This is a genomic window from Nitratireductor sp. WH36-1 (assembly GCF_058725515.1).
Map to the genome: position 1 here is coordinate 286,007 of NZ_JBZXDP010000002.1, position 55,976 is coordinate 341,982.

At 60.0% G+C, this 55,976-nt stretch carries 57 protein-coding genes (2 of these 57 running past the window's edge); 27 read left to right on the forward strand and 30 right to left on the reverse strand.

The annotated features are described in order from the left end of the window. The 4 genes in view from AC4PTT_RS20480 to AC4PTT_RS20495 are tightly spaced (at most 30 nt apart) and all read right to left on the reverse strand, a layout consistent with a single transcriptional unit that may run on beyond the window. Positions 1-2,277, reverse strand: partial view of a glycosyltransferase family 4 protein gene (locus AC4PTT_RS20480; protein ID WP_492162889.1) — the 5' portion only. Its footprint begins 6 nt before the window's first position; the window shows 2,277 of its 2,283 coding nt (coding positions 1-2,277); it begins with the start codon at positions 2,275-2,277; the stop codon falls past the left edge of the window. A gap of 8 nt (positions 2,278-2,285) precedes the next feature. Further along, positions 2,286-3,041, reverse strand: coding sequence for an ABC transporter ATP-binding protein (locus AC4PTT_RS20485; protein WP_412033296.1), 756 nt, complete (start codon positions 3,039-3,041; stop codon positions 2,286-2,288). A gap of 10 nt (positions 3,042-3,051) precedes the next feature. Beyond that, complete coding sequence (locus AC4PTT_RS20490; protein WP_297562153.1) at positions 3,052-3,843, reverse strand: ABC transporter permease; 792 nt, start codon at positions 3,841-3,843, stop codon at positions 3,052-3,054. 30 nt (positions 3,844-3,873) lie between these two features. Further along, entirely contained in the window at positions 3,874-5,352 is a 1,479-nt protein-coding gene (locus AC4PTT_RS20495) for a glycosyltransferase (RefSeq protein WP_492162890.1), read from the reverse strand. A gap of 638 nt (positions 5,353-5,990) precedes the next feature. On the opposite strand from AC4PTT_RS20495, the gene AC4PTT_RS20500 reads away from it, so the two are divergent. Then, positions 5,991-6,164: a hypothetical protein gene (locus tag AC4PTT_RS20500; protein WP_492162919.1), complete on the forward strand. Its 174-nt coding sequence runs from the start codon at positions 5,991-5,993 to the stop codon at positions 6,162-6,164. 272 nt (positions 6,165-6,436) lie between these two features. Here AC4PTT_RS20500 and AC4PTT_RS20505 read toward each other — a convergent pair whose 3' ends face one another. From AC4PTT_RS20505 to AC4PTT_RS20530, 6 genes are all read right to left on the reverse strand, one after another. After that, a complete protein-coding gene (locus AC4PTT_RS20505) occupies positions 6,437-7,468 on the reverse strand; it encodes a sugar phosphate isomerase/epimerase family protein (protein WP_492162891.1) in 1,032 nt (343 codons plus the stop codon). 61 nt (positions 7,469-7,529) lie between these two features. Continuing rightward, complete coding sequence (locus tag AC4PTT_RS20510) at positions 7,530-8,378, reverse strand: ABC transporter permease (RefSeq protein WP_492162892.1); 849 nt, start codon at positions 8,376-8,378, stop codon at positions 7,530-7,532. Continuing rightward, entirely contained in the window at positions 8,375-9,256 is an 882-nt protein-coding gene (locus tag AC4PTT_RS20515; protein WP_206552931.1) for an ABC transporter permease, read from the reverse strand. The genes AC4PTT_RS20510 and AC4PTT_RS20515 overlap by 4 nt, the downstream gene beginning before the upstream one ends. After that, positions 9,249-10,310: an ABC transporter ATP-binding protein gene (locus AC4PTT_RS20520; protein ID WP_492162893.1), complete on the reverse strand. Its 1,062-nt coding sequence runs from the start codon at positions 10,308-10,310 to the stop codon at positions 9,249-9,251. The genes AC4PTT_RS20515 and AC4PTT_RS20520 overlap by 8 nt, the downstream gene beginning before the upstream one ends. A gap of 76 nt (positions 10,311-10,386) precedes the next feature. Beyond that, positions 10,387-11,511, reverse strand: coding sequence for an extracellular solute-binding protein (locus AC4PTT_RS20525; RefSeq protein WP_317561615.1), 1,125 nt, complete (start codon positions 11,509-11,511; stop codon positions 10,387-10,389). 290 nt (positions 11,512-11,801) lie between these two features. Further along, positions 11,802-12,593: a UTRA domain-containing protein gene (locus AC4PTT_RS20530; protein WP_492162894.1), complete on the reverse strand. Its 792-nt coding sequence runs from the start codon at positions 12,591-12,593 to the stop codon at positions 11,802-11,804. Between the two features lie 320 nt (positions 12,594-12,913). On the opposite strand from AC4PTT_RS20530, the gene AC4PTT_RS20535 reads away from it, so the two are divergent. Genes AC4PTT_RS20535 through AC4PTT_RS20565 form a run of 7 tightly spaced genes read left to right on the forward strand, consistent with a single transcriptional unit; the run spans position 12,914 to position 20,109 of the window. After that, positions 12,914-14,470 (forward strand): ABC transporter substrate-binding protein, encoded by a 1,557-nt coding sequence (locus tag AC4PTT_RS20535; protein ID WP_492162895.1) that lies wholly within the window; start codon positions 12,914-12,916, stop codon positions 14,468-14,470. Positions 14,471-14,474: 4 nt separating this feature from the next. After that, positions 14,475-15,413 (forward strand): ABC transporter permease, encoded by a 939-nt coding sequence (locus tag AC4PTT_RS20540; protein WP_113156699.1) that lies wholly within the window; start codon positions 14,475-14,477, stop codon positions 15,411-15,413. Beyond that, positions 15,410-16,300, forward strand: a complete 891-nt coding sequence (locus AC4PTT_RS20545; protein WP_113156698.1) for an ABC transporter permease — start codon at positions 15,410-15,412, stop codon at positions 16,298-16,300. Before AC4PTT_RS20540 ends, AC4PTT_RS20545 begins: the two co-directional genes overlap by 4 nt. Next, on the forward strand, positions 16,300-17,286 hold the full coding sequence (locus tag AC4PTT_RS20550) for an ABC transporter ATP-binding protein (RefSeq protein ID WP_492162896.1): 987 nt from the start codon (positions 16,300-16,302) through the stop codon (positions 17,284-17,286). The genes AC4PTT_RS20545 and AC4PTT_RS20550 overlap by 1 nt, the downstream gene beginning before the upstream one ends. After that, a complete protein-coding gene (locus AC4PTT_RS20555) occupies positions 17,283-18,290 on the forward strand; it encodes an ABC transporter ATP-binding protein (protein ID WP_317561610.1) in 1,008 nt (335 codons plus the stop codon). Before AC4PTT_RS20550 ends, AC4PTT_RS20555 begins: the two co-directional genes overlap by 4 nt. Next, on the forward strand, positions 18,287-19,066 hold the full coding sequence (locus AC4PTT_RS20560; protein ID WP_206545029.1) for a creatininase family protein: 780 nt from the start codon (positions 18,287-18,289) through the stop codon (positions 19,064-19,066). The genes AC4PTT_RS20555 and AC4PTT_RS20560 overlap by 4 nt, the downstream gene beginning before the upstream one ends. After that, the gene (locus AC4PTT_RS20565; protein WP_492162897.1) at positions 19,063-20,109 is read left to right on the forward strand and encodes a threonine aldolase family protein; all 1,047 of its coding nucleotides are present in this window, start codon (positions 19,063-19,065) and stop codon (positions 20,107-20,109) included. Before AC4PTT_RS20560 ends, AC4PTT_RS20565 begins: the two co-directional genes overlap by 4 nt. Before the next feature lie 59 nt (positions 20,110-20,168). Here AC4PTT_RS20565 and AC4PTT_RS20570 read toward each other — a convergent pair whose 3' ends face one another. After that, entirely contained in the window at positions 20,169-21,311 is a 1,143-nt protein-coding gene (locus AC4PTT_RS20570) for an ABC transporter substrate-binding protein (protein ID WP_206545031.1), read from the reverse strand. 190 nt (positions 21,312-21,501) lie between these two features. On the opposite strand from AC4PTT_RS20570, the gene AC4PTT_RS20575 reads away from it, so the two are divergent. Together AC4PTT_RS20575 and AC4PTT_RS20580 are read left to right on the forward strand one after the other, a co-directional pair. Further along, complete coding sequence (locus AC4PTT_RS20575) at positions 21,502-22,389, forward strand: MurR/RpiR family transcriptional regulator (RefSeq protein WP_206545032.1); 888 nt, start codon at positions 21,502-21,504, stop codon at positions 22,387-22,389. 8 nt (positions 22,390-22,397) lie between these two features. Then, the gene (locus AC4PTT_RS20580; protein ID WP_492162898.1) at positions 22,398-23,714 is read left to right on the forward strand and encodes a type I glutamate--ammonia ligase; all 1,317 of its coding nucleotides are present in this window, start codon (positions 22,398-22,400) and stop codon (positions 23,712-23,714) included. Positions 23,715-23,780: 66 nt separating this feature from the next. Here AC4PTT_RS20580 and AC4PTT_RS20585 read toward each other — a convergent pair whose 3' ends face one another. Genes AC4PTT_RS20585 through AC4PTT_RS20605 form a run of 5 tightly spaced genes read right to left on the reverse strand, consistent with a single transcriptional unit; the run spans position 23,781 to position 27,872 of the window. Then, positions 23,781-24,425: a cysteine hydrolase family protein gene (locus AC4PTT_RS20585; RefSeq protein ID WP_492162899.1), complete on the reverse strand. Its 645-nt coding sequence runs from the start codon at positions 24,423-24,425 to the stop codon at positions 23,781-23,783. Then, on the reverse strand, positions 24,422-25,477 hold the full coding sequence (locus AC4PTT_RS20590) for a branched-chain amino acid ABC transporter permease (RefSeq protein ID WP_492162900.1): 1,056 nt from the start codon (positions 25,475-25,477) through the stop codon (positions 24,422-24,424). Before AC4PTT_RS20590 ends, AC4PTT_RS20585 begins: the two co-directional genes overlap by 4 nt. Position 25,478: 1 nt before the next feature. Then, positions 25,479-26,369 (reverse strand): branched-chain amino acid ABC transporter permease, encoded by an 891-nt coding sequence (locus AC4PTT_RS20595; protein WP_113156688.1) that lies wholly within the window; start codon positions 26,367-26,369, stop codon positions 25,479-25,481. After that, positions 26,366-27,088, reverse strand: coding sequence for an ABC transporter ATP-binding protein (locus AC4PTT_RS20600; protein WP_113156687.1), 723 nt, complete (start codon positions 27,086-27,088; stop codon positions 26,366-26,368). Before AC4PTT_RS20600 ends, AC4PTT_RS20595 begins: the two co-directional genes overlap by 4 nt. Next, a complete protein-coding gene (locus AC4PTT_RS20605) occupies positions 27,081-27,872 on the reverse strand; it encodes an ABC transporter ATP-binding protein (protein WP_245447855.1) in 792 nt (263 codons plus the stop codon). The genes AC4PTT_RS20600 and AC4PTT_RS20605 overlap by 8 nt, the downstream gene beginning before the upstream one ends. Before the next feature lie 131 nt (positions 27,873-28,003). Here AC4PTT_RS20605 and AC4PTT_RS20610 point away from each other — a divergent pair, with 131 nt between their 5' ends. Continuing rightward, complete coding sequence (locus AC4PTT_RS20610; RefSeq protein WP_492162901.1) at positions 28,004-28,789, forward strand: N-formylglutamate amidohydrolase; 786 nt, start codon at positions 28,004-28,006, stop codon at positions 28,787-28,789. Between the two features lie 22 nt (positions 28,790-28,811). Here the strand turns inward: AC4PTT_RS20610 and AC4PTT_RS20615 are convergent, their stop codons facing one another. From AC4PTT_RS20615 to pcaD, 5 genes are all read right to left on the reverse strand, one after another. Then, entirely contained in the window at positions 28,812-29,810 is a 999-nt protein-coding gene (locus AC4PTT_RS20615; protein ID WP_492162902.1) for a 3-carboxy-cis,cis-muconate cycloisomerase, read from the reverse strand. Between the two features lie 107 nt (positions 29,811-29,917). Then, positions 29,918-30,517, reverse strand: coding sequence for a protocatechuate 3,4-dioxygenase subunit alpha (gene pcaG / locus AC4PTT_RS20620; RefSeq protein WP_492162903.1), 600 nt, complete (start codon positions 30,515-30,517; stop codon positions 29,918-29,920). A gap of 2 nt (positions 30,518-30,519) precedes the next feature. Continuing rightward, on the reverse strand, positions 30,520-31,248 hold the full coding sequence (pcaH, locus tag AC4PTT_RS20625) for a protocatechuate 3,4-dioxygenase subunit beta (RefSeq protein ID WP_492162904.1): 729 nt from the start codon (positions 31,246-31,248) through the stop codon (positions 30,520-30,522). Continuing rightward, positions 31,245-31,628: a 4-carboxymuconolactone decarboxylase gene (gene pcaC / locus AC4PTT_RS20630; RefSeq protein ID WP_492162905.1), complete on the reverse strand. Its 384-nt coding sequence runs from the start codon at positions 31,626-31,628 to the stop codon at positions 31,245-31,247. The genes pcaH and pcaC overlap by 4 nt, the downstream gene beginning before the upstream one ends. Continuing rightward, positions 31,625-32,407, reverse strand: a complete 783-nt coding sequence (gene pcaD, locus AC4PTT_RS20635; RefSeq protein ID WP_492162906.1) for a 3-oxoadipate enol-lactonase — start codon at positions 32,405-32,407, stop codon at positions 31,625-31,627. The genes pcaC and pcaD overlap by 4 nt, the downstream gene beginning before the upstream one ends. Before the next feature lie 76 nt (positions 32,408-32,483). On the opposite strand from pcaD, the gene AC4PTT_RS20640 reads away from it, so the two are divergent. Continuing rightward, entirely contained in the window at positions 32,484-33,395 is a 912-nt protein-coding gene (locus AC4PTT_RS20640; RefSeq protein ID WP_492162907.1) for a LysR substrate-binding domain-containing protein, read from the forward strand. 118 nt (positions 33,396-33,513) lie between these two features. Here AC4PTT_RS20640 and AC4PTT_RS20645 read toward each other — a convergent pair whose 3' ends face one another. The 6 genes from AC4PTT_RS20645 to AC4PTT_RS20670 form a co-directional block, all read right to left on the reverse strand. Then, positions 33,514-35,343: an FAD-dependent oxidoreductase gene (locus AC4PTT_RS20645; protein WP_492162908.1), complete on the reverse strand. Its 1,830-nt coding sequence runs from the start codon at positions 35,341-35,343 to the stop codon at positions 33,514-33,516. Then, complete coding sequence (locus AC4PTT_RS20650; RefSeq protein WP_317561594.1) at positions 35,280-35,894, reverse strand: NIPSNAP family protein; 615 nt, start codon at positions 35,892-35,894, stop codon at positions 35,280-35,282. The genes AC4PTT_RS20645 and AC4PTT_RS20650 overlap by 64 nt, the downstream gene beginning before the upstream one ends. A gap of 11 nt (positions 35,895-35,905) precedes the next feature. Continuing rightward, positions 35,906-36,631 (reverse strand): SDR family NAD(P)-dependent oxidoreductase, encoded by a 726-nt coding sequence (locus AC4PTT_RS20655; RefSeq protein ID WP_492162909.1) that lies wholly within the window; start codon positions 36,629-36,631, stop codon positions 35,906-35,908. A gap of 64 nt (positions 36,632-36,695) precedes the next feature. Then, a complete protein-coding gene (locus AC4PTT_RS20660) occupies positions 36,696-38,009 on the reverse strand; it encodes a TRAP transporter large permease (protein ID WP_492162910.1) in 1,314 nt (437 codons plus the stop codon). Beyond that, positions 38,009-38,521, reverse strand: coding sequence for a TRAP transporter small permease subunit (locus AC4PTT_RS20665; RefSeq protein ID WP_317561591.1), 513 nt, complete (start codon positions 38,519-38,521; stop codon positions 38,009-38,011). The genes AC4PTT_RS20660 and AC4PTT_RS20665 overlap by 1 nt, the downstream gene beginning before the upstream one ends. 58 nt (positions 38,522-38,579) lie before the next feature. Next, positions 38,580-39,614 carry a TRAP transporter substrate-binding protein gene (locus tag AC4PTT_RS20670; RefSeq protein WP_317561590.1) on the reverse strand — a complete coding sequence of 345 codons (1,035 nt, stop codon included), beginning with the start codon at positions 39,612-39,614 and terminating at the stop codon, positions 38,580-38,582. Positions 39,615-39,844: 230 nt separating this feature from the next. Between AC4PTT_RS20670 and AC4PTT_RS20675 the strand changes: the two genes are divergently transcribed. From AC4PTT_RS20675 to phnE (AC4PTT_RS20735), 13 genes are all read left to right on the forward strand, one after another. Then, a complete protein-coding gene (locus AC4PTT_RS20675; RefSeq protein WP_492162911.1) occupies positions 39,845-40,567 on the forward strand; it encodes an IclR family transcriptional regulator in 723 nt (240 codons plus the stop codon). Positions 40,568-40,710: 143 nt separating this feature from the next. Beyond that, complete coding sequence (gene phnF / locus AC4PTT_RS20680; protein ID WP_113156685.1) at positions 40,711-41,466, forward strand: phosphonate metabolism transcriptional regulator PhnF; 756 nt, start codon at positions 40,711-40,713, stop codon at positions 41,464-41,466. Then, positions 41,459-41,902: a phosphonate C-P lyase system protein PhnG gene (locus tag AC4PTT_RS20685; protein WP_492162912.1), complete on the forward strand. Its 444-nt coding sequence runs from the start codon at positions 41,459-41,461 to the stop codon at positions 41,900-41,902. The genes phnF and AC4PTT_RS20685 overlap by 8 nt, the downstream gene beginning before the upstream one ends. Continuing rightward, positions 41,902-42,438, forward strand: coding sequence for a phosphonate C-P lyase system protein PhnH (gene phnH / locus AC4PTT_RS20690; RefSeq protein ID WP_206545039.1), 537 nt, complete (start codon positions 41,902-41,904; stop codon positions 42,436-42,438). The genes AC4PTT_RS20685 and phnH overlap by 1 nt, the downstream gene beginning before the upstream one ends. Before the next feature lies 1 nt (position 42,439). Beyond that, positions 42,440-43,525, forward strand: coding sequence for a carbon-phosphorus lyase complex subunit PhnI (locus AC4PTT_RS20695; RefSeq protein WP_492162913.1), 1,086 nt, complete (start codon positions 42,440-42,442; stop codon positions 43,523-43,525). Then, positions 43,522-44,436 (forward strand): alpha-D-ribose 1-methylphosphonate 5-phosphate C-P-lyase PhnJ, encoded by a 915-nt coding sequence (locus AC4PTT_RS20700; protein WP_492162914.1) that lies wholly within the window; start codon positions 43,522-43,524, stop codon positions 44,434-44,436. Before AC4PTT_RS20695 ends, AC4PTT_RS20700 begins: the two co-directional genes overlap by 4 nt. Then, positions 44,433-45,254, forward strand: a complete 822-nt coding sequence (locus AC4PTT_RS20705; protein WP_492162915.1) for an ATP-binding cassette domain-containing protein — start codon at positions 44,433-44,435, stop codon at positions 45,252-45,254. Before AC4PTT_RS20700 ends, AC4PTT_RS20705 begins: the two co-directional genes overlap by 4 nt. Before the next feature lie 9 nt (positions 45,255-45,263). Then, positions 45,264-45,998 (forward strand): phosphonate C-P lyase system protein PhnL, encoded by a 735-nt coding sequence (locus AC4PTT_RS20710; RefSeq protein WP_206545043.1) that lies wholly within the window; start codon positions 45,264-45,266, stop codon positions 45,996-45,998. Beyond that, a complete protein-coding gene (locus tag AC4PTT_RS20715; RefSeq protein WP_206545044.1) occupies positions 45,985-47,184 on the forward strand; it encodes an alpha-D-ribose 1-methylphosphonate 5-triphosphate diphosphatase in 1,200 nt (399 codons plus the stop codon). Before AC4PTT_RS20710 ends, AC4PTT_RS20715 begins: the two co-directional genes overlap by 14 nt. A 54-nt stretch (positions 47,185-47,238) precedes the next feature. Continuing rightward, positions 47,239-48,066, forward strand: a complete 828-nt coding sequence (gene phnC, locus AC4PTT_RS20720) for a phosphonate ABC transporter ATP-binding protein (RefSeq protein ID WP_299936409.1) — start codon at positions 47,239-47,241, stop codon at positions 48,064-48,066. A gap of 32 nt (positions 48,067-48,098) precedes the next feature. Beyond that, entirely contained in the window at positions 48,099-49,019 is a 921-nt protein-coding gene (phnD, locus tag AC4PTT_RS20725; protein WP_113156679.1) for a phosphonate ABC transporter substrate-binding protein, read from the forward strand. Positions 49,020-49,075: 56 nt separating this feature from the next. Beyond that, positions 49,076-49,987 (forward strand): phosphonate ABC transporter, permease protein PhnE, encoded by a 912-nt coding sequence (phnE, locus tag AC4PTT_RS20730; RefSeq protein WP_492162916.1) that lies wholly within the window; start codon positions 49,076-49,078, stop codon positions 49,985-49,987. A gap of 3 nt (positions 49,988-49,990) precedes the next feature. Continuing rightward, complete coding sequence (gene phnE, locus AC4PTT_RS20735; RefSeq protein ID WP_113156677.1) at positions 49,991-50,821, forward strand: phosphonate ABC transporter, permease protein PhnE; 831 nt, start codon at positions 49,991-49,993, stop codon at positions 50,819-50,821. 128 nt (positions 50,822-50,949) lie between these two features. Here phnE (AC4PTT_RS20735) and AC4PTT_RS20740 read toward each other — a convergent pair whose 3' ends face one another. The 3 genes from AC4PTT_RS20740 to AC4PTT_RS20750 form a co-directional block, all read right to left on the reverse strand. Continuing rightward, positions 50,950-52,248 (reverse strand): TRAP transporter large permease, encoded by a 1,299-nt coding sequence (locus AC4PTT_RS20740; RefSeq protein WP_113156676.1) that lies wholly within the window; start codon positions 52,246-52,248, stop codon positions 50,950-50,952. Beyond that, positions 52,245-52,718 carry a TRAP transporter small permease gene (locus tag AC4PTT_RS20745; RefSeq protein ID WP_162742415.1) on the reverse strand — a complete coding sequence of 158 codons (474 nt, stop codon included), beginning with the start codon at positions 52,716-52,718 and terminating at the stop codon, positions 52,245-52,247. Before AC4PTT_RS20745 ends, AC4PTT_RS20740 begins: the two co-directional genes overlap by 4 nt. 296 nt (positions 52,719-53,014) lie before the next feature. Then, the gene (locus AC4PTT_RS20750) at positions 53,015-54,073 is read right to left on the reverse strand and encodes a TRAP transporter substrate-binding protein (protein ID WP_113156674.1); all 1,059 of its coding nucleotides are present in this window, start codon (positions 54,071-54,073) and stop codon (positions 53,015-53,017) included. Between the two features lie 304 nt (positions 54,074-54,377). Here AC4PTT_RS20750 and AC4PTT_RS20755 point away from each other — a divergent pair, with 304 nt between their 5' ends. Beyond that, complete coding sequence (locus AC4PTT_RS20755) at positions 54,378-54,923, forward strand: cupin domain-containing protein (RefSeq protein WP_113156673.1); 546 nt, start codon at positions 54,378-54,380, stop codon at positions 54,921-54,923. Between the two features lie 175 nt (positions 54,924-55,098). Next, positions 55,099-55,976, forward strand: partial view of a histidinol dehydrogenase gene (gene hisD, locus AC4PTT_RS20760; RefSeq protein WP_297562201.1) — the 5' portion only. The gene runs 439 nt beyond the window's last position; the window shows 878 of its 1,317 coding nt (coding positions 1-878); its start codon is at positions 55,099-55,101; its stop codon lies beyond the right edge, outside the window.

A 55,976-nucleotide genomic window follows, 5' to 3' on the forward strand; every position in this document is an offset into this window, starting at 1 on the left:
CTCATATAATGCCCTGAGAAGCTGTTCACGCTTCTCCCTGAACATCCGTTGATAGGTCTCACGGCTTCTGCCCAGAAGCTCGGAAATTTCATCGCGGTGCGCCAAAACCAGATCAATTCGATCACTGATTGCAGAGGGATCATCTACGCGCGGCTCGACCAGAAACTCAGCCAGGCGCGAAGACACGCCGGAATACACATCACCAGCCGGCCCCACGATACAAGGCACACCCGAGGCCCAGCTCTCCAGAGCGATCATGGGAGAACACTCGGTATTGGTCACGTAGAGGTTCAAATCCTGCTGAGCAATGAGCTGCAAAAAATTGGCGCGGGGCATGTGCGAATGGTAGTTTACCGCCTGAAGGCGCAGGTCCAGGTTACCCAGTTCGCCTTTGTGCAGATTGGTATTCAAAACCACATCCGGCCTGCCAGCGACTGCTAACAACTGCACATTGGGGTTCTTGTACCAAGAGCTGATGGCAGAAAACAGTCCGATATGCACACCACTTTCTCTGTGCAATCCGGTCCGTGCTGTAATTGGCAGATCCGGGATCGGGTTGAAGACGTCCCAGGCCTGGATGCCCATTCTCTCCAGAGAGCGATGCAATCCCGGCTTGACGGTCACCATGCCCTGAACAACGCCGTCCCTGTAGGCTTCGTGCCATATTTCAAAGTGCGCGGCCTGACCTGGTTCAACCCACTGAGCTGGCGAACCATGCCACATGAAGAACTGCCGCATGGCGGGGTTAATCTGATGCAGGCGACGCGCCAGGCTTCGGTGCAGTAAAGACCCCCCGCTGTAAACCACTGGCACCTGCTGCTTTTCTGCGAGCAGTTTAGCCAGGCTCTCCAGATAGGCGTGTCCCTCTACTTCAGGATATTCGGAATCGAAATACGGGTACCGAACAACCTGCTGGCCGAACATTGCTTCTGTCGATGCAGCCACGCCTTTCCACATAGGGGCGTAGATGGTCAGCGGCTGGTCATCCGGCCAATCGTCCAGCAATCGCTGATAGGCCCGACCGATGCGCAGGTAGTCGGGTGTACCCTGCTGGTTACCGCCGTGCAGAACCCGGTTATAAGTTCCTGCGAACTTTGGAGATATGCCGTTCAACACCTGAACCAGTCCGAGGGGCTTCGCCACACGGACGCCTGTTCGCAACACGGTGACCAGAGCGCGCCGCCTCCTGCTGCCAGCTACGGCCCTTGCCAGAACCTGCTTGCGAACCACGCCCTGGACCTGATGTCGTTCATATGCCTGGTTCAGAAAAGCCACCCATTGGCTCAACAGGGTACTGGCGGGACCGAAATGAACATTAAAGGCGTTCCAGTTAGCCTGTTGCAACTGACGTAGCTTGTCCGGGTTCTTGCAGAGCTGGATCAGGGCCTCGGCAAAGGCATCGGAACGGCGGGGGCATATAAACGGCTTCTGAACTTCTGGCAGGACATCAGTGGCGATCCCCACCGGCGTAGTAACCACAGCACAAGCCTTTGCCATCGCCTCAATGAGGGACAAGGGAGTTCCCTCTTTCTCGGAGGCAATAAGAAGGACATCCGTTTTAGCCAACGCATCAAGGATGGTCTGGTGGGGAACTTTCTTTTTTGCGGAATCGAAACAGACAAATTCAACATCGGGACACTGTTCCCGGACCCGCTCAAGCGCCGGATTGATAATGGTCTCCAGGCCCTTGTAGTCAAAATGACCGGCATACTCACCCCATTTTGAGTTACCCGACCACAGGACACGCAGGCCTTTCCCAGGGGTTTTTAACGGGAGCGTTGGCTGTGTAGAAATCGCTGGCCAGTCGAAGATCACGCCATCGGGCGTTTGAACCAGAGGATCCCGTGAATACACGTCAAAGAGATCCCGACATGTGGTGAAATACCCGTCAATGAAATTGAATAGATCAGCACGCGAGGCCAGCTCAAAGCTGCCAGAATACAGATAGTCGGGGATATGGGTGGTGAAAGCACGGCGACAGAAAGCCAGGAAGCCGTCGCTGTGACCCGCAGTGGTCTTCAGGATCAGATCCAGATGCTCACGAAAGAAGAAGTGAACCAGGTCCGCACTGCCATCATTAATGTGGCGGACCAGCGCATTCGGATCATCAAAATCTTCCCAATAGACGATGTCACATGCATCCAGCAGCGGTGCGAGACGCATTTGCATGGATCGCGCAATCGTGTCGAATGCCCAGCCGCGGATATCAACCACGAATGTCACACGTCGCGGCTTGAGCGCAACTTCCGGCCGCGTTGCTGAGTGCGGATCAGCCATGAAGCTCATCATTTCTGCTCTAGGTAATTTGCGTAGGCATTCAGCCCTTCGGCGACGTCACCCACGAACTCCAGACGCCCGCGCTCGAGCCATATGACCTTATTGCACATATCCGAGATGACAGCTCCCGAATGCGATGCGATGAACACGATGTTCGCCTTGTCCTGAAAGGACCTCAAACGCGCGTTGGCTTTCTCCAGAAAGGCCGCGTCCCCGACACCGATAACCTCATCGAGCAGAAGCAGTTCCGCCTCTACCGCGGTAGAAATTGCAAATGCCAGGCGGATACGCATACCTGAGGAATATGTGCGGATCGGCAAATGCAGATAATCACCAAGGCCGGTGAAATCGGCTATTTCGGCTGTCTTCTCCTGAACTTCGCTAAGCGACATGCCCAGCAGCATTCCGCGCAGCCGTATGTTCTGGTAGCCGGACATGGTGTCATCCATTCCCAACCCCATTTCCAGAAGCGCCACGGCTTTGCCTTCGACCTGCAGTTGGCCGGCCGAAGGCTCGTATATGCCAGCCAATACACGTAGCAGGGTGGATTTGCCCGAGCCGTTGGAGCCGATCAGACCAACGCGATCACCGTCTGAAAACTCGAAACTGACCCCCTGCAGGGCTCGTACGACAGTGATGCCGTTCTCGGTGGCGCCAATGCGTCCAGAGGTCAGCTTGCCGAGCATCTGCATCTTCATAGATCTAGCGCCCAGTTCATAAACGGGCATTTCAACGACCAGATCCTGTGCTTTAACGTGTGACATCTGTCAGCCTCTAAACCCAGTATGGAATGCGTGCACGGTATTTGCCGTGCATGAAGAGACACAGAAGCGACCCCACCAGCGCCATGCTTAAACAGACCGCCCAACTAAGCGCGGGCGCGGAGCCGCCCAGCAATGGCGCACGCACCACTTCGATCAGGTGCGCAAAGGGGTTCAGGTCGATCAGCCAGGGGTATTTTCCCAACATGTCACGCTTGAACAGTATCGGGGTCACATAGAAGATCACCTGGATAATGCTGGCCACAATCTGCGGCAGGTCTCGAAAGCGGGCGCACAACAAAGCCAACAGAGCCGTGGTCCACAAAAGGTTCCACGTGACCAGAAGGAAGCCAAGAAAAAAGAATGGCAAATTCTGGAGAAAATTGACCTTAAAAATGATCAGGACCAGCACCACAATTACAAAATTGTGCGCCAGAATAATCATGTTTCGCCACAAATTTTGGAAAATAAAAACCCCGCGTGGCAAGGGCACCTGTTTCAGATAGGCACCAGCTCCAATGTATGCGTTGCACCCATCATTGATGGTCGTTGAGATATACGCCCAGAACACAAACCCGATGGCGAGCAGAGGCAGATAGTCCCGGATATCAGCTTTGAACAGGGTCCCGTAGACCAATCCAAGCGCTGCTACGAGAACCGCCATACTTATGGTGAGCCAAAACGGCCCAATTCGCGAACGCGCGTAGCGTTGACGGATTTCTACCCACCCCAGCAAAAGCCATAGGTTTCTGGACTGCACACTTTGTACCAGATCCCGATAACCGATATTAAAAGCACCAAGCATTCTTTAATCCAAAACAGCGAACGCCTGTCCCTAACGGACCGTACGTCGCAGACATACTGCATAAATGCCTGTCCTCAGACCAACGGACAGAAGGCGGACTGGAATCCGGACAGCCAGGTTCCTGATAAACTCGGGAAAACCGATGAAGCCCGAGGTCAGGAATTTGCGCTGAACGTCATATTCCGCCCGTGCATAACGCCATCCACCCCGGCGCATCACCATACTGCGCCCGGCCCGCACCCAGACCGTGGATTCGGCCATGTTGTCCAGACAGGCTCCCTGCTGCAGCAGGCGCACCCACAAGGCATAGTCCTCGAAGCAAGCGTCACCTTGATAATTTCCGGCTGCCAAGACCCTGTCTTTTCGGAACATGACTGCCATATGGTTGAGCGGATTTCTCCGCCTAGCATAGACAGCCAAAGCATGGCTCCCACAAGGCACCGACTTCAGCAATCTATTCGTTTCCCCGGGGCTTTCTCTGAACTCTTCCACCGGTGAACTGAAAGCGTCAACGTGAGGGTTCTCCGCAATAAACGCCAGTTGGCGTTCAAAGCGGTCCGGCATACAGATATCGTCGGCATCGAAACGCGCCACCCAATTGTAGCGGCAATGCTCCAGCCCTACCGCCAGCGCCTCCCCCAAGCCCCTGTTCTCCGACAGATGCACCAGCCTCAAGGGCAGACGGTGAGAAAAGGAGGCAATTGCTGCGATTAGTGGTTCGGGAGCCGGTCCATCCAGCACCAGAACCAGATCATCAGGCAAAACACTATTGTCGCAGATGCTTTGCAGTGCTTGCCGGCAATGCTCGGGAGCATCCCCCTGGCAAGTCGACATCAGCAAGCTGAACCGAAGATTTTCGCCTTCCCTTGCGTCTGCATTGTTGTCTATTCTTTTGGCTGGCTTTTCCTTTCTACCAGGAGCTATGCGTCGCTGATCCTCGCCATCTGGAATTACGATTGGCGCATCAAGTGCGCGCGAGCCCCTGTCCTGAACTTTGAAATGCTCCATGAGGAAACGAAACGGAAGCGCTGGTTGAGCAGACTGCACGCCTCTGCCCTCCACTTCTGCGTGTTGAAAGACAGCGTCGGTATTCCGAACTTTCTGTCGCTGAGCGGAGAAGAAGCAGAGAGGTTTTTGTGGGCGAAGAGGGCGCTTGTCATCGGCGAAACCACCATCCCGATAGTTCCGCCCTTCCATCTTGTCGTCCCTAGCAAGACGGAGCTGATGAGTACACTTAGAGAGAGAGGCAGCGCTCGCCCCCCAGAAAAGTGCCCAACAATTGACGAGCCTGTCTGGCAGCACTTCATTGAAAACGCGCGTGAAGATCAATCGGCGCTTCTGAACGAACAGAATGCTGAGAAAACTCTTATCTTGTATGGCGTTAACAGGGTTAGTCCGTGGCTTTTCGCCAACGCTGATGCCCGCATACTCGTACCGGTGGGGCATTTCACGAGTCTGGCGACGCTTTCTCTCTGGCGTTGACCAGATCAACACGCCTTTTCCCTTCATGGGCAATAACTTTCCATTAAATTATCCGCCACGCTGGGGCTGTTGCCCTCAAACTCTGGGGCGGATGTGAAGCTAAAATGGCACTGATGTGCGGCTTAAATGACAGTGATGTGAGGCTTAAATGACAACTTGATTACAGCGCGTAGATGACAATTTGATGACACATCCCGGCGTCATTCTGAACAGCCTCCAGCTTGGCGGAGCCCCTCGGATCAGTCCGATCATTCGTCGTCCTAATGCGTAAGAAATGATCAGAATTGGTAGGAGGTTTCCGAAATACAACCAGTGTGCATTGAGAGCGAATTCGGCATGTAGAAAGTGTCGTTTAGGGGAACTTGCGGCATGACTGGTATCTGGGGCCCGGACGCTCGGACGAAAACTGGGGACTCAAGCAGGGGCGCTCACTACACCTGTGCGCTGACGGCATACCAATTGTTGACCACGGCGCTTGTTCCCACCGTTGCTATTGCCGGTGATGCTCTACCTTCAGGTGGAGATTTCACTGCCGACAATGGGACAATATCGGCAAGCGGTTCGCGTATGGATATAAGCCAGACGACTGAATCCGGTATCATTAACTGGAGTGATTTCTCCGCCGGATCGACGGTAACGTCACCGCGAACGGCAGTGTTTTCCTTATTAATCCACCAGGCGTCGTCGTGGGCAACGGCGGCATGGTCGCAACGGGCGGCTCGTTCGTCGCCTCCACGCATGACGTCACGGATGCGGATTTCCTCAACGACGGCAGCCTGACCTTATCCGGCACAAGCGAGGCGGAAGTGGTGAATGCCGGCACGATCCGTTCGCAGTAGTTTGATATCGCCCTGATCGCCCGACGGGTCGAAAACAGCGGCAGACTGGAAGCGCCGAAGGGCACCGCCGGGCTTGCTGCCGGCTACGAGGTCCTGTTGAAGGACGTCGCGGATGCGGACGGGCTTTTGTCGGTGGCGCTCGGCGGCCCTGACACAGAAGCTGTCAACTCCGGCACCATTGCAGCCGCCAATGCCGAGATTCGCGCCAATGGCGGCAGAGTGATTATAGCGTCAACGCGCAGGTGCTGAACTCTCTGAACCTCCTGATCGCCTTACCATTCCACGCAGCGGCCATTTGCAGGTCCGGCGTTCTGCTGCAGATGTCCCGTCCCGAGCGGTGCACGATCCGTATCCGCAAGAGCCAAGGCCGCTTGATCGGAAGTATCCGCTATCTCTTGTATTCGCGAACCCGCGAGGGTTGCCAGAGACCTGGCCCTTGCCAGGCATTCCCTCGCCGCATGGAAGTAGCGGGGGTTGAGTTCAATCACGAACATTGCGTCCTTTGGGTATACGCACTGTGTCATCAGTTCTGCCCAAGGGATGTCTCCCCAACCGATAGGCAGATGCAGGTCCCCCAGCCCAAGCGCGAGTTGTTCGCTAAAGGTATAGGTCCACATGCCCTCCTGTCGCCCGAAACAGTCGTGGAGATGCAGATGACGCGTCTGAGGCGCGAGGGTCGCGCACTCGCTGACGAGATCGGATCTGCGATTTTCTGCGTCGAGCTTGAGATAGCTGTGTCCGAAATCAAGCGTGGCGCAGATATTCGGGTGTGCAATCGCCTCCAGTTCGGCGGCGAGCTGGCTGGGGCGCGGCGTGTGCTTCCACTCATCATGTTCATACAGCGTTTCAACACAGATATGCAGATCACGCTCCCGAGCCAGATCACCGGCACGGAAGAGCCACTCTCTTTGCCGGTCATAGGCGTTCTGCCAGAGCGTTGGAGTGCTCTCCATGGTCATCCCGGCATGAAGAACATAGTGCTTCGCCCCCAGCTCGGCGGCGATGTCGAGTGAGGCTTCAAGCAACTGAAAATGCAACGGCAGACGATCGGGCGTGTCCATGAAGTTCAACGCAAGCGGTCCATGCACTGAATAGGGGAGATCACGGCCGCCGCAGATATCAAGCAAGGTCTTCATTTGCGGTCGGCGGATCCTGCCGCCGACAATCAGGTCGAAATCAAACGCAGATAGTTCGACGAAGTCCACGCCCAGTTCCTGAAGCTCGTCCAGCTCCTTACCCAGATCAGAAAGGTCGCCGTCTCGCGTGCGGCTCGACATGCCGACGTTGAATTGATGTTTTTCCAATTTAGAGCCCCTGCTTTCAGGATGTGAGGTATCGCGTAGCGGACGTGGCGTCTCCCGCCCCTTATGCGCGCGCGAAGGTCTTTATGCGCTTGAGCTCCCACAGGACCGCGCCGAGAAGAGCCGCCAGCATCATGACCAGTCCGAGGGCGTTGATCACGGGTGTCAGCCCCGTGCGGACTTTCGTCGCGATGAAAACCGTAAGCGGTGTTTCCGTTCCCCGGACGAACAGCGTGGTGTTGTAATTCTCGAAGGACTGCAGGAAGGCGAGGCAACAGGCAGCCAGTATGGCAGGGCGCAAATACGGAAGCAGGATACGGCGCAACACCATCAGGCGCGACGCACCCAGACCGAGGGCCGCATCTTCCATAGTTCGGTCGAACCGCTGTAACTGGGCAGCGATCATCAGCATGACGAAGGAGCTGATGAAGCTTGCCTGCGCCAGAATGGTCAGGAAGTATCCCCCGTTCACACCAATCTGTCGCCAGAACAGGAGTGTGGAGATCCCGATCACGATTCCCGGAATGAGCATCGGCGACACCATCAGGCCGTAGATGAAACCGCGCGCACGCCCGTGCAGACTGTTGAGAACCAGTGCGGAGGCGATGCCAATCGGCAGCGAAACCAGTATGACGCCGCCAGCAATGATGCCGGAACTGATCAGGGCATCGCCGATTTCTCCGTCATGAAAGAGCGCCTGAAGCCATTTCAGGGTGGCTCCCTGCCAGGGGCTCACTGTCGGAAAGTTACTGTCGTTGAAGGCGGCACCCCCGAGGATCAGGAGCGGGCCAAGCAGGAACCCGGCAAAGGCGAGGAGGTAGAGGCGCGATGCTACTTGGCCAAGCCGTGCGAGAATACGCCTGAGCACTCCCGTCTGCGCATGTATGGGCGAGACTGTCACGTCATTTGTCATTTGATTGCGCTCGTCAGGTTCACGCGGAACAAAGCCAGAAGCCCGAGAACCACTGTCAGACACATTGCCATCAGCGCCACGCCATAGGCAGCTCCGCGGTTCCAGTTGCCGATTTCAAAGAACCACTCGTAGACGAGCTGGGTGAACCAGCGGCTGCCCGGAGCGCCCAGCAGTGCGGGAGCCACATAGCTGCCAGCGGCCATCATGAAAACGAAGACACAGCCGGTTGCGATGCCGACCTTGGCGTGAGGCAGAACGATCCGCCAGTGGATGCGCCAGGTGGACGAGCCCAGATTGCGCGCGGCGTTGATCTGATCCCGGTCCAGTGTGCAAATGGCGTTGTAGATCGGAAAGAGCATGAACAGGATGTAGGCGTAGGCCATACCGGCCACGACGCCGCCATCGCCATACCAGCGCTGCGGCTCATCAAGCAATCCTAGCCACATCAGGGCAGCATTCAGCGGACCGGAAAAGGCGAGGATGATGTACCAGGCCAGCCCGCGGAGAACCTCGTTCATCAGATATGGGACCAGCATCAGCACCAGCATCAACCGCATCTGCCATTGCCGGGCCACATGCGCGAGCCAGTAGGCGATGGGGTAGCAAAGCAGAAGCGTTGTGAAGGTCACCAGCGCACTGGACCAGATCGTCTTGAAGAAGATCCAGCCATGGTTCGGATGGTTCAGGAGGTAGGCGAAGTTGTCCAGAACGTACACATCTTCCGGTCCGCCTCGCAGGGCCGGTGGCAGACGCGGGGTCAGGGAAGCGTTGACCATGTAGATACCGGGGACAAGCACCAGCCCAGCCAGCCAGAGCAGGACGAGGGCCAGAAAGATGCCACCCAGTGTTTTGCCGAAGCGCTGGAAGATCTCACTCATTGGGCAGAATGATCGCATCTTGCGCAGAAAAACCGGCACGGAAGGAAGTCCCGGAAGCGGGCGCGGTTGACAGGCTTTGCTGGGAAATTGTCAGAGAGACAGGGCACCGTGAAAGGCTGCCACTCAACACGGCATGGGCGGTGGCAAATGCACCCTCGAAGTCATACCGCTCGATGGTCAGCGTCAGACCGTTATCGTGGCCGCCGCCGCCGATGTGGATTGCCTCTGGACGCACGTAAAGCCGGGCCTGATCGCCCTTGCGCAGACCGGGCGTACTGCATCCTGCAAACGACCCTTCGGGGCACTCGAGAACAGCAGTCCCTCTTTCTATTTGCGAAACGCGACCCGAGAGCACATTCGCCTCTCCTACAAACTGGGCGACGAACTGTGTTTTCGGTCGGCTGTAAAGTTCGTGCGGGGTACCGACCTGCTGCAGCGTTCCGGCGTTCATGACGGCGACGCGGTCCGACATGGCCAGCGCCTCGGACTGATCGTGGGTGATGTAGAAGAAGGTAACGCCCGTGCTCTTCTGCAGAGAGCGTAGTTCTGCCCGCATATGCTGGCGCAGCTTCAGATCAAGGGCCGACAGAGGTTCGTCGAGCAGAAGTACCTTGGGCTGAATGGCAAGGGCCCGCGCGATGGCGACCCGTTGACGCTGACCACCGGACAGCTCACCTGGCAGGCGTTCGCCATGATCCGGCAAGGCAATCAGGTCGAGAAGCTCCTGCGCCCTGCGTCGGCGTTCCTTCTTTCCGATACCCCGTGCTTCCAGGCCGAAAGCGATGTTTTCCCAGACCGTCATGAACGGGAAAAGCGCCAGCGACTGGAATATCATCGCTGTCTCGCGCATGTTTTGCGGGACGCCAGCCATGTCGTTGCCATTGATGAATATTCGTCCGGCCGTCGGCTTGAGAATGCCGGAGATCAGCCGCAGCAATGTCGTCTTGCCGCAACCGGACGGGCCCAGGATCGAGAAGAACTCACCCTGCTGAACATCGAGCGACAGCGGTTTGACGGCATGGGTGGCGCCGAACCGCATTTCGACATTCTGCATGCTGACGGCGCTTGCTGCTGGAGTGGACACCCCGGGCAGGGTGCCCGAAGTGTCCAACTTTTCAACGATTGGCATGTCAGGCACTGAGGAACTTGTCCTGGTACTCGCCCCGGATTTCAACGAACCAGTTCTCCTGAACCGGCCACCACCAGAGATTGTCGATTGCATCTTCGGGGTAGGCATTCTGGAAGAAGGTCTTCATTTCCTGCGGCAGGAAGGCATCGGCGCCCTTGGCCGTGGTGTTGACCCGGGCATGGCTGGCGTACATTGCACCGGCTTCAGGGGTCAGCATCCAGTTGATAAAGGCGTAGGCCTGTTCGACATTCTCGGAGCCGAGCGGGAGCGAGATGCCCTCCATCCACGACAGAGCGCCTTCGCGCGGCGCGAGATAGGAGATTGGCAGCCCCTCGTCCTTGAGGCCTGCGGCGGTCGAGTCCCACGTCTGCCCCAGAATGCAGCCATTTGTGCGGAATGCACCCTGGGCTTCATTCTGGTTGCTCCAGAACTGGGCGATCGTAGCCTTGCGTGCGATGGCCTCGGCGAGGATCACGTCGTAGTTCGCCCGCATCGCGTCGGCGTCCTTGAAGCTGTCGAGGAAGGGACGCGGCAGCTTTCCTTCCCGCTCCAGCCACAGTGCGAGACCGACCAGGGCGGAATGCCCCCGCACGGTAACTTTGCCGGCCAACTCCGGCTGCCAAAGGTCGGCATAGGATGCAGAGCCATATTCCAGCGGCAGCTTTTCGGTGTCGAACGTCAGCGCTTCGGTGCCCCAGTCGGTGGGGACCTGATACCGCTTGCCATCAACAACCGCGCCAAGGGTTTCGGAACTCTTGATGGCGCTGTCGATGCAGCGGTCCCACTCAACTCGACTTTCATCGATAGGCTGGATCAGGCCATCCTCGACGTAGTTCGGCACCCGATCGAGCGCGGGCCAGATCGCGTCAAAACCGGAGCCCTGGTTGACGCGCATCATGCTGAGGATTTCCTCATTGGTGCCGTAGGGGGTGTAGGTCGTCTTGATGCCCGTCGCCTTTTCGAATGCGTCCAGCATTTCCGGAGAAATATATCCAGCCCAGGCGGCGAGACGCAGCTCTCCCGAGCTTGCGCGGGCCCAGGAGCCACGGGCGATGAAGGGGGCAGCAAGCGCAGCCGAAGAAGCGCCACGCAGGATCGCTCTGCGGCTAAAGGGGCGAGAAAGCATTTGGGGGAGCTCCGTTGTTATCGGTAAATCAGCAGCATTAGATATGCCGGCTCCCCATCTCCGATTTCGACGACGGATGCGTGATCCTTTGATGACGGTTCGATGAATTTTGCTGTCAATGATCGTGTTGCTGGCAGTCAGACTGGGTCGGCCCCGCTAATTTGCTTTAGGCTCTATAGGGAAGCGGGACAGGAGCGGCCCACCCCTGTCTTTTGATCGCACCGAACCGGAACTTCCCGGGTGTCTGGCTCAGGCGGCGGAAGGTGTCGATCACGTTGAAGATAAACAGCTTACGACGCCGGTGATCCAGCCAGAGTGAGCGGTGCGGTGTCGTACTGCGCCTTGAGTCTGGTCATGTCGCCGGCGTACCAGGCCATGCCATAGGACACCGCCGCGCCATTGGCGTGGATCACGCGTTCGATGTTCATGACTGCAGCGCCGGGGGCGAGCGCGAGCCGGTCTGACAGCGTCTCGTCGACTAGCGCAGAACCGATTTCCACACCGCCCGAACGCCACGGCAGATGGTCGATCAGCCAGTCGCCGGGCGGTGTGGTCTCAAAATCCACGGACCGGGCTTCTGGCAACAGGTCCAGATTGATCAGACGCTCTTCATAGCAATAGATCCGGCCCCCGATATGGTGCCGGCAGCGGACGGCGAGCACATTGTCGCGGTCGTCCTGCTGCGTGCGCAGATGCGTGCAATCATCCGCATCTGCCTCGCGCTCCACCTGGTCGATGAACTCATAGCGATAGGGCTGTCCCATCTGCTCGGCAACGCTGGCCGGGTCGAGGATCTGCAGGATAATCGAATGCGCCATGGGACGCCGGACGAAACTGCCGGCGCGCTTGCGCGTCTCGATCAGCCCCTTCTGCGCCAGAAGCATGAGCACCTTGGAAACGGTGATGCGCGAACAGGCGTAGTGCTCGCTCAACTCCTTCTCGGTCGGGATGCGATAGCCGGTGTGCCACTGTCCTGAAAGGATGCGGGTTTCCAGATCCGTCTGGATCTTCTCATGCAGCGTGACGCGTCGTCCCGCGCCATTCTTCGCTCGCTTTGTCGGCGTGTTTTCGAGCTTGCCCATGCCCCAGCCTTAGTTCCCCCTTCCGGCCTTGTCGAGGGTGCGAGAGCGCCCTTTCGCAATAATGCATATGCATATTGCGAAAACCGCGTTTCGAGTCTAACGTCAAACCGGAGACAGGATCAGAGGACGTTGTCGGAAACGGTGAGGGGCGATACCGGCTCGACATTGTTGCTCTAAAGGCAGGCCGCCGAAACGGCAGCCGCCAGGCAGCGACGACGCTCAACTGGATGAACAGGAATTTGCGGCAGACCGGACCGGCTCTGCCGACGATATCTCTTTGCCTGAACATATCGGGCAGCTTGAATGAGGGGAGTGAGTACATGCCTATCGATCTGAAGAAAGCACTCGGCGCGACGACGCTGGCCACCGCCATTCTGGCCGGATCCGGCAGCGCCATGGCGGCCGATCTGCGCGTCAACATCGCAGCCGATCCGTCCATGATCGACCCGATCACCTATTCGGAGCTGATCGCCGGGCAGGTGATCTCGAACATGTATGAGAGCTTCACCGCCATCGATGCGGACGGACAGGTGATCCCCGCGCTGGCGGAAAGCTGGGAACCGCTGGAAGGCAATCTCGGCTTCCGCTTCAAGCTGCGTGAAGGCGTGAAATTCCACTCCGGCCGTGAGTTCACGGCAGAAGATGTGAAGTTCTCCTTTGAAGAGCTTCTGCGCCCCGGCAACAAGGCGGGCCTCAACGCGCCCTATCTGGATGTCGTGGTCGGCGCAGACGCCATGAAGGATGGAAGCGCCGACACGCTTTCCGGCGTCACCGTGGTGGACGATTACACGGTTGAAGTAGCCTTTACGCGACCCGACGTGCTGTTTCCGATCTATCCGATCTACCTGTTCGACAGCGGCATTGTCGAAGAGGCAGGCCCTGAATGGTACAACAAGGTTTCCGCCGGAACGGGCGCATTCAAGTTCGAAAACTGGAGCCGCGGCCAGAAGGTCGAACTGGCGGCCCATGCCGATTACTGGGGTGGCGCGCCTGCCATCGATGGCGTCGAGTTCGTGGTGATCCCCTCGCCGGAAACAGCCATGGCCATGTTCGAGACCGGCGATCTGGACGTGATGGTCGTGGACGGACCGAGCATGCGCCGCGTGCTGGGCAATCCCGAACTGAAGGAGCGCGCCATCACGGCGGCGCGCGCGCAGGTTCGCTACCTCGCCATGAATTCCGATCTCTATGAGCCCTTCAAGGACAAGCGGGTGCGCGAGGCCGTCTGCCGCTCGCTCGATCAGGACGCGATGATCGCCGGCCTTTACAGCGGGGCAGCCAAGCCGCTCTACGGCCAGGTGACGGAAGGTGTCGCCGGCTACAATCCGGACCTGCCCAAGATCGAATACGACCCGGAAAAGGCCAAGGCGCTTCTCGCCGAGGCCGGCTATCCGAATGGCGAGGGCCTGCCGCCGGTCAAGCTGAGCACGACCGAGCCCAACAAGAACCAGCACCTCTATTTCGCAAGCCAGCTCCAAGAAGTTTTGAACATGCCGGTGGATGTCGAGCTGGTGGAGCGCGGCACGCATCTGAAGTCGATCAATTCCGGGCAGACGCCCTTCTTCGCATGGGGCTGGAGCGCGGGTTATCCCGACGGCCTCTATTTCCTGTCGCAGCTCTGGTACTCCGACAGCCCCTATAACCGTGGCTGGAAGAATGCCGAGTTCGACGCGCTGATCGACAAGGCATCGATGACGGCGGACAACAAGGAACGCTACGCGATCTACCATGAAGCCGAAGGCATGCTGATGGACGACTGGGGCACCTGCCCGCTTCCGGTCTCCACCCTGATGGCGACGGTGCGCGACGGCGTTTCCGGTGTCGCCATCCAGCCCTTCGGCCTGGTGCCGTTCGCGGATGTAACCATCGCGGAATAGGTTGATGCTGCATTACGCAACGCGGCGTCTGCTGGGGCTGACGCTGGTCTGGGCCGTGGCTCTGATCGTTACATTCTTTGCGGTCAGGGCCGTTCCCGGCGACCCCATCATGGTCATGCTGTCCGACCATGCCGGAGATGCCGCGCTGGAAGCGCGCCTGCGCGCAGATTACGGACTGGATCGGCCATTGCCGGTCCAGTTCCTCGCCTATATCGGCGACGTGCTGAACGGCACGTTCGGCCTCTCCTACCGCTATGTGGGATCGACGGTGATCGATGTTATCCGCGATGGCATGACGATCACGCCGCTTCTGGCGCTTTCCGCGCTTTTCATCGCCGTGCCGCTGGGCCTGTTCTTCGGCGTGTTTGCCGCCGTGCGTGCGGGAAGCTGGGCCGACACCGGCATCATCCTGCTGCTCGTCACCTTCATCTCCATTCCCTCATTCGCGCTGGCCGCGCTTCTGGTCTGGATGCTTTCGCTCAAACTGGCGCTGCTGCCGGTCGCCGGCTGGGGCTCGCCCGCACAGCTCGTCCTGCCCGTCACGGTTCTGGTCGTAGGCCCGATGGCAGTGATTGCCCGCCTCACCCGCACCTACATGCTCGAAGTGCTCGACCGCGATTTCGTGCGCACTGCGCGCGCCAAGGGCGTTCGTGAAAACCGCGTCATCTGGCGGCACGCTCTCGGCAACACGATGGTACCCATCGTCACGTCCATCGGCCTCATTTTCGGTGGTCTTCTGTCGGGTGCGTTCGTCGTGGAAACGGTCTTCAACATTCCCGGCCTCGGCCGCATCGCCATCGATAGCGTGCTTGCGCGCGACTACCCGGTCACCATGTCCATCGTCCTTCTGTTCACGGTCTTCTACTCGCTGATCAATCTCTGCGTGGACCTCATCTATGCCTGGCTCGATCCTCGCATCCGTTTCGACGAGGCCGCCGCATGACGCCTGAGACCTCGAAAACCGACGCGCTGAACGCGCCTGCCCCGAGGCGGGGCCTGTCCGATTTTCAGATCCGCTTTCTTCGCTCGCGCAATGCGATGATCGGCAGCATCATCGTGGCGTTTGTCGCCATCGTTGCGCTTCTCGCTCCCTGGATCACGCCCCATGACCCGACAAAAGTGTCGATCATGGCGACATGGCTGCCGCCCGGCGGCGACCATCTTCTCGGGACCGACGCGCTTGGCCGCGACGTGCTCAGCCGGCTTATCATGGGCGCACGCGTCTCGCTGACGGTGGCGCTCTCGGTCCTCGCAATCACCATGACATTCGGCACGCTTCTGGGCATGGTCGCCGCGTGGTATCGCGGGCATGTCGACAATGTCCTGATGCGCTTCGTCGACATCATCTTCGCATTTCCGGAACTCATCATCGCCATCATCGTGGCGGCGGCCATGGGGCCCGGCACATTCACGGTAATCGTCGCTCTTGCGCTCGTCTGGTGGCCGGGCATTGCGCGCATGGCGCGCGCCCTTGTCCTGTCGCTGCGCGAGGAACCCTTCGTCGAGGCCGGCATTGCCTGCGGCACGCCCACATGGCGGATCATGTGGCGGCATCTCCTGCCCAACATCGTGTCCCCGATGATCGTTCGCGCCTCTCTCGGCGTCGGCATGATCATCATGGCGGAGGCGACGATGTCGTTTCTCGGCATCGGCGTGCAGGAGCCCTACCCCACATGGGGCGGCATGATCCGCGACGGCCTGCCCAATCTGCGCACCGATCCGCATCTGGCGCTCTCCGCCTCGGTTGCGCTTGGCATCACCATGATCGGCTTCAACCTGCTGGGCGATGGCCTGCGCGATGTGCTTGACCCGAAAAGCAGGGGGCGTTGATGAAGCTTCTGGATATCAGCGGGCTCAGCGTTTCCTTCAACACGCTGCGCGGCCCTGTCGAAGTGCTGCAAGACGTCTCTTTCGATGTGATGCCCGGCGAAGTCGTGGGCGTTGTGGGCGAAAGCGGCTCGGGCAAATCCGTAACCTCGCTGGCGATCATGGGGCTGCTCGGCCATTCCGGCAAAATCACCTCCGGTAGTATCGCGCTTTCCGGCACCGAACTGACCACGCTTTCGGAAGAAGAGCTGCGCGCCCTGCGCGGGCCTGAAATGGCGATGATCTTTCAGGAGCCGGGCACCAGCCTGAACCCCGTGCAACGGGTCGGCGACCAGATTGTCGAGGCCATGACCGAACATGCCTTCTGCCCTCCGGCAGAAGCGCGCCGTCGCGCCGTGGAGCTGATGGACCGTGTCGGCATTCCCGCACCAGACCTGCGGGCGCGTGACTATCCGCACCAGCTCTCCGGCGGCATGAAGCAGCGCATCATGATCGCCATTGCGCTTGCCTGCCGCCCGAAACTTCTGATCGCAGACGAACCGACAACGGCGCTGGATGTGACCATTCAGGCGCAGATCCTCAATCTCATTCTGGATCTGAAGGACGAGTTCGGCATGGGCGTGATGCTCATCACCCATGACATGGGCGTTGTGGCGCAGATCGCCGACCGCGTGGTGGTGATGTATGGCGGACAGGTGGTGGAGCGCTCGGAGGGCGACGCGCTGTTCACCCGCTCCGCGCACCCCTATTCCCGGCTCCTCCTGCGGTCGATCCCTTCGGCGTCGCAACGGCAGGACGACCTTCCCATCATCAAAGGCACCATGCCTGCGGCGGGACGCTTTCCGGATGGCTGCCGCTTCCACGAGCGCTGCCCGATGGCGATGGCGGCCTGCGCCCTGTCCGTTCCTCCGCTCAACGAAGCGGGACCGGCCCATTTTGCCCGCTGTTTCCGCACCGAGGCGATTGACGAGTTGGAGGCACTGGCATGACTGCGCCATTGTTGAAACTGGAGAACATCTCCAAGCGCTTCCGGGTCGGCAACAAGGAACTGGCAGCGGTGAGCGACGTCTCGCTCGATGTGGCGGCGGGTGAAACGCTTGGCATTGTGGGCGAAAGCGGCTGCGGCAAGTCCACGCTTGGCCGCATGATCCTGCGGCTGACAGACCCGAGCGACGGCGCAATCGTTTTCGACGGCCGCGACATCACCCGGCTCAGCAAGCGGGCCATGCGGCCGCTCCGCCGCGATATCCAGATTGTTTTCCAGGATCCCTATGCGTCGCTCAACCCGCGTATGAAGGTGGGTGAAATCGTCGCCGAGCCGCTGGTGAATATCGGCATGAAGCGCGCCGAGATCGCCGCCCGTGTGGCAGAGGTTCTGAAGGTGGTGGGACTGCCGGCGGAAAGCGCCGACCGCTATCCGCATGCCTTCTCCGGCGGTCAGCGCCAGCGCATCGGCATTGCGCGGGCGCTTGCCGTGAAGCCGCGCCTGATCGTCTGCGATGAAGCGGTTTCGGCGCTCGACGTGTCGGTACAGGCGCAGGTTCTGACCCTGCTGCGCGACATTCAGCGCGAGACCGGGGTGACCTTCGTCTTCATCTCGCACAATCTCGGTGTCGTGCGCTTCCTTTGCCACCGCATCGCAGTTCTCTATCTGGGCCGGGTGGTCGAAATCGGCACCGAGGCGCAGCTCTTCGAGACGCCACAGCACCCATATACGCAGGCGCTGCTCTCGGCCATTCCCGAAGCGGGTGCAGGGCGGCGCGGGCGCATTCCCGTGCCATCGGGCGAGATTCCAAACCCCATCAACCCGCCGCCGGGTTGCCCGTTTCACCTGCGCTGTCCGCGTGTTCAGGACAGATGCCGCAGCGAAATACCCACGCTTGTCAGCGATACAGGCGGACAGGCCGTGGCGTGCCACTTTCCCGGAGCGGATGCGGACAGCCCGCATCAGACTCTGGAAGACAAAAGAATGACTGAAGGAGAAGCGCAATGAAGGGCCGTTGGCTTGAAGATCTGACCTGGAGCGAAGCGGCGGAATGGCGCGACCGCGATGCGCTGGTTCTGGTGCCGATTGGCGCAGCAGCAAAGGAGCATGGCCATGCGCTGCCGCTCTGCACCGACTATCTGCTCGCCCGTGGCCTGACCGATGGTGTGCTCGAGCAACTGCCCATTCTGGCAGCGCCCGTCATGTCGTTTGGATATTACCCGGCATTCCGCCACTATCCCGGCAGCCAGCACATCCGTCCTGAAACCTTCTCCATGCTGATCGACGATGTTCTGAGCGGCTTTCTCGCACAGGGTTTCCGCAATCTGGCGATCCTGAACACCGGCGTTTCGACGACGCCCGTCGTGCAGGTGGCCGTTCGCGAATTCTACGAGCGCACCGGCACCCGTGTCGCGCTGGCCAACATTCTGGCACTCGGCCATGACGCCGAACATCTGATGACCCAGAAGCTCGGCGGACATGGCGACGAACACGAGACCTCGCTGATCCTGGCGCTCGATGAGAGCCGGGTCCGCAAGGACAAGCTCGTCTGCGACTATGGAAACCAGCTCGACGCGCCCAAGACCGTTTTCTACTGGCCGACCACCTTCAACGGCGACCCGGAAAGCGGCGTCGACTATTCGGCCACGGGCATTCGCGGCGACGCAACGCTTGCAACGAAGGAAAAGGGTGAGGCGAGCCTCAAGGCAAGCGTTGCCGATGTTGTCGATGGGCTTCGCGCGCTGTTCCCCGACGCCGTGGGCAAGCCCGGAGACGCTTCATGACGCGGTTGAACCTGGCGGATGACGGCGACTGGCTGACACCCAAGGAAACGGCAGAGCGTCTCGCCCAACTGACAGCCAGGGGCGATGTCGCGCCGGACTATTATGGCGTTGGCGGGCCGGTCACCGAACTGGAACACGCTGTCGCCGCGATGTTCGGCAAGGAAGCGGCGGTCATGTATCCGACGGGCACGCTGGCAAACATGCTGGCGGCGCGCGAGCTCGCCGCTGCAAAGCGCGGCCCGCGGCTGGTCGTGCAGAGCGACAGCCATGTGTTCAACGATGCAGGGGACAATTTCACCCACGGCATCGGCGTAACCACGGTGCCGCTGGCCTCGGAAGGCCCAAGCTTCACCGCAGAGCAGCTACGCGCCGAGATCGAGCGCACGGCCAGTGCCCGTGTGCCGGCCACCATTGTGGGCGTGATGGTGGAAACGCCCAGCCGGCGATACGCCAACCGCCTGTTCGACCCCGTTGCGCTGGCAGAAGTCATCGCACTGGCGAAATCTGAAGGCATTCCGCTGATCCTCGACGGGGCGAGAATTTTCATCGAAGCCGCCTGGACCGATCGGGAGCTCACGGAGATTGCTGCGCCCTTCGATTACATCTACCTGTCGCTTTACAAATATCTCGATGCGCCTTTTGGGGCCGTTCTTGCGGGATCAGCGGCAGCGCTTGAAGGACAGAACCACGAGCGGCGACGCTTTGGCGGCGGTCTCTTTCAGATGTGGCCGTCAGCGCTTCTCGCCCACAACGCGCTGGCCAGACAGACGAAGAACTGGGCAGCTGTACGCGTGGCGGGCGCTGCCGTGCTGGACGCCCTGCCCGGTCTGGGCGTTGAGGCCCACAGGCTTGTCGATGACACCAATGTCATCCGCATCAAAAGCGCGGTTGAAAGCGACGAAGTGGCAAAGCGGGCACAGGCGCGCAATGCAAAAATGCCGCCACGCTCGCGCGGCGGTTACGTTCTCAAGATGAATGAAAGCTGGCTGAACACCCCGCCAGACAGGATTGCCGCCACCATCTCAGAAATTCTCTGCGATTAGCCGGCTTTACCGACAATGTGAGTGGGCGGGGCCTGAGCCCCGCCGTTTCACGCCCGACCCTATTCCGTTTCTGGCTTCCAGATTTCCTCAACCGTGTATTTGCCATTGTGCACGCTGATCAGCGATACCGGCTTCGGCGGAACCATGGTTTCGCGCGTGTAGCTGATCTCGCCGGTCACGCCCTTGAAGCCGCGCGTTTCGGCAAGCGCATCGCGGATCTTCGCCGGCTCCGCCGAGTCAGCGCGACGGATCGCATCCGCGACCAGCATCAGCGCGTCATAGCCGAGCGGCGCAAAGGCATTCTCCGGGTCGATGCCATATTCGGCCTTGTAGTCCGCGATGAACGCCTTCACCTCATCGCGATCATCCGCGCGATAGGTGTGCGTGGAGAAGTAGACATCGTTTGCAAGCTCCGGCCCCGGAACGGTGGACACCAGTTCCGTGTCGAAGCCGTCACCGGAAACGATTGGCATGGTGATGCCCTGCTCACGGATCTGCTTCACAGAGAGACCGGCCTCGGACGGGATCGCCGAAACGAACACCGCGTCGGGCGCGGGGTCGATGGAGGCGAGACGCGCAATCTGTGCGGAGAAGTCCGTGTCGCCCATCATGAAGCTGTCGGTCCCGACAATCTCGCCGCCACGCTCTTCGAACCGTTCGACGAAGAACTTGCTGAGCGCCTTGGTGAAGTCCATGGAATTGTCGGTCCACACCGCAACCTTGCGGGTGCCGAGTTCATCATAGGCATAATCGGCGATGGCGTAAGACTGATCATCATCGCCAAACGGCGCCATGAACATGTAATCGCCAACCCATTGCGGCAGTTCGGGATGCGTTGCGCCCGACGTGACGAAGGGGATGCCCGCTTCCTGGAACAGCGGCGCGCCCGCCATGACGAAAGTGGTGTCGGACTCGCCAATGCCGGCCACGACCCCTTCCGAGATGAGGCGCTGCGCGGCCTTTGCCGTTTCCTGCTGATCCGTCTTTCCGTCCGGCGCGATCAATTCAATCTGCTTGCCCAGAAGACCGCCATCGGCGTTGATCTGCTTGACAGCGAGCTGTGCGCCCTTCAGCGATGGACCGTCGAGTGACGACATTCCACCAGTTACATTGTAGAGCGCACCGATCTTGATGGTTTCCTGCGCGTTGGCCGCGCCCATAACGGCGGCCAAAGCCACCGATGCGGCAATCAAGTGTTTCATGCCAATCTCCCTGCTTCTTGTTGAATGTCACCCTCTGACGCAAGGTGCCCCGGGAAGGCTCATGCGTTGGCATCAGCATGACTCTGCAATTGGAGAACGTCAATCGAATGATACATTTTTTCTTCCAAATGGATATTTTGTCTGATTTGATACATTCTGAAAATGCGCGACGGGAAGCGGAGCAGAAGCTATGAACGTTTTGGAGGATCTGCGCCGGGCGCTGCCCGAACTCAGCAGCCGCGAAGCGCGCGCCGCGCGACACCTGATCGCCAATTATCCGATGGCAGGCCTCACCACAGTCGCCGAATTTGCAGAGCAGAGCGGCGTCAGCACCGCCACGGTGCTGCGGCTGGTCAAGCGTCTCGGCTTCCCGGTCTACGCCGAATTTCAGGAAGCCCTGCGCAGCCACATTGAAGAGAGCCTGCAATCGCCGCTGTTGCGCTTTGGCGAGCGCAAGGTGCGCGATGCGGCCACCGACGAATCCTATCTGGCACGCACCAGCGACCGCATGGCGGAGTATTTTCGCAGCCTTCCGGATCTCATTCCCGAGAAGGAGTTCGACCGGGCTGCAGCACTTCTCGCAGACCCCAAGCGCGACATTCACCTGCTCGGCGGTCGCTATTCCTCCCATGTGGCGCGTTATATGGGCGACCTGCTTTCGGCGATACGCGGGCGCATTCATCCGATCAGCGGGCAGACCCAGACCTGGCCGCAGTTCCTGCTCGACATGGGCCGGGGCAGCGTTCTGGTCGTTCTGGATGTGCGCCGCTACCAGGACGATGTGGTGCAGTTCACCCATGCCGCCTCCAAGCGCGGCGCAACCGTTATCCTCCTGACCGATATCTGGCAGTCGCCGGCTGCCCGTTCGGCTGATCTCGTTCTGACCTTCCCGGTGGAATCGCCGTCGATTTTCGACGTTCTGACCATCGGCATGGGGGTCGCCGAAGCGCTGGTCGGCGCTGCCGCCAGCAAGGCGGACACAGCCGGGCGCACGCGCTTCGAAACGCTCGAAGACCTGCGCACCCGGCTCGCAGAAGGCACGTTCGGTCAGGAACGGAGCAAATCAAAACGAAAATGAGGGGTTCGATGAAACGCGAAGAAATCATCATGCTTTGCACTGCCGATCTCGCCGGTCAGGTTCGTGGCAAGGGCTTTCCCGCTTCGGAACTGGAAGCGAGGCTGCGCAAGGGCATCGGCTGGACACCGACCAACAGCATGATCACCGCGCACGGCCCGATCGCCCCCACCCCGTGGGGCCCCTATGGCGACACGGTGCTGACGCCGGACCCGGCCTCGCGCGTTCGCGTCGACTTCGGCCCGGATGCAGCCGCCAGCCATTTCATCATGGGCGACATCATGAACCTCGACGGCACGCCGTGGAGTGTCTGTCCCCGCGGTTTTCTCAAGCGCATGCTACATGAGCTTGAAACCCGACACGGCCTGCGCCTCAAGGCCGCCTTCGAGCACGAATTCCTGCTCGAAGGCATGGAGGAGCGCCCCAATTCGAGTTACGCGCTCGATTCATTCCGCCGTCAGGGGCAGTTCGCCGAAACCTATCTTGGCGCGCTCAGGGAAGCCGGGCTGGAGATCGATACGTTCATGCCCGAATACGGGCCGATGCAGTATGAAGTCACGGTCGGCCCGGCCGATGACGAGCGCTCCGCCGATCACGCCGTTGCCGTACGCGAAATCGCGCGCGCCGTTGCGCAGCATTTCGGCCACCGCGCAAGCTTCACGCCGATCCTGCGGCCGGATGCCGTGGGCAATGGCGTCCACATTCATTTCGGGCTGCTGGACGCCGAGACCGGCGCGCCGGTGAACCACGACCCTTCAGCCCCGAATGCAGTATCCGCGAAAGCAGCGAGCTTCCTGTCCGGCATCCTCGCCCTGATGCCCGCCATCACCGCAGTGACGGCGGCCTCGACCATTTCCTATCTGCGCCTGACGCCGGACCGCTGGAGCGCGGCCTACAACAATCTGGGTGAGCGCGACCGCGAGGCGGGCCTGCGCATATGCCCGGTGTTCCCCGGCGCCGGTGTCGACATATCGAAGCAGTTCCATTTCGAGTTCCGCGCCGCCGACGCCGCAGCCAGCCCCTACATGGTGCTGGGCGCGCTGGTGGCTGCCGGCCTTCACGGTCTGGACGAGACGATGGAAGCACCGCAGGTCTGCCGCCAGCCCCCGCAGCATCTGACGGAGAGCGAACGTCAGGCGCTTGGCATCGTCAGGCTCCCGCAATCACTCGATGCCGCCCTCGACCTGTTCGAAGGCGAGCCGGCGCTGCGTCCGCTTTTCGGTGAAGAGCTTGTGTCCGCCTATGTTGCACACAAGCGCTTCGAGGCGGAGCTGATGAAAGACCTTTCGCCAGAAGAGCAATGCGCGAAATACCGGCAGGCCTACTGATCCTTTTAACGCAAACGGGGAGACGCACCCGCCTCCCCGTCACTCCCCCTCAGTCACCGCGTCTCATCAGCCGGAGACGAATTCGCGCTCCATGGCGGCAATCAGACTGTCCGTCGTTTCCATGCGACAATAGCCCTTGAAGGCGTTGAGCGCCGAAACATGCCGCGCCTGCGTATCGGTCGCGCATCCATCAGAAACGCAGATCATGTGAAATCCGCGGTCAGCGCCGTCACGAATGGTGTGGTCAACACACTGATCGGTCAGGAACCCGGTGACGATGATCGTATCGAGCCCGATATTGCGCACCAGATACTCGAAATTCGTCGAATTGAAGAGGCTCGATGAAGTCTTCGGAATGACCATTTCGTCGCCGTGCGGGGCGACTTCGTCGATCACCTGCGCATCGACCGAGCCCTTTGGAATGAAGAAGTTCGACAGCTTGTAATCAAGGCTGCGATCTCGCCCGTCCTCGGTATAGTTCTCCATCACCGTGTAGATGACTTCCACGCCGTGGGCGCGCGTCGCATCGATGAGCCTTGCGATGTTGGGAATGACCTCGCCGCGCGCGGCCGCGTAGAATTCCGGGCGTGGCTGGCGGTTCGCCTCGTCCATCACCCAGTTCTGCACATCGATGACCAGAAGCCCGGTGCGCTCCCGGCGCAATGGCTGGGCCCGCGTCTCAAAAATATCCTGCTGGCGCGGTGCGCTCATTGCGTTTTCCTTCCGCTGAACAGGCGGCGCACGAAAGCGGGCTCGCCGCTGCCGAACAGCCCGCCCGGCTTGAGATAAAGAACCACGATCAGGCACAGCGCCACGATGACCTGGCTCATACCATAAAGGCCGATGCTTTCCTCCACCGGGCGCAGCGCCTCGGAGAGAACCGTGATGGCCGTTGCCGCAACGAGCGCACCGGTGATGCTGCCCGATCCGCCGATCACCACCATGACCACGATGTTGAAGGCCAGCAGGACGGAATAGGTCTTCGGCGTCACAACGCTGATGAGATGGGCAAGCATCGCACCGGCAATGGCGGCCATCACCGCGCCGATCACGAAGGCGAGGATTTTTAGCCGCGCGGCGTTGATGCCGCTGCAGGAGGCTGCGAGTTCATTCTCCCGCACCGCCATCATCGCCCGTCCGAGCGAGGAAAATTTCACCCGCCACGTAATGGCGACGACGATGACGAGGAAGCCCAGCGCCCACCAGATATCCACGTGGCGCGGCAGGCCGCTCAGGCCCGCGCCGCCGCGCGTGATGCCATCCCAATTGGTCGCAAGCCCCTGCACCACGATGATGAGACCAAGCGTTGCGACCGCGAGATAATGCCCCTTGAGGCGCAGCACCGCCCAGCCGATGGCAAGCGCGACCAGCCCGCCGGCAAGACCTGCAATCAGGAGCGCCGGGAACATGGAGAGCTCCGTCGAAGCCAGCCAGTCCGGCAAACCCGGAAGCATGGAGCCCTTGCGCCGTGCCGAGAATGTCAGGATCGCGGCCACATAGGCCCCGATGGTCATGAACGCGGGATGGCCGAGCGAAAACAGTCCGGTCAGGCCATTGGTCAATGTCAGCGACACGGCGAGCGCTGCATTGATGAACAGGAGCGCCAGCAGCGTGACGAGATAGCTGTTCAGCCCCTGCTGTGCGGCCCACACGGCCGCCGCAGCTACAAAGATTGTGAGAATGGCGGCGACAAATCCGCTACGCGGCGTTGTCGGAGCCGAAGCGGTTTCCGCCACGGACGTGGTTTGCGAAGGCGTCGGCATGTCAGGCGCGCTCCTCGGTCTGGCGAACGAACAGGCCGGAGGGCCGGATGAGCAGGATCACGATCAGCAGCAGAAAGACGAACGTGTCCCGGTAGCCGGAGAACTCCTGTGGCAGGAGCCCCACGAACAGCACTTCCGAAAGCCCGAGAATATAGCCTCCCAGCATGGCCCCGCCGATGGAGCCGACGCCGCCGATCACGCAGGCGACAAAGGCCTTCAGGCCGGGCACGAAACCAAGCAGTGGATCGATCTGCCCGAACTTGCCTCCCCAGAACAGGCCGGAGACGGCGGCAAGCGCGCTGCCGATGGCGAAGGCGGCGAGGATCGTGCGGTTCACCGCCACGCCCATCAGGCGCGCCGCCGTCAGGTTTTCCGCCGTTGCGCGCATCGCCCGGCCAAGCCGCGTGCGGTAAACCACGAGGAAGAGACCGCCGATCAGAAGAAGCGTCAGAACGATGATGGCGATGTCCGTCAGCGAGGCGTTCACGCCGCCAAAACCCACGCGCTGGCGCATGAAGGCGGGAAAGAGGAAATTGCGCGGCTGCCCGGAGAGGATCATCAGCGCGCTGTTTTGAATGGCAATCGAAACCGCCAGTGTCGCGATGAAGCCCGTTACCTGGCTTGCGCCACGTATCGGCCGAAAAACGATGGTCTCGATGGTCATGCCGGCAATCGCGCCGATGGCCAGAACGAAGACCAGGATCAGCGGCCAGGGCACACCGGCCGTCACAAGCGCAAGGGTGGAAAAAGCCCCGATCATCACGAGGTCGCCATGGGCAAAATTGATCAACCGGACAATGCCGTAGATCATCGAAAACCCGATGGCGACGAGCGCGTAGAGACTGCCCAGCGCCAGACCGTTGATGATTTGCTGAAACAGATACTGGCTCATGCCGCCACCCCCAGATAGGACTGGCGCACACGGTCATTGCTGGCGAGTTCCTCACCCGTTCCCGACAAGACGATGCTCCCGTTTTCCATGACATGGGCGGCGTCTGCGATCTCCAGCGCCATAGCCGCGTTCTGCTCGATCAGAAGAATGGTGACGCCGGTGGATTTCAGCCGCTGGATCACGTCGAAAATCGTTTCCACCACCAGCGGCGCGAGGCCAAGAGATGGCTCGTCGAGCAACAGCATTTTCGGCTTGGCGAGAAGCGCCCGGCCGATGGCAACCATCATCTGCTCACCACCCGAAAGCGAGCCCGCCGCCACATTGGCCCGCTCCGCCAGAATGGGGAAAAGCGTGTGCACCTCCTCCATCGTGCGGCGCACCTCGGCGCGGTCGCGCTGTGTGTAGGCGCCCATGTCCAGGTTTTCCGCAACGCTCAGCGACTGAAAGATCTGCCGCCCCTCCGGGCAATGGATCAGCCCCGCGCGCACGATCTTTTCCGATGAGAGCCGGGTCAGATCCAGCTCCGCGCCGTCGGTCCTGAGGGTAGCGCTGCCGGAGCGCGGGCGAAGAAGCCCCGAGAGTGTCAAAAGCGTAGTCGATTTGCCTGCGCCATTCGCACCGATCAGCGCCGCAAGCTGCCCCTGTCGCACATCGAAGGACACGCCTTTGAGCACATGTGTCGCGCCGCGATAGACATTGAGATCGCGCACCTCAAGCATGGGCCTTCTCCTTGCGTCCGGTGCCGAGATACGCCTCGATGACCGCCGGATCCTTCTGCACCTCCTGCGGGGACCCCTCTGCGATGAGCTTGCCGCGGTTGAGAACCTGAATGCGGTCGCAAAGCCCCATCACCAGATGCATGTCGTGCTCGACCACCAGAACGGCGATCCCGAACTCCGCATTGACCTGGCGGATGAATGAAACGAGATCGCTCGTCTCGGACGGGTTGAGACCGGCGGCCGGCTCGTCAAGAAGCAGCGCCGCAGGCTCGCCCGCGAGCGCCCGGCCAATTTCCACCCGTCGCTGATCGCCATAGGAAAGATCGCCCGCGCGCTGCTGCGCAAAGGCGCTGAGGCCAATCCGGTCGACGATGTCACGGCTCATCTGGCGTAGCGTCTCTTCCGCGCGCCAGAAGGACGGCAATTGAAGCATTGTGGCGAGTGTGCTCGCCGAGTGGCGCATATGCCCGCCGCACATGACATTCTCGAGCACGCTCAGATCCTCGAACAGGCGGATATTCTGAAACGTTCGCGCGAGCCCGGCGCGCGCCATCATGTGTGGCGGCTGTCCGGTCATGTCTGCACCGTTCACGGAAATCCTGCCGGATGACGGCCTGAGCACGCCCGTCAGAAGATTGAAAGCCGTCGTCTTGCCTGCGCCATTCGGCCCGATCAGCCCGACAAGATCCCCCCTGTCGAGTTGCAAATCGTATCCATCGACGGCCAAGAGCCCGCCAAACCGTTTCGCAAGGCCCGAAGCCTCGATAACCGGCGTGTCACTCACGACAAACTCGCTCCCCTGTTGTTGACCCAACGATATGGCGGCGGCAGGACCAGCGTCAACAAAAAGATACATCTTGCAATAAAACAAATGGATTTGTACGATTTCATACAAAATTTGCGGGAGGCATCTGCGTGTCCGATTTGAATGAAACCGCCCCTCTTCGGGTCCTTGCGGCGCACGAGCCGCACCCTCTGGAGACATTCAACGAATCCGCCGGGTCGGATTACTTCATCATCTGCGAACATGCGGGGCGGCGCATTCCGCAGAGTCTCGGCACGATGGGGCTTTCAGAGACGGATCTCAAGCGCCACATCGCCTGGGATATCGGTGCGCTTTCGGTGGCAAAAAAACTGTCTGAGCTTCTGAACGCGCCGCTTTACACGCAGCGCTATTCTCGGCTTGTCTGCGACTGCAACCGCCAGCCCGATGTCGCCACCTTCGCGCCGGAAATCAGCGAGGGCACCGAAGTCCCGGCCAACAGGAACCTCTCCGCGAGCGACCGCAACATGCGCGCCAACGAGATCTTCTGGCCCTTCCACAACGCCGTTTCGGCGGCGCTGGACGAACGCACGAAAGCAGGCCGCAAGACCCGGCTGGTCACGATCCACTCCTTCACACCGGTGTTTCTGGGGAAGAGCCGCCCTTGGGAAATCGGCATTCTGTTCAATCGGGACGAGACACTCTCACCGGCCATGCTCGACTGGTTTCGCAAGAACACGGATCTGTGCGTGGGCAGCAACCAGCCCTATGCAGTCAGCGACGCCACCGACTATGCGGTGCCGGTTCATGGCGAGAAGCGCGGCATTCCCTGCGTCGAGATCGAAATCCGCAATGACCTCATCGCCTCGGAAACGGATGCGGGCGAATGGGCTGACCTTGTGGCAAGAGGTCTCGTCGCGGCCGAACCGCAGCTTTGAGAATGAGGCACGAGCAACCAGCTCAGCCGGTCCAACCAATTCGCGTTACATTCTGGAATAATTTAATGGCGACAGAGAGTGAGCGTCCGGTGGCCATGAGCATTTGAGGCAAGACCATCCACTCAAGTGTCCAACTCGCTCCTGACCGTTCCTGCTCATGAAGCATCGCATGATGCATGGCGGAAACCTGAACCGCATTGAAACGAGCAAGCGTAACAAGCAGTTCGGCCGAAACCGGATTTTGCTTATGCGGCATTGCAGAGGAGCTCCCACCGTCAGACAGCCCGATTTCGTCTATCCCCTGCTGGGCCATCAGCGCAACATCCTGACCGATTTTGCCAAGCGTGCCTGTTACGAGTGAAAGCAGAGAAGCATATTCGGCTATGCCGTCGCGCATTGCATGCCAGGCTTTCTGTGTCGGCAGAAGCCCCAGTGCGCTTGCGACATCAGCCACGACCGCATCTCCCTTATCTCCAAGAGCCTTGCGATCGCCGGCTGCTCCACCGATCTGAACCCGCTCCACGCGTGAACGCACCTGTTGCAGACGGGCGAGATGTTCCAGAAGAGGCAGATGCCAAGCCGCCAAACGATCACTCACGGTAATCTCTGTGGCTGCCTGCATCCGTGTCCGGCCCATAAGTGGCGCGCCCCCAAAATTCTCATCAAGCTCACCAAGCAACGTGCTCGCTTCGGTCAACCGAGAGACGATAAGGTTGGTTGCCTCCTTCAAGGCCAGCACCATTGCGGTATCCACCACATCCTGAGACGTGGCCCCCCGATGAACCTCGTCGACGGACGTGATCGCCTTCAGTTGCTTGACGAGCCTTGGGATCGGCACGCCGTCGACCGCCATTCCCAAGCCTATGTCCGCAAAGTCCACTGTAGCCCTCTCGATGGCGCTCGCGGCCTCCTCAGCCTGCAGCATTTCGAACAAGCCTACCTTCCCGCATGCGCGTAACCAGGCAGCTTCGAAATTCAGCATGTGCATCATCTGGCGTTCGGGCGTCAGGATCGCTGCCATGTCTGGGTCACGAAAATGACCGCCAAGCCAAGGATGTTCGAAAACGGATGGACCCATTGTATGTGTCGTGTTTGTACTGCAGAAAACAGGCTGACTACGTTGTCTCTCTAAACCTCGAGAAACACAGTCTCTCCCTCCCCCTGAAGGCGAATGTCGAAACGATATCGGCCGATATCGACCCTATTGGCCAAGAGGGTTTTAACACGCGGTGCCGGGTCGATGCGCTTTAACAACGGGTCAAAGCTGTTGTCTTCGTCCTCGAAGTAAACACGGGTGTTGAGCCCGAGATTGATCCCGCGCGCAACGATCCAGAGAGAAATATGCGGCGCACTTCTGACGCCAGAACGCCCCAGATAAGAACCTGGCTTGACGGTGCGGAGAGTGAACTCACCGGTCTCCGCGTCAGCTGCGAAGCGGCAATGACCGGAAAAGTTCGGATCCGCCCCCTCATTGCCCGGGAAAACACCGCTGGCATCACATTGCCAACTCTCAATAAGCGCATCCCGCATCGCCCAGCCCATGCCGTCAAAGACAGAGCCGGTAATCTCGATTATTTCTCCCCGCACCTCCCCTTTGATGGGTGTTGTGCCTACCTCATCAGCATATGTGCCGCTGTTTCCTGCATAGGACGGCATCAAACCGATGTGGACATAAGGGCCTGCGGTCTGCGAAGGCGTCTCGTGTAAAACCCCGAGATTCTGGACCATTCTCACATACCCTCCAGCTTGTTCTCAAACATGGTCTGGCGACGCCCTCGCAGAACGATGTCAAATTTGTATGCCAGGAAGTCGAGCGGGCGTGACTTTGTGAAGTCGAGGGGCGCGACCAGACGGTCGAGCGAACAGCGATCCTTGATCGTCGCAGCAATCGGGCAATGGTCTATGAGCGGATCACCTTCAAAATACATCTGGGTGATCAACCGTTGGCCGAAGCTCTGACCGTAGACTGAGACGTGGATGTGCATCGGACGCCAGTCATTCCCGCGGTTCGGCCAGGGGTATGCGCCTGGACGGATCGTCAGGAACTCATAATAACCGTCCGCATCGGTCAGAGTTCGACCGCAACCACCGAAATTCGGGTCCAGCGGTGCGAGATAGCCATCCTTCTTGTGCCGGTAGCGCCCACCGGCATTGGCTTGCCAGATTTCAACCAGCGTATTGGGGACCGGGCGGCTCGTCTCATCCAGAACACGACCATGCACAAGGATGCGCTCGCCTATGGCGGGCGCGTCCCCTTTCGTCCAGTTTAAGATCAGATTATTGTCAAACAGTCCAATCTGACTGTGTCCAAAAGTCGGTCCTGTTTCCTCCGACGGAGTACTTTCCATTGAGAGCAATGGCAAGTTGGGTGAACGCGTGACGCTCGTTTTGTACTCCGGATCTCGAGCGTCCGGATGCACCGTAGAGTTTCGCGGAATCAGCGGTCCAAGGTCGATCATTCCTCAATCTCCTCGATCTCAGCGTAGGTTTGCTTAGCGATCTTCAGGGCGTGGTTGGCTTTTGGCACACCTGCATAGATCGCCACGTGCTGCAGCACCTCCGAGATATCCTCTTGCGACGCACCAGTTCTGTCGGTGGCGCGAATGTGCATCGGGATTTCATCAAAGCTGCCCGTCGCCGCCAGAAGGGCGATTGTCAGCATTGAGCGCTCGCGCCTGGTGATGCGATCAGACGCCCAGACTGTGCCCCACGCGCTTTCAGTGATCAGCGACTGGAAGGGGTGGTCAAATGAGGTCTTCGCAGCCTCAGCGCGGTTCACATGATCGTCGCCAAGAACCTCACGGCGCACACGCATCCCGCGATCAAATGTCTCGTTCATCGAACGATCCCTTCCACGAAGTTTACAATGAGTTCGGAAAAAGCCTTCGGCGCCTCAATAGCTGGCAGATGGCCAACACCCTCAAGCATCACCAACTCGGCGCAGGGCAATCTGTGCGCCAGCATCTCGACGACGGCGGGCGGTGTTGCCAAGTCGTCTTGCCCTCCGACAACCAGTGCCGGTTGAGAGATTTCCCCAAGCCTGTCCGTGAGATCCGTGCCCGCAATGGCAGCGCATGTCGCAACATAACCCTGCGCGTCCGAGCGTGCGAGAAGCGTTCGCCAAAGCGCCGCTTCAGGGTGATTGAGCATTTTCGGGGCAAACCAGCGAGGCATGATACGTTCAGCCATCTCAGCCATGCCGAATTCGTTCACATCATCAATGCGGGCCTGCCAATTCTGTGGCGCTCCAAGCACGGCTGCCGTGTTCGATAGAACAAGAGCATCCACCCGCTCTGGCGCCATGAGTGCAACTTGTTGCGCAATCAATCCACCAACCGAACATCCCACGATCACCGCACTGCCCATACCGACGTGATCCAATGCAGAAATCACATCCGTCGCAAGATCGGGAATGCCATAGCCTTTCGGCGCGTTGTCAGAGAGGCCATGCCCTCGCTTGTCCATTCGCAGGCTCGTCCAATCCGAGGGCAGATTTGCTATTGTGGAATCCCACATCCGCAGGTCGGTGCCGAGCGAATTAACGAACACAAGCGACGTTCGCCCCCTTTCGGCTACGCTGAGATGCATGGTTCCCCAGCCACATTCCAGTGTTTTCATTGAGCGCCTCCTGAGCAGGAAGTGCCATAATTTTTCTATTCAAAAAAATACAAAAAAGACCTAAAAGCATAACCAAATGAATATGCTCAATGGTCTTAAACTGCGCCATCTGGAGGCGTTTCTTGCTGTTTCGCAAAGCGGTACGATCTCAGCCGCTGCGCGGGCACGAAACGTATCTCAGCCGGCGCTCTCAAAAACCATCGGTGAGCTTGAAGCTCTCCTGGGAACTCCCCTGCTGGAACGCACGGCACGCCGCGCGGTCCTCACACCCGCAGGCGAGAGCTTTCGGGTTCACGCGCTTGCTGCTTTACAAAGCCTGGAAACCGGCGTGCGGAATCTCTCTGGCGGGGGCGCGCCGGGGCTTATCAAGGTTGGCGTCCTCCCCAGCGTGGCCGGCGACTTTTTTCCATCGGTCGCGCTGGAACTCCACCATTCCAGGCCGGATCTGCGCATAGGCGTCATCACCGGGCCAAATGGTTATCTGCTGGAAAAGCTCCGCTCTGGCGGTGTAGACCTTGTGGTCGGACGCATGCCTTCAGCAAAAAACATGCCCGGTCTTTCTTTCGAGCATCTATATGATGAGCCTGTGGTTCTTGTGGCGCGCCGGGATCATCCCGCGCTCCCCTGCACCGCGCCAGACGTCCTGACATCCTACCCACTAATCGTCCCGAACCCTGGGGCGATCATTCGTCAAAAGGTGGATCAGTATCTCGCCGCGCAGGGGCTGAGCGGTCTTGTTCCGGCGTTCGAAGCAGTCGCACTCCCCGTAGCGCTTTCGCTAATCGAACAGTCCGACATGCTGTGGTTCATCTCACGCGGGGTCGTCGAACGCGAACTCAAACGCGGCACACTAATCACTCTGGACCTGAAAGCGGACTACATGGCAGGCGCTGTCGGAATTACCAGAAAGTTCGACTTCGATAAAAATAGCCCCACCGAGCTTCTGGTGCGACTGCTTCACAAGCAGGCAGAACAGGTCCACACCTAGGGGCATGGACCCAAACACCTCAAATCCGCGTTTCAGCGAGGTCCAATGACGCATCGCACCGCGCCAGCTTAGGGCGCACCGTGCGACCACGCGTGCACGCTTTGGAAGGCTTCCCCCATCAGAGCGGTTTGGCCGCCGCATGGCAAGCTATTCGCCAGCCAAAGGTAAGAGCAGGCCCGATAGCGATACCAGGTCCAGGATATACGCCTCGAAAGATCGAAGCTGCATCATTGCCGTTTGCATAGAGCCCCTCTATCGGCTTCCCATCTTCGGCCAAGACACGATTGAACTCATCAACCATCAGACCGGCACTGGTAGCAAGATCAACAGGGCTGACTTCGACAGCATAGAAAGGGCCGTCTCCAAAGGGAGCCAGACACGGGTTCGGCTTGTTGTCGCCATCACCGTTGAACCTGTTCAGCGTGGTCACCCCACGCCCAAAATCCGGGTCAACACCCTGCACTGCAGCCTCATTGTAGCGCCGAACTGTTTCCCTCAGCGCCACAGGGTCAATATTAAGCTTGGCCGCCAATGCCTCGATGGTTTCTGCAACTGTCAGATAACCATTGCGCTTGAAGCGGGAGAGCCCATGCCCCCCCGGCAGTACGAACCCGAGCCCATAGGTCTTCATGAAGCGGTGATCGCACAGCAGAAAAGCTGGATGCTGTCCGCCGTCTCGCATCTGGGCGATGCAGAAATCATGATATGAATCTGCCTCGTTCGCAAAGCGCGCTCCGTCACGCTTGACCGCAAGCAAGCCAGGCTTTGCACGGTCCAGCAGGATGTGCGGCCAATACATACGTTTGCCATCAGAGGCGCGGCGATATGTGGAGCACGGCATCCAATAAGCAGGCGAAACACCGCCAGCGTCGAAGCTGCTACCAAGCTTCAATGCTGCGTCGACGCCATCGCCAGTGTTTGCAGCAGGAGCAAGAGAATAATGCTCCACCGGCGCCGGAAAGAAACGGCTCCGCAACCCGTAGTGCCATGAGATTCCTCCCGTAGCGAGCACCACGCCCCGTCGCGCCATTACACGTCTCTGGCCATCAGGCGTTTCCAGGATTGCGCCACTGACAGTCCCATCGCTTTCAATCAGCTGGACGAGCGATGTGTTGAACACGGGTTTCACACCACGCTCAAGAAGACTTAGATACAGTCTTCCTGCCAGCGCATTTCCCATAACCAGGCGCGTTCCGCGAGAATGGCTGAGACGGTCGATGAAATACCGGCCAACAATCGTGATGGTGGTTTTGAGGTTTTCAAGAGATCGAAAAGGCGCCAGCATCTTGAACAGTTCATGACGGCCAGCCATCATGCCCCCGAGGCCGAGGAACTCTTCACGCGGCGGCCTCAGATGAGCGAAGTTCTCTTTGAGTTCCCGCCCATCAAATGGCAGAGGTGTCAGTGCCCGGCCGCCAAATGCTGCCCCCGGGCCATCCAGATAATCGGGCAACGCCGCCGCTGCCTCGAACTTTACCTTTGAATGCTCCGAAAAGTAGTCGATCGCAGCAGGACCAGAGGCCAGGAAAGCCTTTCTTTGCGCAAGCCCCTGCACATCCCCAACCGTATGCGACAGGAACTCCTCAGCTGCTTCAGTCGTGTCTGGCTGGCCCACTGAAGCACCGAGAGAGTTTCCGGGGATCCATGCGGTGCCGGCCGAAGTGGACAGCGCTCCACCAACCTGGTCTGTCTTCTCGCATAGCAGTACTTCGAGCCCTTCAATTGAGGCGGCCAGTGCGGCAGACATACCACCGGCGCCGGCGCCGATGACCAGCAGATCAACTGTCTCCGGGACACGAGGCTTGGCTCGAGACATGAGCATTCTCCAAAAAAGCAACTCAGGTTGACGTGCGGGCCCGCCAATGTTCGAGCCCGCACCGGCGATCAGCTCAGCGGTGAAAACGCCATTGGGAAAGCGATCATCGAAGTCATCTTGGGGGTCAGCCAATCAGGCCCACCCTTCGGCGGCCAGATTCCGTCGCTCACCGTTTTTGCCCTGATTTGGGAGCGCTCTTCGAGAGAACTGTAGGCCCAGATCTGGGTGAGCCGAGGGCTGCCGTCGACCCCATACATCGCCGCGATCAAAGGGGAGTATTCTGCGCGCTTCGGTGCGTAGGAACGCCATTTCTCACGCGTCTCGAACAGACCATTGGTTCGTGTCTGATAGGTTCGGAACTCAAATATGGGACCGAATTTGCCTTCTTGCGGCTCCTGCAGAAAGTCCAGCATCTCAAATGTCTCAATATCGTAATCGATAATGAACTCACTGCATCCGAAGGGATCTTCGCTACCGCGCAAAGCATTGCGGGCTTTGTTGAGCATTTCGAGATTCTCGAAGGATCGAAGCAGGATCACCTGGTTCAACTGCCCGATATCCGTCGTCCAGGCCCCATGAAAACGGGCTCCTGCGGGCAAGTCCTTCGCCCACTGTTCCAGAGCGCTGGACATCTTCGGCGCGCCGAAGATGACAGTGTTTAGGGTGGTCAGTTCATAGAACACGTTTTTACTCCTCAGTACGTGGCTCGCCCACCCGACAGGTCGAAGACCGCGCCGGTGGAGAACGAGCATTGTTCGGAACACAGCCAGACGATCATGTTCGCGACTTCTTCGGCTTTGCCGGGGCGGCCAACCGGAATCTTCGAAAGCACGGTGTTGCGCTGGACTTCCGTCATCTGGAAAATCAGCTCGGTTTCTATGACGGCAGGTGTGATACAGTTAACCAGAACCCCAGACTGGGCGAGTTCCTTTCCCATGCTCTTGGTCAGCGCAATGACTGCCGCTTTTGCCGCCGAGTAAGCAGACTGGTTCGCATTCCCTTCCTTGCCCGCAATGGACGATAGGTTGACGATGCGTCCGTAGCCCTGGTCTTTCATTCCGGGAACGACAGCCTGCGAGCAAAGGAATGAGCCCGTCAGATTAACGTCGATTACACGACGCCAGTCCTCCTCAGGATACGCACCGACAGCCGCCGTCGGCCCGATGATACCTGCGCAATTTACGAGAATGTCTATCTTGGCGCCGGCTTCCATTGTCTGCTCACGCGCCTCTGCAATTGAGCTCGAGTCGGTAAGATCGCAGGCGATGAACCCTATTCCGTCTGCATGCTCGGGGGCGCGCAGGTCCCAGATGTAAACACGCGCACCGCTCTTCTGCGCGAGTTTTGCCGCCGCAAGTCCGATGCCGCCACTACCGCCCGCCAGGACCATAGTGCGACCATTCAGGTCATAGGTATTCATGTTTAATTCCTCAAAGCCCGGGAAGGCGGAGACGTTAAATCGCTAAGTTGTTAGCCAAGATGGATTATTTGACGTTGCCAAGCAGGACGGTCGTGAGTGACGGCACTGCGATGATCAGCGCGAGCATGATCAGCATTGCCCCGACAAACGGTAGAACACCGATAACCACATCGCTCATTCGCTCGCTCACGTCGGAGCGCCGCGCACGAATGCCTTGTATTACGAAGAGGTTCATACCGACCGGCGGGGTGATAAGCGCCAGCTCTACCAGGATCACCACGATGACACCGAACCAGACCAGATCCACGCCGGCCGCCGTCAACATTGGCAAGAAGATTGGCAGCGTCGCCACGATGATTGCGAGACCATCCATGACCATGCCGAGCAGCACATAGACCAGGCACATCAACAGAACCAGTTCCAACGGGCTAAGTCCGAACGAGGTCACCCAGCGGGAGAGCGCCATGGGGAGCCCGACAAAGGAAAGAACGAACTGCAAGAGAAAAGCGCCAAGGACGATGAACATGACCATCGCCGTTGTTGCGGCGGTAGCACGAAACGTTTCGCCCAGCATCTTTACAGTTACCCGGCGCTTTAACAGCGCAATCAACAGTGCGCCCACAACACCAATGGCCGCGGCCTCTATCGCTGTCGCCACACCGAGATAAATTGTTCCCAGTACAGCACCAATCAGAAGAAGAATCGGAGAGATTGTTACAAGGGACTTGAATTTTTCCCGCCAGCTGACCTTTTCCGGAAGAGCAACCTTCCTCGTCATCCCGCTTGCAAGAGCGTAGACCACTATGCTCAGCATGAACAACGCCATCAACATGATGCCCGGAATGATTGCAGCCACATAAAGCTGCCCGATCGACACCTCGGCAACCAGTCCGTAGACGATCATGATGATGCTGGGCGGTATGAGGACGCCGAGCGTGCCGCCCGCAGCAACACTGCCAAGCGTTATTCTCTCCGGGTAATTCAGTCGTGCCATGGTCGGCAACGCTACGGATCCGATGGTCGATGCAGTTGCCACCGACGAACCGCTGATTGCGGCGAAAATCCCTGAAGAAAGAATGTTCGTATGCAACAATCCCCCAGGCACACGGTTAAGCCACTTCGACATTGTGTTGTAGAGATCTTCGGTCAAGCCTGCCCGGATCAGTATCTCCCCCATGAGTATGAAGAGCGGCACCACCACCATTGTCAGACTGCTGTTTACGGCCCAGGGGATATGCCCAAAGAACTCCCAGACATCGCCAACGAACAGCGTTCCGGCCACCAGCGCAGCGAGCCCCAGCGCGACACCAACATGTAGGCCCACGGCAAATGCAACGAGCAGAACAAACACGATGGTAATTGCGACTTGAACGACCATCAGGCTGCCTCCCTCTCGGAAACCGGATCACGCGAGACAACGAAGTCCAGGGTTGCCACCAATGCCTGCAGGGAGAACATCGTGTACCCGAACGCGGCTACAAGTTGTGGCACGGCCAGTTTGATCGAAAAGATGGTCTGCGGCATGAAAGAGCCCATACGCCAGGAATCCAGCGCAAGCACCCAAGCCTGCCACGTCAGTGTCACGCTGAAGAGGAACAGCAGCCCGAGCGAAAACACCGTCATGGCGCGTTTGAGCTGACTACCCATCAAATGGGTCAGGATCTCAACTTTCACATGGGCATCAACCTGCAGTGCATAGCCAAGCGCGGCAGTCGCCCCAAGCACCATCGCCAAAGACGACAGCAAATCCGCATAGCCGAGCGCCCGCCCTCCCAGAGAACGGACAATCACGTCATACGTGATCACGAGAGAGATCAGCAGAAATGCACCGCCGGAAACCGTTGCCATAGCCCTGTTGATCCGGCTTATGGTCGCACTGAAGATAGACATCTTCGTCCCCTTCCATAGCCCCTCCACCCCATCTGGATGGAGGGGATAATCAATGATGTCAGATCTCAATTCCGGTTATTGAGCCGATGTATTCATTGTAAAGAGAACCGGCATCACCTCCTACGCGCCCAACCCACCAGGGAATGATGGTTTCACGCGCGACCTGATCCAGAGTGACGCTCCAGTCTTCAGGCACAGGAACGGTTATCGTCATGTTGTTGGCGCGCGCCGCCTCGAAACCGATGCGGTCATTGTCTGCACCGAGTTCCCAACCAAGCTGTGTCATTTCACGACCGAGACCGGCCACGATCTCTTTTAGATCTTCCGGCAGAGCATCCCAGTGACGCTGGCTGACGATGATGTAAGCGCTCGTGGGGGCCAGACGAACATCAGTCAAATACGGAGCGATCTCCCACATTTTCATAGAATTGATTTGGTCCGTTCCCGTAAGGACGCCATCCATCAAACCGCGCTGCAAAGCGCTATAAACTTCAGACAGGGGCATGCTGATCGGAGTCGCGCCAAGAGCTTCGACATAAGCTGCCAGCCCGGGCGAAAAAACGCGGATTTTTTTGCCCTTGAGATCTTCCAGGCTGTTCACCGGGAACTTCGTGAAGAGGAAACCGGAGCTCCACGCGAAATCACCAATCGTCTGCCCACCGATCTTGTCAGCAGCCGGCGCAACCACATTCTTCGACCACGAACGAACAATCTTCTGCCCGTCCGCGAAACTGCGCACCACGCCAGGAAGCTCGGTTGCTTCGACCAGCGGGAAGTCACCAGCGATATAGGTCGAGTTCACCTCGGCCATCTGGATCGCACCTGATCGAAGAAGGCGAGACAGCTCAGTCCCGGTCAGCCCCATCTCCTGCGCAGTAACCACATCCAGCTGAATTCGACCGCCCGTACGCGCCGGCAGTTCTTCCTGGAGCCAAGTCCACTTCTTAATACCTTCACCGCTGCGATGCAGCGCCACGGCCCGCCAGTTGAATTGATCGGCAGCCAGCCCTCTTCCTGGAAAGGCTGCGATTGCGGCCGAGCCAACCAACCCAGCCAGCACTCCCCTGCGCGTTCTATCAACACGATTTGCCATGCTCTCCTCCCTTTCGTGAGCCTCATATCTCGCCATATTCGGACTCATATACAAAACTGGAATGCCATTCAAGATTATAATCATAAAACAAGATCCATGGTGGATTTGAGTGAAAATGTCCGGTATTCTGACCAGAATTCGAAACAGCATTCCGGAAACCAAGTCACATGGCGAGCGCACTGGTCCGTTCACTCCGCATTCTGGAGCTCCTATCAAGAGAAACGAGAGGCATGTCGGTCGCTGCAGTTGCGGAGGCTCTAAATGCCCCTCCGAGCGGTGTGCATCGAACGCTGAATGAACTTTTGAGTCAGGGCTATGTTGTCCAGCCCGAAGCCCACGGAAACTACTCACTGTCACTGAAACTACCGGCGCTAGGCCTTACTTTCCTTGGTCGCTGTGGAATAAACGACCTCGCACAACCCGAGTTGGACAGGCTGGCGGAGACCAGTGAAGAGCTGGTCCGGCTGAGTGTTTACGATGGCAACACACTAATCTGGGTAGCCGTTTCTCAGGGCGTGCGTTCCGGCTTCAAGTATGACCCAAGCGCGGAGCAAGGCGCACGCGTATCTCCGCTTTCCGCGAATGGAACCGCGTTTCTCTCATTCATACCGAACACCGAACTCCTGAACGTGCTGTCGGCATGCGGCACGTCCGCACCTGAAATCAACCTGAATGAGTTGCTGCCCATTCTCGAGGAAACACGCAACCGTGGATACGCAATCGCCGTCAACAAATGCACCGAGGGCATGACCGCCATTGCAGCGCCTGTTCTTTTCGAAGGGAGGCTGATCGGAACTGTCAGCATTGCTGGCCCGACTTACCGCATGGACGAAGGAAAGGTTGAGCGACTGGCCCCCGAACTGATGAAAACAGCCGACGCGCTTGGAAGGATCAGTCAAGGATCGAAGTTGTTCAAAGGCTTTGTACTCTCGGATTCTGCGAAAGCCAATTAAGGACACCTTCCAAATAGCAGAAATGAAATGGTGCCTTCGGACCTCCGGCATCCCACCCACCCGCACCCAATGACAGCCTTCTGACCGTCACGCACGTGTCATTGGGTTTCGCTAGAACCGCCTCATTCGAATGAGTTGGTGCTATGCGAAATCAAGGATACTCCTGGGAGGAAACCCGGGACAGGATCAGCGAAGAAATCATCTCGGGCAGGCTGGCAGCGGATACGAAACTGCCGTCTGAACCCGAGCTCTGCGTGCTCTATGGTGCGCGCCGTCACTCTCTGCGCAAAGCATTGGCAGCACTGGTGACAGAAGGCAAGCTGCGTGTTGAACACGGGCGCGGCACTTTCGTGGAACGCGCGCCCCTGCTCAACTACGTGATCGGCGAGCGAACGCGTTTTCGCGAGAATCTCCTGTCCCAGGGCCTCACCGCCTCGGGCGAAACCCTTTCAGAAATGAAAATTCCTGCCAGCACCCGTGTGGCTGCGGCGTTGAAGATCGCTGCGGAGGCTCCCGTCTTCGCCCGCTCCTGGCGCGGGTTCGCCAATGATCTGCCGATCAGCACGGGCTGGGCCTATTACGATGCCACGCGCTTCCCGGATCTGCTGGAGCGCCGGCGCGACACCCGGTCGATAACCGATGTCTATCGCAGCTACGGCATCACCGACTACCGGCGCCAGAGCACCACTGTCCTGACCCGCATCGCCTCCGAACGGGAGGCCGCCATGCTGATGATGCGCCCGGGCCAATCCGTTTTGGTCGTCCAGAAAGTGGACGCCGATCTCGACGGACGCCCCATCAGCTTCTCCGAGGCCGTATGGGCTGGCGACCGTGTGCAGTTCACCTTCGAAGCAGACCAGCCGACCGTCATGACCACCGAAAGACCTTCCGATGACTGATACATTTCCACCCGGTGACAGCAATCACCCCGCGACGCTCGACATTCTCGCCCGCGCCCGCCCCGAACGGCTCAAGCAGCATGCAGAAATCCTGCTTGAAGAGATGGGCGAGATCACCGTCATCGCCAACCGCACCGGCCTCGTTATGGTGCCTATGAGGGACACGGTCCAGAACGTGGATTTCCATCTGGGCGAAGTGCTGGTCAGCGAAGCCCATATTGCCGATGAGGCCGGGAACGTCGGCTACGGCATGGTGACCGGCCGCGATCTCGAACGCGCCATGGCGATGGCCGTCATTGACCTGCGCATCGCCGCATTCGGGCAGGAAGCAGCCACCGCAACTCTGCTCGCCGAGGAAAAGGCGCATCTCGCAGCCGTCGATGAGGAACGCATGCGTCAGGTGGAAGCCACGCGCGTCGAAATGGAGACCTTCTGATGTTGACCGTTGCACCACCCGACGCCATTGAACTGCGCTGCAATTCCACATTCCAGGCGCTCATGTGGGCGCTGTCGCGCCCGGGCGATGCCCGCGTGATGCCGGAGGCCGGCCTTGCCGGCATTGCCGAAACACTGGTGGATCTCGAATGCACCGTGTTTGCCGATACGCCGGACCTGCGCGAGGCCGTCTCCACCAGCGGAGCGCTCGTCACAGGTGATGTTTCGCGGGCCGACCATGTTTTCCTGTCGTCGCTCGAAAACGCTGCGGACCAGATCACCCAGCTTCGCTGCGGCAGTCCCCTTTACCCCGATGATGGCGCGACGCTGATCGTCGCCGCCCGGCACGCAGGCCAGCGCCTGCGGCTCAGCGGCCCCGGCATTGAAGAGCCAACAGAGATCTCACTCGACGCGCCACCGGCCTTCTGGGCCATGCGCGCAATGCTCTGCGCCTATCCGGAAGGCTTTGACTGCTTTTTCGTCGATGCGGGTTCCGTCATCGGCATCCCGCGCTCGACCAAGGTGGAGGTTCTGTAGAATGGCCTATGTGGCAACCCGTGGTGGCGAAAAGGCCATCGAACAGGCCGAACGGCTGTTCCGTCAGGACCTTGGCCCCATCGACGCGGCCCGCGTCGACACGATCCGCAAAACCATGCCCTATCTGGTCGACCGCGTGATGGGCGAAGCCTCGCTTTATGATGAGGAACTCGCGGCGCTCGCGCTGGCGCAGACCGGCGGTGAGCTTTCCGAAGCCGTGCTGGTTCTGCGCGCCTGGCGCACCACCCAGCCGCGCCTCGCCATCGCCCGTCCCGTGCAGCAGGATGAAGTGCTCACGCAGCGCCGCATTTCCGCCGCCTTCAAGGACATTCCCGGCGGGCAGATACTCGGGCCGACGCTGGATTATTCGCACCGTGTTCTGGCAACAGACGTGCTGGAAGGAAAACCCTTCACGCCGCCGCCGGTCGACAGCGCAGAGGCCCCGGCGCCTGTACGCCAGCCTTCTCTGGCCGAGTGGCAGCGTCAGCAGGGGCTGGTCGCCCCGGCCATGGAACCGGACACCGCACCGGAGGACATTCCCGACCTGACGCGCGAGCCGCTTCTTTTTCCCGCGTCACGCGCCCATCGCCTGCAAAGCCTTGCCCGCGCAGAAACCGGCGGTGTGCTCGCCCTCGGCTATGCCGCCATGCGCGGATATGGCAATGCCCACCCGACCGTCAACGAGCTGCGCCTCGGCGAAGCCAATGTGGTGGTGCGCCACCCGCGCGGCACGGAGTTCTCAGCCGGGCGCGTGCGCGTCAGCCAGGCAGAGGTGACCTCCAAGGAAAAGGGCGGCTATCTCGAACTCGGCTTCGCCGCGACCTTCGGCTGGAACGAGGTCAAGGTCATCGCCGCAGCAACGCTCGATCTGAATTCGGCCGAAGCCCCGGTAGGCTCGGCCGTGCATGAAGAGTTCTACCTCTACCACACCGAAAGCGTGGAAGCCTCGGGCTTCTGCATCCACTTCAAGCTGCCGCACTACGTCACCTTTCAGTCGGTGCTCGACGCGATGCGAGACGCCAGGGCGAAAAAAACTGCAGCCGATGCTGCGCCGGCAGAAACCCGCCAGATGGAGCCTGCAGAATGAGCCTTGCCTCTCTCACAAAGGACTGGGCCGCAACCAGCTACGGCTTTCTCGACGCGTCGGCCAAACGCGAACTGCGCCGCAAGATGCTCAAGGCCATCGCCGTGCCGGGGTGCCAGATGCCCTATGCGAGCCGCGAAGTGCCCATGGCGCGCGGCTGGGGAACGGGCGGCCTTCAGGTCACGCTCACCCTCGTCAACCCGGCTTCGACCGTGAAGGTCATCGACCAGGGCGCGGATGATGGCGTCAACGCGGCGTCGATCCGCCGCTTCATCTCCCGCGTGTCCGGCGCTGCAGAAACCTGGGACACGCTCTCCGCCTCGATTGTCCAGTCCCGCCACCGCGTGCCGGAAGAGGTCATGCGCGAGGATCAGATCCTCGTCCTGCAGGTTCCCAATCCGGAGCCGCTGCGCGGCGTTGAGCCCAACATGTCCATCGCCCGGCAGATGCATGCGGACGCCGACTACGGAAAACTCTGGCTCACGCTCTATGAGCAGATCGTGCGCAAGGGCCGAATCATGCAGGGCGCAGCCTACCCGAGCATGGTCAATGGCCGCCACGTGATGACCCCCTCGCCCATTCCGCGCTGGGACGTGCCCAAGCTGAACATGGCAAAGCACCTCACCTTCCTCTCGGCAGGCCGCGAAAAACGCCTCTTCGCCGTTCCGCCCTTTACCCGCGTCGAGCCGCTGGTGTTCTCCGACCGTCCCTATCAGGTGGAAGAACACGCGCATCTCACCTGCCGCCGTTCGTGCCTCTCCGGCTATTTCATGAACGAGATTCCACAGGATGATGGCGGATCGACTTTCGAAGTCTCCGACAGCAATCTTGGCATCAAGGCCATTCAAAAGGCGGAAGGCGCGCCGGTCGGGATCGGTGAGACCTGGTACCGCGACGGGGAGTATTCAGCATGAGCCTCGATCTCACGCCTGCTGCACTTGAGCGCGCGGCCCCGCGCCTGATGCGGGCAAGACCGCTTCTGACCATGAACAACATCTCCAGGAGCTTTGGCGATGTGCGCGCCCTGCGCGACGTGGGCGCCACGGTCTATCCCGGCGAAGTGATGGGCATTGTCGGGGAAAGTGGTTCGGGAAAATCCACGCTGCTGCGTATGATGAACCTCGAAGACACGCCCGATACTGGAGACTACCGGCTGCGTCTGCCTGACCGCGAGGACGGCAATCTGTTCGACCTCACCCGCTATCAGCGGCGCATGCTCTGCGCCCGCCATATCGGCATCGTCTATCAGAACCCGCATCTCGGCCTGCTCATGCGCCAGTCCTCAAGCGGCAATGTTGCAGAGCGACTTCTGATTGCCGGCGAACGCAGCTTCGATGTGTTGCGCGCCAGAGCCCGCGAGGCGCTCGATGCTTCGGAGTTCCCCCTGGAGCGCATGGATGCGCGGCCGATCGAGCTTTCGGGCGGCATGCAGCAGCGCGTGCAGCTGGCCAAGGCCATCGCGCTTGAGCCGGCGCTGCTCCTGCTCGATGAACCAACCACCGGCCTCGACGTATCGGTTCAGGCTCTGGTTCTCGACACGCTCAAGCGCCTGCAGCGTGACCGCAAGATCACCATGGTTCTGGTCAGTCACGATCTCGGCGTCATCCGCACCATGGCCGACCGCGTCATGGTCATGCGCCATGGGCAGGTGGTCGAACAGGGGCTGGCCGACCAGATCTTTCAGGACCCGCAGCACCCCTACACGCAACAGCTTGTGCACGCCAAACTCTAGGATGAGACCATGACGACCACTCCATTGCTGCGTGTCGAAGGCCTCACCAAGACCTTCCGCATGTATCACCTCGACAGCGCGCTGCATGCCTTCGAAGACGTGAGCTTCGACCTCCACGAGGGCGAATTCCTGCTGCTTCGCGGCCACAACGGTGCGGGCAAGTCGACATTGCTGCGCACCATCTGGCGGAGCTATCTGCCCGTTGGCGGCCATGTCTGGTACCGCTCCGGCCATGGTGAAATCGACCTTGCCAATGCGGCTGATGTCGACATTTCCCTGCTGCGTCGCGAGGAAATCGGCTTCGTCACCCAGTTCCTGAACGCCCGTCCGCGCGTCGCGGCGCAGGACATCGTTGCCGAACCGCTTCGCCTTGCGGGCATCGCACAGGAGGAAGCGCTGGATCAGGCCCGCCACTGGCTCGACCAGTTCGGTGTCCGGCCAGAGCTCTGGCGCGCCTATCCCAGCACCTTCTCGGGCGGCGAGCAGCAGAAGGTCAATCTGGCCCGCGCCCTCATCCTGCCGCAGCGTTTGCTTTTGCTGGATGAGCCGACGGCATCGCTCGACGCCGGCGCGCGCGAGGCGCTGGTGCGTCGCCTCTCCGATCTGAAAGCGCACGGCGTCGCCATCATCGGCGTTTTCCATCATCCCGGCGATGTCGCCGCATTGATCGACCGTGAAATCAATCTCAATACCAAAGTCGTCGCAGACCAGCTCACCAAGGAAGAAGACCATGTGGCTCTCTGATTTCCGTATCGTACTTGCAGACCGCGTCATCGACAGGGGCGCCCTGCGCATCGAAGACGGTCTGATCGCAGAGATCAGCGAAACCCCGGTTTCCGGCGCAGACATGGAAGGCAATGGCCTTCTCTTACTGCCCGGCATGATCGACATGCATGGCGACATGATCGAGCGCGAGATGGAGCCCCGCCCCGGCGTGCGCATGCCCATGGACATGGGGCTGCGCGACCTCGACATGAAGCTGGCGACATCCGGCATCACCACCGCCTATGCCTCGCTGTCCTTCGCTCCGGGCTCGGCCTACGGGCATATGCGTTCCTACGACTTCACCAGCAAACTGATCCGCGCCGTCGTCTCCGCACGGCCAAATCTGCTCATCGATCATCGCGTTCACGCCCGTTTCGAAGTGACGTTTCCCGCTGCCCTTTCGGTGGTCAAGGAACTGGTCAGCGAAGGCTCGGTGGATCTGGTCTCGCTCTGTGACCACACGCCCGGTCAGGGACAGTATCGTGATCTGGAGCTTCAGGCGGCCAACATCTCCCGCAACAAGGGCATCTCGCTTGAAGCCGCTGCCGAGCAGCTGCAACAGCGCATCAGGGACCGGCAGGAAACGGCCGGCGACATGATCGCCACACTGCGCGCCATTACCCAGTATTGCGCCATGCATGGCGTGCCCGTGGCCAGCCATGATGATGACACGGTCGAAAAAGTGACGCTGATGGAGCAGCTCGGGATCAAAATCAGCGAATTTCCGGTAACGCTTGAGGCCGCCCGGGAAGCTCATCGACGTGGCATGCTGAACGCCATGGGCGCACCCAACGCACTGCGCGGCCAGTCCTATTCGGGCAATCTCTCGGCACGGGAAGCCCATGCTTCCGGCGTGCTCGACCTGCTCGCCGCCGACTATCACCCCTCCGCCATGCTGCCGGCGGTTCTGGTGCTGGCAGAGACCGACCCCGACGGGCTGGCCGGCGCTGCGCGCCTGACATCGTTCAACCCCGCACGTGCGCTTGGCCTTCTGGACCGCGGCGAAATCCGTGTGGGACTGCGCGCCGACATGCTTGTCGCGTCTTCAACGGGCGTGGGGCAGGTCCACGCCACCTTCTCGCGCGGCCGCCTTGTTCATGCCGACGGAAAGGTGCTGCCCGCCGGTATCGCAAGCCGTCACGAACATGTCATTCGAATGAGTTAGCCGCGTCATCAAAGCGATCTAGGGTCAGTGCATAGCAACGCTACGGGGTTGAACATGCTGGAACTGAGAAACGTCACCAAGCGGTTTGGTGACACCATTGCCGTCAACGACGTCTCGACCAATTTCGCACCGGGCCAGATGGTCGGCGTCATTGGACGCTCCGGCGCCGGCAAGTCCACCCTGCTGCGGCTGATCAATCGGCTCGCAACCGCAGACGAAGGACAGATCACCTGCGGCGACGTGAATGTCGGCAACCTCAATGGCAACGCACTGCGCGCATGGCGCGCGCAATGCGCCATGATTTTCCAGCAGTTCAACCTCGTCAATCGTCTCGACGTGCTAACCAATGTGCTGATCGGCCGTATCGGCAACGCCCGCACCCTGCCGGTCATCTTCAAGCACTTCTCCACCACGGATCGCGCCAATGCCGCGATCGCGCTGGACCGGCTCGACATGCTCTCGCAGGCGCTGCAGCGCGCCGACACGCTTTCCGGCGGTCAGCAGCAGCGCGTGGCCATCGCCCGCGCCCTGATGCAGAAGCCGAGCATCATTCTTGCCGATGAGCCCATCGCTTCACTCGATCCGCGCAATGCCCGGCTCGTGATGGAGGCGCTGCGCGCCATCAACAGGCAGGACAAGATAACCGTCATCACCAATCTGCACACGCTCGATGCAGCCCGCGCCTATTGCGACCGCATCATCGGCATGGCCCATGGGCATGTCATTTTCGATGGCACGCCAAATCAGCTGACGAGCGCCATGATCCAGCAGATCTACGGTGATGACGCAGAAACAGCCGTGGACGAGAGCCTGACCTCGACCATCGCTGCCACCGGCGCGGCACGCCAAACCGGACAACGACAGATGGAGATGGCGCACTAACCGCCCCTCCTCCCCAACTCGGAGCTACATCAATGCACACCCTGACTCGCCGTGGCTTTGTGGCCGCGCTGGTTTCGCTCGCCCTTGCGTCCCCGGTTCTCGCCCAGGACTGGCGCGAAGAATATCCCGAACTGACCATCGGTATTTCCTCGAGCGAAAACGAAACCGACGCCATCACCCGCAACCAGCCCTATGCTGATTATCTGAGCCGTGAACTCGGCGTGCCCGTGAACCTGATCCGTGGCACCGACTATGCCGCCGTGATCGAGGCCATGCGCTCGGGGCACGTTCAGGTCGCCTCGGTTGGCCCGGCCGCTTACGCGCTGGCTCGCAAGATCATGGGCGAGGAAATCGCTCCGGTCGCCGTGACACTCGATAGCGGCGGCAATCTGGGCTACTACTCGATCATCGCCGTCCGCGCCGACAGCCCCTACCAGAATCTGGAAGACATCAAGGGCAAGTCCTTTGCCTTCGCCGACCCGAATTCGACCTCGGGCTATGCCGTTCCGTCCTATTACCTGTCGACCGAGCTTGAGACCTCTCCCAACGAGTATTTCGGCGAAGTCGCCTTCTCCGGCGGACACGAACAGAGCGTGATGGCGCTGGTCAACGGCACGTTCGAGGCCGTCGCCACCCATTGGCGCAATGAAGAAGCCGGCAACATCCAGACCATGGAACGCAAGGGCCTGATCGAACCCGGCTCCACGCGCATCATCTGGAAATCGCCGGTCATCCCGAACACGCCGGTCATGATGCTCACCAGCCTGCCGGAAGAGCTGCAGGAAGAGTTCAAGACCGCACTGATGGCTTTCCCGGAGAAAGACCCTGAAGGCTTCGCCGAATACACCCGTGGCACCTCCAGCGGTTATTCCCCGGCCAAGCACGAAGACTATCTCAACGTAGTCGCCATCACCGAGTTCAACGCCAAAGAGCGTCGCAAGAACAAGAACTGATCACTCCCGGCCGGTGCGCATGAAGCGTGCCGGCCTCTTTTTGCAACGAGGCGTTCGTGTCCACACTGCCCCCCACCGCCAGCCATATGCGACCAAGCACGCTTGATGAGCGTCTAACGTCCTTCAACGAGCGCTATCGCCAGCAAAAGATCACCCACCGCAATTGGACGATCCTGTATGGCGCCCTGTTCCTGGCAGCGCTTGCCGGCTCCGTTTTCGTCAGCGATTTCAGCATTCCAAAACTGGTGAAGGGCCTTCCCATGGCCTGGAACTACATTGTTGGAACCATGCCCACCCTGACGCTTGAGAACTTCTGGTCCGATCTGGCTGAGTGGTACTGGGGTCTGCGCTACTGGCTCCGCCTTCTCGTTGAGACCATTCTCATGGGCTTTGTCGGCACCGTTCTGGGAGGCGTCTTCGCCCTGGCGCTGTGTTTTCCGGCCGCGCGCAATCTGGTGGAGAGCACCGGCATCTATTTCGCCGCCCGCCGCATTCTCGAATTCTGCCGCACCGTGCCGGAGCTGGTCTTTGCGCTGATCTTCGTGTTCGCGTTCGGTCTTGGCCCGTTCGCCGGCGTTCTCGCCATTGCCGTTCACACCGCCGGCTCGCTGGGCAAGCTGTTTGCAGAGGTCAACGAAAACGTTGATCCCCGCCCCATTGAAGGCGTTCGCGCCGCCGGCGGCAACTGGCCGATGATCATGCGGCTCGGTGTCGTCCCCCAGGTGCTGCCGAACTACGCCAGCTACCTGCTGCTGCGCTTCGAGATCAATGTGCGCGGCGCTTCCGCCCTCGGCCTCGTCGGTGCCGGCGGCATTGGCGAAGAGCTGTACGTCGCCATCCGCCAGTTCGAATACACCGACATCTCGGCCATCATGCTGCTTCTGATCCTCACCACTTCGGCGATCGACATCACCTGCGAATTCATCCGCCATCGCCTCATCGGCCATTCACTCACACAGAGCGCCTGATCCATGACCGCTGCCCCGCACGCCGACATTGCCCGCCTCAGGCGCACCCATCCGCAACTCTTCTCCCGCCCCCTGTCCGAAAAGCTGCGCGACTGGGCCCTGTGGCTGGGCTTCTTCGCCCTGCTCGGTTTCGGTCTCTGGTGGATCGATGCCTCACCCATGCGCCTGATTGCGGGCCTCAACAAGCTCGGCCTTCTGGTCACACTGATGATCCCCCCATGGCCCGGTGATGGTTTCTGGGAATACTGTCAGGCCATGCTCGAAACGCTGGCGATGGCCTTTCTCGGCACGCTCATTGCCGCCATCGTCGCGCTGCCGCTCGGCTTTCTCGGCGCAAAGAACATCGTGCCGAACTGGCTGTTCCACTTCAGCCTGCGCCGCTTCTTTGACGCCTTTCGTGGCATTGACGGTCTGGTCTGGGCGCTGATCTTCGTTTCCGCCGTCGGCCTCGGGCCGTTTGCCGGCGTCCTCGCCATTGCCGTGGGCGATGTGATGATCTTCAGCAAGCTCTTTGCCGAAGCCATCGAGAACACGGATCGAAAGCCCGTCGAAGGCGTTCGCGCATCGGGCGGCGGCGATGTTCACGTCATGCGTCTGGGTGTCTTCCCGCAGGTCTTCCCGGTCATGATGAGCCATGTGCTCTATTTCTTCGAGTCGAACGTCCGCTCGGCCACCATTCTGGGCATTGTCGGCGCAGGCGGCATCGGTCTGCAACTCTCCGACCGCATCCGCATCAACAACTGGCAGGAAGCCGCCTTCATCATCCTGATGATCCTGGTCACTGTGTCGGTGATCGACGCCGTATCGCGCCGGATCCGCGCGAAACTGACCTGAGACACCGCGCAAGAAAAAAGGGGCGGCTCATCACGCGCCGCCCCGAACAGGAGTTCTGCTTCTTGTTCTTTTTGTGAGGGGCGGGAATGGCAGTCGCAACCGCCATTCCATCAATCACGCCCCTCCACTCACCAGCCAAGCAGTCTGGCGAGTTCTCGCGGGAGTTCGGTCGTCAGCGCCGGCACATAGGTCAGCACCAGAAGCACAACCAGCTCCATAAGGATGAAGGGCCGGACCTGACGTATCAGGTCTTCCAGCTTCACCCGGCCCACGGCCGCACCGATGAACAGACCCGAGCCAACCGGCGGCGTGTTCAGCCCCAGCAGAAGATTGACGCAGAAGACCACGGCGAAATGCACCGGGTCCACACCGTAACCATCGGCGATCTGGGCAAAGATGGGTCCGAAAATGATGATCGCCGGGAACAGGTCGAGCACCGTGCCGATGGCCAGGAGCATCACGTTGAGCAGCAGCAGGAACACATATTTGTTCTCAGTCACAGAAGTGAAGAACTCTGCGAGATAGCGCGGCACGCCCTGCGTGGTGAGCACGTAGGACAGGATACTGCTCGTCGCCAGCAGGAGCAGCATGATGGAGCTGACCTTGGCCGAGCTGAAGAAGATTGACGGCAACTCGGCCAGCTTCAGCGTGCGGGTCACGAAGAAGCACACAACGAGCGCATAGACCGAAGCGACAGCAGCAGATTCCGTGGCCGTGAAATTGCCGCTCAGCACGCCAAGCACGATGATACCCGGCATGACCAGAACGATCAGGCTGCGCAGGGTGATCTGCACGATCTCGGCGAAGCTGTAGCGCGTGGTGCGCTTCTCGTAGCCGCGCTTGTGGCTGATCCAGTAGTTCATCACCATCAATGCAAAAGCAACGAGAATGCCCGGAACGATGCCGGCCAGGAAAAGCTGGCCGATCGATACATCGCCCCCCACCGCCATGGCGTAGATCACGAAGGTGAGGCTGGGCGGAATGATCGGCCCGATCACCGACGACGCGATGGTGATGGCCGTCGCATAGGCGCGGTCATAGCCCTTTTCCGCCATGGCCGGAATGAGCACGGAACCGAGCGCTGTCGTATCGGCGGAGGCCGACCCCGTGATGCCTGCGAAGAAGACGCTGCCGGCAATGTTGGTGTGCCCCATGCCGCCGCGAAGACGGCCGACCAGCATGTCCGCGAACTCGGTCAGGGAGCGCGTCATGCCGCCGCGCAGCATGATTTCACCCGCCAGAACGAAAAGCGGAACAGACACCAGCACGTAGGATTCCATGCCGATATACATGAAGTGCGACAGCAGAACGAGGCTCTGGTCACTGGCAACCAACGCGGCAAGGCTTGCCGCGCCGATGGCGAAAGCCACCGGCATTCCGAGCAGCAGGAATACGAGGAAGCTGGCGAGAAGAATGATGAGGATCACGACGAACGCCTCCAGATCGCGATGTCTTCGGCGATGAGACGCAGGCAGACGAAGATATAGGCGGCGCAGCTGACCGGAATGGCCAGTTGCGGAACGGCGCGCGAAATGCGCAGCGAGCCCGTTTTCAGGTTCCAGACAGACTCGACCTTGTCGATTGCGCCCCAGATGACCGCCGCACAGAAGATGATGATGATGACATGCATCAGGGCGCTGATCGCAGCACCCGGACGCGGCCCCAGCATGTCGACGAAAAACTGAATGCCGACATGACCGCGCTCATTAAGCACATAGGCCGCTGCCAGCATTAGACCCCAGAGCATCAGAATGACGCTGAGTTCTTCAGGCCAGGGCAAAGCGCCAACCGTGGCCCGCATGACCACCTGGAGCGCAATGACCACCATGATGGTGGCTATGCAGCCCGCGATGAAAAGCTGTATCGCGCTGTCGAATAGTGTCAGCAGACGTTTCATGGAGATGCTGCCTCTCGTTGGATTCATTCCTGTCGGGGGCCTGTCGGGGGCCTGTCAGGAGCCTGTCGGGGAGCCTTTCGGCAGCCTCTCCGGGGCCATGTGACTGCACCCGTGGCGGTTTGAGCGCACGCCAGCGCCGGCAACCTCTTAGCCGAACTGTCCGGTTAGGCAATCGCGATGTCGGCGGGCGCAGGTTTCCCACAGCATGCGTGGCCGCCCGTTGCTGAGAAGCCGCCTCGACACGAAAAGGCTCGCGGCGCGCCTCGGCAGCGCCGCAAGCCATATTGCAAAGCTGGTTAGTTGCCGCCCAGCCGCTTCTCGATGGCGTCGACTTCGGCAAACACCTTGTCGACGATCTCTGCGCCGATGGTTTCCTTCATCCACGGAACGACGGCCGCCTGGGCCGCATCACGCAGACGGGCGCGCTCTTCTTCGCTGATCGGGCGCACGTCGACGCCGTTCTCTGCCAGAACCTCGAGCGCATCAACCCGGTTGCGGTAGCTGGCGATGCCGAACTCGGCAGCTGCGCCGATTTCCGCGCCGCGCTTCAGAACCTTGCGCTGCTCGTCGCTAAGCGACTGCCAGAAGTTCTCGTTGACCAGGTAGAAGTTGACCACGCCGATGCTGTTGTCGAGCGTAACGTTCTTGGCGACCTCGTAGTATTTCTGGTCGACCATGATGCCGAGCGTGTGGCCAAGGCCGTCGATCACACCGGTGCTGATGGAGGTGTAGATCTCACCCCAGGAAACCGGCGTTGCAGCCGCACCGAGCGCTTCCCATGCCTTGATGGTGAGCTGGCTGCTCGGCAGGGTGCGCAGCTTCAGACCATCGAGGTCTTCCAGCTTGTCGATCGGGCGCGTCTTGTTGATGAAGTTGTAGAAGCCATAAGGCGATGCGGCGAGAACGCGCACGCCCATGTCTTCGGCCATCATCTCGTTCAGCTCGCCGAAGGTCTCGCTCTCGAAGAACGCCTTCATCACGAACTCGTCAGGGAAGAGGTAAGGTGTGAACCACGCCAGCATCGGCTCATATGCGCCGGTCAGCGTCTCGTCACCCTGCACCATCTTGTTGATGCCGAGCTTCGCGCCTTCGAGCAGTTTCTCCGTGTCGCCAAGCTGGCCGGAGTGAAACAGCTCGACAGCGATATCACCGCCGGAAGCAGCCTCGACATACTGTGCGAAAGCCTGCCAGCCCTGCGAGTTCGCGCCGGTGGGCGATTCAATGGTGCCGATCTGAAGCGACACGGACTGTGCAGCGGCTGCAACGGTGAACGCCGTGGACAGAAGGAACGCCTGTGCGCCCTTCGCCAGCATGCGCGCCGGGACGGAGCTGCGGATTTTTGTTGCGAAAGTCATGATCGATAATGCTCCCAGTTTTCGATTTTCCAAACGCGCTCGCGCCAGCGCTCCGAGAGCGCTGAAACACGACTGTCCTGTGATGCTGCTGATCTGCTAAAGCCGAATTCGTGTAGACTGCCGCGAAACGAGACCGCCCCTCCACAGGCCCACTGGACATCAAGCAACAACTAGCAGTTCGCCGGGGTCAGCGACAGGCGATCAGCAGGGGCGTCTAGAATACTCAACACGGGTCTGAGCGGGTAGCAGACCGGTACGCATCGGGCGCATCTTTCGCGACCGAAACAATGGATGGAGACAGAACGTGGCCAAGATCGGACACAAGATCAGCGACCTCAGGCGGCGGCGTCAGTTGACCGTGCGTGAACTGTCGGCGCGCTCAGGCGTCTCCCACTCGACGATCTCGCTTATCGAGCGCGAGAAGGTCAGCCCCTCCCTGAACACGCTGCAGGCGATCCTCGATGCGCTGGGCAGCACGCTGGTCGGCTTCCTCAGCGATGTCCACCTCGGCAGCCACAGCCCCTTCTACAAAGCCCAGGATCTGGTCGAAATCGGCAATGTACGCGGCATTTCGTACAGGCTCATCGGCATCAACCATCCGAACCGGGCGCTCCAGTTCCTCAAGGAGACCTATAAGGTCGGCGCTGACACGGGCGGTGACCTTTCCCACGAGGGACAGGAAGCCGGCTATGTGATCTCGGGGCAGATCGAGGTTACGGCCGGCGACAAGAAGCGCGTGCTCGGCCCCGGCGACGCCTATTATTTCGACAGTCGCGAGAAGCACCGTTTTCGCAATGTCGGCGATGAGCCGGCTGAGATCGTCAGCGCCATCACCCCTCCGACCTATTGATCTTCTGCGCCGGTTCGACTGAAAACCGAACTGTTTCAGCAGCAGAGAAACTCTGGAAAACCGGCGTTTCGCGCTCATTTTGGTGCAAATATCAACCATGTGATTGAGATAATTGACACTGCGTTTGGGCGAGATTTAAGGAGGCTTGGGTTTATCCATCCGAATGAGGTTCTTCATGACCATCGACGCCGAGCGCGCGACGCCAGTTCCGGGCGCCGCCTATTTTCGCAAGCCCCAGGAGAGCATTCTGGCTGACAACGATGCCATTGAAGGCACCGTTAAACAGATTCTCGCCGACGTACGCCGCGATGGCGATGCAGCGGTAAGAGCCTACAGCGCCAAATTCGACAATGTCGAACTGGACGCCATCGAGGTATCGCAGGAACAGATCCGCACCGCCCTCGACAATCTCGACCCGGCCATGCGCGAAGACACGCTGTTCGCCATCGAGCAGGTGCGCAATTTTGCCGAGAAGCAGCTCGCAACCATGCTGCCGCTCGAAGTCGAGACGCTGCCGGGCCTGACGCTCGGCCACCGCGTCATCCCGATCGAGCGCATCGGCGCTTACGTGCCGGGCGGCCGCTATCCGCTCATGTCCGCACCGATCATGACCATCGTTCCGGCCAAGGTCGCCGGCTGCGACGAGGTGATCGCCTGCCTGCCGCCAAGCGCCCATGAAGCCATGATCGCCGGCTGCCACCTTTCGGGCGCAGACCGCATCTTCCTCATCGGCGGTGCCCAGGCCATCGCCGCCATGGCCTACGGCACCGAAAGCGTTCCGCGCGTCGACAAGATCGTCGGCCCGGGCAACGCCTATGTGAACGAAGCCAAGCGCCAGGTCTTCGGACCGGTCGGCATCGACCAGCTCGCCGGCCCGAGCGAAGTGTTCGTCATCGCCGACGATACCGCAGCTGCCGACATGGTGGCGATCGACCTTCTGGCGCAGGCCGAGCACGATGTGCGCGCCCGCGTCGGCCTCATCACCACCAGCCCTGCGCTGGCCGAGGCCGTGGAAGCCGAGGTTGCCCGCCTTCTCGCAGAACTCGAGACCAG

Bases quoted from the DNA above. Each gene is read 5' to 3' on its own strand.
- AC4PTT_RS20590 (WP_492162900.1), bottom strand. From the start codon at position 25,477: ATGCCGACGCCTTCGCAAACCACGTCCGTGGCGGAAACCGCTTCGGCT.
- phnE (WP_113156677.1), top strand. From the start codon at position 49,991: ATGACCGCTGCCCCGCACGCCGACATTGCCCGCCTCAGGCGCACCCAT.
- AC4PTT_RS20745 (WP_162742415.1), bottom strand. From the start codon at position 52,718: ATGAAACGTCTGCTGACACTATTCGACAGCGCGATACAGCTTTTCATC.
- AC4PTT_RS20660 (WP_492162910.1), bottom strand. From the start codon at position 38,009: ATGGTCGTTCAAGTCGCAATTACCATCGTGTTTGTTCTGCTCGTTGCA.
- AC4PTT_RS20495 (WP_492162890.1), bottom strand. From the start codon at position 5,352: ATGAAGGGAAAAGGCGTGTTGATCTGGTCAACGCCAGAGAGAAAGCGT.
- AC4PTT_RS20520 (WP_492162893.1), bottom strand. From the start codon at position 10,310: ATGCAGAATGTCGAAATGCGGTTCGGCGCCACCCATGCCGTCAAACCG.
- AC4PTT_RS20715 (WP_206545044.1), top strand. From the start codon at position 45,985: ATGTGGCTCTCTGATTTCCGTATCGTACTTGCAGACCGCGTCATCGAC.
- AC4PTT_RS20570 (WP_206545031.1), bottom strand. From the start codon at position 21,311: ATGAAACACTTGATTGCCGCATCGGTGGCTTTGGCCGCCGTTATGGGC.
- AC4PTT_RS20555 (WP_317561610.1), top strand. From the start codon at position 17,283: ATGACTGCGCCATTGTTGAAACTGGAGAACATCTCCAAGCGCTTCCGG.
- AC4PTT_RS20560 (WP_206545029.1), top strand. From the start codon at position 18,287: ATGAAGGGCCGTTGGCTTGAAGATCTGACCTGGAGCGAAGCGGCGGAA.
- pcaC (WP_492162905.1), bottom strand. From the start codon at position 31,628: ATGAACGAGACATTTGATCGCGGGATGCGTGTGCGCCGTGAGGTTCTT.
- AC4PTT_RS20585 (WP_492162899.1), bottom strand. From the start codon at position 24,425: ATGAGCGCACCGCGCCAGCAGGATATTTTTGAGACGCGGGCCCAGCCA.
- AC4PTT_RS20600 (WP_113156687.1), bottom strand. From the start codon at position 27,088: ATGCTTGAGGTGCGCGATCTCAATGTCTATCGCGGCGCGACACATGTG.
- AC4PTT_RS20545 (WP_113156698.1), top strand. From the start codon at position 15,410: ATGACGCCTGAGACCTCGAAAACCGACGCGCTGAACGCGCCTGCCCCG.
- AC4PTT_RS20655 (WP_492162909.1), bottom strand. From the start codon at position 36,631: ATGAATACCTATGACCTGAATGGTCGCACTATGGTCCTGGCGGGCGGT.
- AC4PTT_RS20575 (WP_206545032.1), top strand. From the start codon at position 21,502: ATGAACGTTTTGGAGGATCTGCGCCGGGCGCTGCCCGAACTCAGCAGC.
- AC4PTT_RS20530 (WP_492162894.1), bottom strand. From the start codon at position 12,593: ATGGGCAAGCTCGAAAACACGCCGACAAAGCGAGCGAAGAATGGCGCG.
- phnH (WP_206545039.1), top strand. From the start codon at position 41,902: ATGTTGACCGTTGCACCACCCGACGCCATTGAACTGCGCTGCAATTCC.
- AC4PTT_RS20700 (WP_492162914.1), top strand. From the start codon at position 43,522: ATGAGCCTTGCCTCTCTCACAAAGGACTGGGCCGCAACCAGCTACGGC.
- AC4PTT_RS20695 (WP_492162913.1), top strand. From the start codon at position 42,440: ATGGCCTATGTGGCAACCCGTGGTGGCGAAAAGGCCATCGAACAGGCC.
- AC4PTT_RS20510 (WP_492162892.1), bottom strand. From the start codon at position 8,378: ATGACAAATGACGTGACAGTCTCGCCCATACATGCGCAGACGGGAGTG.
- AC4PTT_RS20710 (WP_206545043.1), top strand. From the start codon at position 45,264: ATGACGACCACTCCATTGCTGCGTGTCGAAGGCCTCACCAAGACCTTC.
- AC4PTT_RS20485 (WP_412033296.1), bottom strand. From the start codon at position 3,041: ATGTCACACGTTAAAGCACAGGATCTGGTCGTTGAAATGCCCGTTTAT.
- AC4PTT_RS20705 (WP_492162915.1), top strand. From the start codon at position 44,433: ATGAGCCTCGATCTCACGCCTGCTGCACTTGAGCGCGCGGCCCCGCGC.
- pcaG (WP_492162903.1), bottom strand. From the start codon at position 30,517: ATGGTCCAGAATCTCGGGGTTTTACACGAGACGCCTTCGCAGACCGCA.
- AC4PTT_RS20665 (WP_317561591.1), bottom strand. From the start codon at position 38,521: ATGTCTATCTTCAGTGCGACCATAAGCCGGATCAACAGGGCTATGGCA.
- AC4PTT_RS20525 (WP_317561615.1), bottom strand. From the start codon at position 11,511: ATGCTTTCTCGCCCCTTTAGCCGCAGAGCGATCCTGCGTGGCGCTTCT.
- AC4PTT_RS20540 (WP_113156699.1), top strand. From the start codon at position 14,475: ATGCTGCATTACGCAACGCGGCGTCTGCTGGGGCTGACGCTGGTCTGG.
- AC4PTT_RS20550 (WP_492162896.1), top strand. From the start codon at position 16,300: ATGAAGCTTCTGGATATCAGCGGGCTCAGCGTTTCCTTCAACACGCTG.
- pcaD (WP_492162906.1), bottom strand. From the start codon at position 32,407: ATGAAAACACTGGAATGTGGCTGGGGAACCATGCATCTCAGCGTAGCC.
- AC4PTT_RS20670 (WP_317561590.1), bottom strand. From the start codon at position 39,614: ATGGCAAATCGTGTTGATAGAACGCGCAGGGGAGTGCTGGCTGGGTTG.
- AC4PTT_RS20640 (WP_492162907.1), top strand. From the start codon at position 32,484: ATGAATATGCTCAATGGTCTTAAACTGCGCCATCTGGAGGCGTTTCTT.
- AC4PTT_RS20750 (WP_113156674.1), bottom strand. From the start codon at position 54,073: ATGACTTTCGCAACAAAAATCCGCAGCTCCGTCCCGGCGCGCATGCTG.
- AC4PTT_RS20685 (WP_492162912.1), top strand. From the start codon at position 41,459: ATGACTGATACATTTCCACCCGGTGACAGCAATCACCCCGCGACGCTC.
- phnD (WP_113156679.1), top strand. From the start codon at position 48,099: ATGCACACCCTGACTCGCCGTGGCTTTGTGGCCGCGCTGGTTTCGCTC.
- phnC (WP_299936409.1), top strand. From the start codon at position 47,239: ATGCTGGAACTGAGAAACGTCACCAAGCGGTTTGGTGACACCATTGCC.
- pcaH (WP_492162904.1), bottom strand. From the start codon at position 31,248: ATGATCGACCTTGGACCGCTGATTCCGCGAAACTCTACGGTGCATCCG.
- AC4PTT_RS20675 (WP_492162911.1), top strand. From the start codon at position 39,845: ATGTCGGTCGCTGCAGTTGCGGAGGCTCTAAATGCCCCTCCGAGCGGT.
- AC4PTT_RS20615 (WP_492162902.1), bottom strand. From the start codon at position 29,810: ATGGCAGCGATCCTGACGCCCGAACGCCAGATGATGCACATGCTGAAT.
- AC4PTT_RS20565 (WP_492162897.1), top strand. From the start codon at position 19,063: ATGACGCGGTTGAACCTGGCGGATGACGGCGACTGGCTGACACCCAAG.
- AC4PTT_RS20490 (WP_297562153.1), bottom strand. From the start codon at position 3,843: ATGCTTGGTGCTTTTAATATCGGTTATCGGGATCTGGTACAAAGTGTG.
- AC4PTT_RS20595 (WP_113156688.1), bottom strand. From the start codon at position 26,369: ATGAGCCAGTATCTGTTTCAGCAAATCATCAACGGTCTGGCGCTGGGC.
- AC4PTT_RS20580 (WP_492162898.1), top strand. From the start codon at position 22,398: ATGAAACGCGAAGAAATCATCATGCTTTGCACTGCCGATCTCGCCGGT.
- AC4PTT_RS20535 (WP_492162895.1), top strand. From the start codon at position 12,914: ATGCCTATCGATCTGAAGAAAGCACTCGGCGCGACGACGCTGGCCACC.
- AC4PTT_RS20515 (WP_206552931.1), bottom strand. From the start codon at position 9,256: ATGAGTGAGATCTTCCAGCGCTTCGGCAAAACACTGGGTGGCATCTTT.
- phnF (WP_113156685.1), top strand. From the start codon at position 40,711: ATGCGAAATCAAGGATACTCCTGGGAGGAAACCCGGGACAGGATCAGC.